This is a genomic window from Bradyrhizobium ingae, from assembly GCF_055791185.1.
In genome coordinates, this window is the sequence record NZ_JBVUBB010000029.1 from 57672 (window position 1) to 109196 (window position 51525).

The 51525-nt window shown below is 58.4% G+C and carries 35 protein-coding genes and 6 pseudogenes (1 of these 41 cut by a window edge); 17 read left to right on the forward strand and 24 right to left on the reverse strand.

Annotated elements, in window-relative coordinates:
- A protein-coding gene (locus ACV1FX_RS30745) for a hypothetical protein (protein WP_473121298.1) crosses the window boundary here: on the reverse strand, window positions 1-303 show its 5' end (the start). Its footprint begins 495 nt before the window's first position; 303 of the gene's 798 nt are visible here — the first part of the coding sequence; it begins with the start codon at window positions 301-303; its stop codon lies beyond the left edge, outside the window.
- A 630-nt stretch (window positions 304-933) separates the two neighbouring features.
- On the opposite strand from ACV1FX_RS30745, the gene ACV1FX_RS30750 reads away from it, so the two are divergent.
- Window positions 934-1374, forward strand: a complete 441-nt coding sequence (locus ACV1FX_RS30750) for a VirK family protein (RefSeq protein WP_254103092.1) — start codon at window positions 934-936, stop codon at window positions 1372-1374.
- Between the two features lie 354 nt (window positions 1375-1728).
- Here ACV1FX_RS30750 and ACV1FX_RS30755 read toward each other — a convergent pair whose 3' ends face one another.
- Complete coding sequence (locus ACV1FX_RS30755; protein ID WP_473121299.1) at window positions 1729-3150, reverse strand: methyl-accepting chemotaxis protein; 1422 nt, start codon at window positions 3148-3150, stop codon at window positions 1729-1731.
- Between the two features lie 2727 nt (window positions 3151-5877).
- Window positions 5878-6816, reverse strand: coding sequence for an MBL fold metallo-hydrolase (locus ACV1FX_RS30760; protein ID WP_473121300.1), 939 nt, complete (start codon window positions 6814-6816; stop codon window positions 5878-5880).
- 125 nt (window positions 6817-6941) lie between these two features.
- On the opposite strand from ACV1FX_RS30760, the gene ACV1FX_RS30765 reads away from it, so the two are divergent.
- Window positions 6942-7844, forward strand: coding sequence for a LysR family transcriptional regulator (locus tag ACV1FX_RS30765; protein WP_473121301.1), 903 nt, complete (start codon window positions 6942-6944; stop codon window positions 7842-7844).
- A 299-nt stretch (window positions 7845-8143) separates the two neighbouring features.
- On the opposite strand, the gene ACV1FX_RS30770 is transcribed toward ACV1FX_RS30765, so the two are convergent.
- Window positions 8144-8497, reverse strand: coding sequence for a carboxymuconolactone decarboxylase family protein (locus ACV1FX_RS30770; protein WP_473121302.1), 354 nt, complete (start codon window positions 8495-8497; stop codon window positions 8144-8146).
- A 716-nt stretch (window positions 8498-9213) separates the two neighbouring features.
- Here ACV1FX_RS30770 and ACV1FX_RS30775 point away from each other — a divergent pair.
- A complete protein-coding gene (locus ACV1FX_RS30775) occupies window positions 9214-10035 on the forward strand; it encodes a transposase (protein ID WP_473121303.1) in 822 nt (273 codons plus the stop codon).
- 632 nt (window positions 10036-10667) lie between these two features.
- Entirely contained in the window at window positions 10668-10856 is a 189-nt protein-coding gene (locus ACV1FX_RS30780; protein ID WP_245288299.1) for a hypothetical protein, read from the forward strand.
- Window positions 10857-11474: 618 nt separating this feature from the next.
- On the opposite strand, the gene ACV1FX_RS30785 is transcribed toward ACV1FX_RS30780, so the two are convergent.
- From ACV1FX_RS30785 to ACV1FX_RS30820, 8 genes are all read right to left on the reverse strand, one after another.
- Window positions 11475-12479, reverse strand: a complete 1005-nt coding sequence (locus ACV1FX_RS30785) for an ABC transporter substrate-binding protein (protein ID WP_473121304.1) — start codon at window positions 12477-12479, stop codon at window positions 11475-11477.
- 21 nt (window positions 12480-12500) lie between these two features.
- A complete protein-coding gene (locus tag ACV1FX_RS30790; RefSeq protein WP_473121305.1) occupies window positions 12501-13865 on the reverse strand; it encodes an FAD-dependent oxidoreductase in 1365 nt (454 codons plus the stop codon).
- A 1087-nt stretch (window positions 13866-14952) separates the two neighbouring features.
- A complete protein-coding gene (locus ACV1FX_RS30795; protein WP_473121306.1) occupies window positions 14953-15108 on the reverse strand; it encodes a transposase in 156 nt (51 codons plus the stop codon).
- Between the two features lie 563 nt (window positions 15109-15671).
- A complete protein-coding gene (locus ACV1FX_RS30800; protein ID WP_473121307.1) occupies window positions 15672-16025 on the reverse strand; it encodes a carboxymuconolactone decarboxylase family protein in 354 nt (117 codons plus the stop codon).
- Between the two features lie 170 nt (window positions 16026-16195).
- Entirely contained in the window at window positions 16196-16978 is a 783-nt protein-coding gene (locus ACV1FX_RS30805) for an amino acid ABC transporter ATP-binding protein (RefSeq protein ID WP_473121330.1), read from the reverse strand.
- Between the two features lie 30 nt (window positions 16979-17008).
- Window positions 17009-18169: an amino acid ABC transporter permease gene (locus ACV1FX_RS30810; RefSeq protein ID WP_473121308.1), complete on the reverse strand. Its 1161-nt coding sequence runs from the start codon at window positions 18167-18169 to the stop codon at window positions 17009-17011.
- A 3-nt stretch (window positions 18170-18172) separates the two neighbouring features.
- Window positions 18173-19360 carry an amino acid ABC transporter permease gene (locus ACV1FX_RS30815; RefSeq protein ID WP_473121309.1) on the reverse strand — a complete coding sequence of 396 codons (1188 nt, stop codon included), beginning with the start codon at window positions 19358-19360 and terminating at the stop codon, window positions 18173-18175.
- Between the two features lie 87 nt (window positions 19361-19447).
- Window positions 19448-20479 (reverse strand): amino acid ABC transporter substrate-binding protein, encoded by a 1032-nt coding sequence (locus ACV1FX_RS30820; protein WP_473121310.1) that lies wholly within the window; start codon window positions 20477-20479, stop codon window positions 19448-19450.
- 1288 nt (window positions 20480-21767) lie between these two features.
- Here ACV1FX_RS30820 and metC point away from each other — a divergent pair.
- On the forward strand, window positions 21768-22931 hold the full coding sequence (metC, locus tag ACV1FX_RS30825) for a cystathionine beta-lyase (RefSeq protein ID WP_473121311.1): 1164 nt from the start codon (window positions 21768-21770) through the stop codon (window positions 22929-22931).
- A gap of 868 nt (window positions 22932-23799) precedes the next feature.
- Here the strand turns inward: metC and ACV1FX_RS30830 are convergent.
- The gene (locus ACV1FX_RS30830) at window positions 23800-24702 is read right to left on the reverse strand and encodes a LysR substrate-binding domain-containing protein (RefSeq protein WP_473121312.1); all 903 of its coding nucleotides are present in this window, start codon (window positions 24700-24702) and stop codon (window positions 23800-23802) included.
- A gap of 85 nt (window positions 24703-24787) precedes the next feature.
- On the opposite strand from ACV1FX_RS30830, the gene ACV1FX_RS30835 reads away from it, so the two are divergent.
- From ACV1FX_RS30835 to ACV1FX_RS30845, 3 genes and pseudogenes are all read left to right on the forward strand, one after another.
- The gene (locus ACV1FX_RS30835; RefSeq protein ID WP_473121313.1) at window positions 24788-25858 is read left to right on the forward strand and encodes a YeiH family protein; all 1071 of its coding nucleotides are present in this window, start codon (window positions 24788-24790) and stop codon (window positions 25856-25858) included.
- Between the two features lie 758 nt (window positions 25859-26616).
- Window positions 26617-27100, forward strand: a pseudogene (locus ACV1FX_RS30840) (M16 family metallopeptidase); the annotation flags it as partial.
- A 204-nt stretch (window positions 27101-27304) separates the two neighbouring features.
- The gene (locus ACV1FX_RS30845) at window positions 27305-29467 is read left to right on the forward strand and encodes a prolyl oligopeptidase family serine peptidase (protein ID WP_473121314.1); all 2163 of its coding nucleotides are present in this window, start codon (window positions 27305-27307) and stop codon (window positions 29465-29467) included.
- A 341-nt stretch (window positions 29468-29808) separates the two neighbouring features.
- On the opposite strand, the pseudogene ACV1FX_RS30850 reads toward ACV1FX_RS30845, so the two are convergent.
- Together ACV1FX_RS30850 and ACV1FX_RS30855 are read right to left on the reverse strand one after the other, a co-directional pair.
- Window positions 29809-30706, reverse strand: a pseudogene (locus ACV1FX_RS30850) (ISL3 family transposase); the annotation flags it as partial.
- Complete coding sequence (locus ACV1FX_RS30855; protein ID WP_473121315.1) at window positions 30633-30971, reverse strand: transposase; 339 nt, start codon at window positions 30969-30971, stop codon at window positions 30633-30635. The pseudogene ACV1FX_RS30850 and the gene ACV1FX_RS30855, both read right to left, overlap by 74 nt.
- 451 nt (window positions 30972-31422) lie before the next feature.
- Here ACV1FX_RS30855 and ACV1FX_RS30860 point away from each other — a divergent pair, with 451 nt between their 5' ends.
- Window positions 31423-32727: a hypothetical protein gene (locus ACV1FX_RS30860; protein ID WP_473121316.1), complete on the forward strand. Its 1305-nt coding sequence runs from the start codon at window positions 31423-31425 to the stop codon at window positions 32725-32727.
- Here ACV1FX_RS30860 and ACV1FX_RS30865 read toward each other — a convergent pair.
- A pseudogene (locus ACV1FX_RS30865) lies at window positions 32687-32959 on the reverse strand (transposase); the annotation flags it as partial. The gene ACV1FX_RS30860 and the pseudogene ACV1FX_RS30865 sit on opposite strands and share 41 nt — an antisense overlap.
- Before the next feature lie 95 nt (window positions 32960-33054).
- Entirely contained in the window at window positions 33055-33642 is a 588-nt protein-coding gene (locus tag ACV1FX_RS30870; RefSeq protein ID WP_473121317.1) for a GNAT family N-acetyltransferase, read from the reverse strand.
- 769 nt (window positions 33643-34411) lie between these two features.
- Here ACV1FX_RS30870 and ACV1FX_RS30875 point away from each other — a divergent pair.
- Window positions 34412-34597 (forward strand): annotated as a pseudogene (locus ACV1FX_RS30875) (IS256 family transposase); the annotation flags it as partial.
- A gap of 627 nt (window positions 34598-35224) precedes the next feature.
- Window positions 35225-37321 (forward strand): recombinase family protein, encoded by a 2097-nt coding sequence (locus ACV1FX_RS30880; protein ID WP_473121318.1) that lies wholly within the window; start codon window positions 35225-35227, stop codon window positions 37319-37321.
- A gap of 257 nt (window positions 37322-37578) precedes the next feature.
- Here the strand turns inward: ACV1FX_RS30880 and ACV1FX_RS30885 are convergent.
- Window positions 37579-37776 (reverse strand): annotated as a pseudogene (locus tag ACV1FX_RS30885) (phage integrase N-terminal SAM-like domain-containing protein); the annotation flags it as partial.
- A gap of 73 nt (window positions 37777-37849) precedes the next feature.
- Here ACV1FX_RS30885 and ACV1FX_RS30890 point away from each other — a divergent pair.
- Window positions 37850-39250: pseudogene (locus ACV1FX_RS30890) on the forward strand (CoA-acylating methylmalonate-semialdehyde dehydrogenase); the annotation flags it as partial.
- Window positions 39251-39326: 76 nt separating this feature from the next.
- Here the strand turns inward: ACV1FX_RS30890 and ACV1FX_RS30895 are convergent.
- From ACV1FX_RS30895 to acdA, 5 genes are all read right to left on the reverse strand, one after another.
- Window positions 39327-40073, reverse strand: coding sequence for a CoA-transferase (locus ACV1FX_RS30895; RefSeq protein ID WP_473121319.1), 747 nt, complete (start codon window positions 40071-40073; stop codon window positions 39327-39329).
- Window positions 40070-40858 carry a CoA transferase subunit A gene (locus tag ACV1FX_RS30900; RefSeq protein ID WP_473121320.1) on the reverse strand — a complete coding sequence of 263 codons (789 nt, stop codon included), beginning with the start codon at window positions 40856-40858 and terminating at the stop codon, window positions 40070-40072. The genes ACV1FX_RS30895 and ACV1FX_RS30900 overlap by 4 nt, the downstream gene beginning before the upstream one ends.
- Before the next feature lie 224 nt (window positions 40859-41082).
- A complete protein-coding gene (locus ACV1FX_RS30905) occupies window positions 41083-42417 on the reverse strand; it encodes a tetratricopeptide repeat protein (RefSeq protein WP_473121321.1) in 1335 nt (444 codons plus the stop codon).
- A gap of 459 nt (window positions 42418-42876) precedes the next feature.
- Window positions 42877-44085, reverse strand: coding sequence for a CaiB/BaiF CoA transferase family protein (locus tag ACV1FX_RS30910; RefSeq protein ID WP_473121322.1), 1209 nt, complete (start codon window positions 44083-44085; stop codon window positions 42877-42879).
- A gap of 259 nt (window positions 44086-44344) precedes the next feature.
- On the reverse strand, window positions 44345-45559 hold the full coding sequence (acdA, locus tag ACV1FX_RS30915; RefSeq protein ID WP_473121323.1) for a 3-sulfinopropanoyl-CoA desulfinase: 1215 nt from the start codon (window positions 45557-45559) through the stop codon (window positions 44345-44347).
- Window positions 45560-45672: 113 nt separating this feature from the next.
- Here acdA and ACV1FX_RS30920 point away from each other — a divergent pair, with 113 nt between their 5' ends.
- Window positions 45673-46572 (forward strand): LysR family transcriptional regulator, encoded by a 900-nt coding sequence (locus ACV1FX_RS30920; protein WP_473121324.1) that lies wholly within the window; start codon window positions 45673-45675, stop codon window positions 46570-46572.
- A 200-nt stretch (window positions 46573-46772) separates the two neighbouring features.
- On the opposite strand, the gene ACV1FX_RS30925 is transcribed toward ACV1FX_RS30920, so the two are convergent.
- Window positions 46773-47660, reverse strand: coding sequence for an AraC family transcriptional regulator (locus ACV1FX_RS30925; RefSeq protein WP_473121325.1), 888 nt, complete (start codon window positions 47658-47660; stop codon window positions 46773-46775).
- A gap of 327 nt (window positions 47661-47987) precedes the next feature.
- Here ACV1FX_RS30925 and ACV1FX_RS30930 point away from each other — a divergent pair, with 327 nt between their 5' ends.
- Genes ACV1FX_RS30930 through ACV1FX_RS30945 form a run of 4 tightly spaced genes read left to right on the forward strand, consistent with a single transcriptional unit; the run spans window position 47988 to window position 51466 of the window.
- Complete coding sequence (locus ACV1FX_RS30930) at window positions 47988-49283, forward strand: ABC transporter substrate-binding protein (protein WP_473121326.1); 1296 nt, start codon at window positions 47988-47990, stop codon at window positions 49281-49283.
- Window positions 49284-49291: 8 nt separating this feature from the next.
- Complete coding sequence (locus ACV1FX_RS30935; RefSeq protein ID WP_473121327.1) at window positions 49292-50038, forward strand: ABC transporter ATP-binding protein; 747 nt, start codon at window positions 49292-49294, stop codon at window positions 50036-50038.
- Complete coding sequence (locus ACV1FX_RS30940) at window positions 50035-50763, forward strand: ABC transporter ATP-binding protein (RefSeq protein ID WP_473121328.1); 729 nt, start codon at window positions 50035-50037, stop codon at window positions 50761-50763. The genes ACV1FX_RS30935 and ACV1FX_RS30940 overlap by 4 nt, the downstream gene beginning before the upstream one ends.
- Before the next feature lie 10 nt (window positions 50764-50773).
- Entirely contained in the window at window positions 50774-51466 is a 693-nt protein-coding gene (locus tag ACV1FX_RS30945) for an ABC transporter permease subunit (protein ID WP_473121329.1), read from the forward strand.
- Window positions 51467-51525 lie beyond the last annotated feature (59 nt).

Genomic DNA, 51525 nt, shown 5'->3' on the forward strand with positions numbered 1-51525 from the left:
CATCGTGGCGGGCTGACGCGCCACCGTCATGTCGGCGCCGATCCAAGTGTCCCAGAACGGCAAGATCGACTGCTTGGCGGTGACGGCGGAAGCGCCGTTCGATTGGGTACTGGATGACCAACTCAGACTGTCGGTCGCGGACGCAGCCTGCATGGCGTGCGGCGCAACAGCAGTTATAGACGAGACAACGAACGCGGCCGCCCGAAGCGCGGGCTTGGCCCAGTCAAGCCCTGACGTGAATTCCGCAGTCCTGCCCGCAGTCAATCCCGCGTCAAGATGCATGACGAGAAACGGTTTTGTCATTTTGAAGGTCTCACGGCCAGCGTTGTCGCGCGCTGTTTACAACTTGACGCCACGCTCGATTCAAGCCCTTTCGCACATCGCGACGACCGAAGAACAAATTATTCGCCGGTAAGAGCGAGAGACGATAGTTCTGTGCTTCAGACGCAGCTTGCCGTGTAGATTAGACTTTCTCCGTCCAAACACGGTCCGCCGTGGCGGCGCATGGCCTTGATTTGGATTGCGCGGCACCGACGTCTACGTGGCCACCTAACCAATAAGCTCGCGAGTCGTCGCCGCATTTCTTGATTGACGACTCGTCCGAAACTCTTCCGCTCACTCTTATAAGAGCCCTCACCTGGCCTCTCGACTGTATCAGTCTTCCTCGCATTACGGTTCGTCCTTTCGAAACGCTACAGCCGAACCAGAACAGCCCGCGGAGGACGTCACAAGTCGTCACCACACTTCGGAAGCCTTACGTACGAGTTTGTGACGTTAGGTTAGCCTTCGCGACCGCTTGCGTGCGTTTGCGCCACATGTTGTTGTCCAAGCGCGACCTGTCTGATGTCTAGAATCCGCCGAGCTGCTTGCGAGAACGACATCGAGAAAGGTGATGCCTGCCCAACCCGTGATTGTTTTGAAGGAGAAGAGTATATGCAGTTCAGTGGCAGACGCCTGCCGATCCTGTTGTCCTTGTTTATGGCTGCGAGCATGAGCACGATCGCCAAGGCCGATGAGCCCTCGCCGAAATACGCCGAAGTGCTCAGTGCCCTGCAGGGCGGCAAGGATGTGAAGCTCATACTGGACCTCAGCCGCTGTACCACTGTCGATGGCGGCAAGCCCGGGCCGGCCGTGCAGGGCGGGTTGACTATCAGCGCCTTCAGGGTGAGCGACCAGCGCGGCATCAGCTTCGCCAATGCGCATCAAACCGTGGACATCTCCGGACACCCGGTTACGGAATACATTCGCCACAGCCTCAGCCGCGAAGGCAAGCTCACGGTGCGGGCCTCCAAGCTGGCGGCCGGGGCGGCCGAAGTCGTGAACCAGGGTGATTTTGTCTGCGAACTGCCGGACGGCGCGAAGTTCGTCTGGTAATCCGAAGAAATACTCGCACGATGCGTGGTGCGCTTTTGCCACCGCCGATCAACGCCGTGTGGACACCTCATCGGAGCCAACATGGTAGTTGCGAACGTGCGGCGACCAGTTGGTTTCCGGCCGTCTTCTGGTAGTGGGTCGCCACACGAAGAACTTGCGTCGGCGCGATCACCCGCCGACTGTGAGCTCAGGCCAAGTCTCGCCTCGCACTCCCGTCAAAATAGCGTTTTCGGCGCATACAGGGATCCGATAGAGGCCGGTCACACGTGGCCGGCCGCTGTGGTTGGAAGTTGAGCGACGAGCAGCGAGAAGCGCGCGATCTCATGAAACTGACAAGCGACGCGTGCACCGCACTTACGCTCGTATCTTGACCAGAAAATCGCTCACCTGTCCCTGCAACGAACCGATATTGTTGTTCAACTCTTGGACGTTGTCGACGACTTGGTCAGCCGATGAGCCGGAGGCGCGCGATGCATCACTCAGTCGGTCAATATCTCGGGATGCCTCTCGCATATCAGCACTGATGTGTGTGATGCTCTTTGAGATGTCATTCGTAACAATCGATTGCTGCTCTATCGCCGCCGATATGCTGCTCGAGATCTCGCGCATCTTGTCTATTATCTCAGCGGTGTCGGCCATCGCGGCAGCCGCCAGTCTCGCCCTTTCCTGAATGGCAAGTATCTGAACATCGACCTCGCTCGTCGCGTTTGCCGCCTGAGCAGCAAGATTCTTCACTTCGCTCGCCACCACCGCAAAGCCTCTGCCCGCTTCGCCTGCTCGCGCGGCCTCGATAGTCGCATTGAGCGCCAGCAAATTGGTTTGCGATGCAATTCCCTCGATAAGCTGGACGACGCTACTGATCTTTGTCACCGACGCAACAAGCTCACTTAGTGTTGCTTCAGCGTGCACCGTCTTAACGCGGGCAGTTTGCGAAATGTCCGCTGCGGTCGAAACTTGCCTACCGATCTCCGAGATTGAGGCCGAGAATTCTTGGGCAGCTGACGACATGGCAGTCGAGTTTTCTTCGGTCTTTTTCACTATCCCAGTCATACCTTCAGTACGAAGACAGACATCGTCTGTGGAGGCCGTAATTGCCAATGAGACTGTTTGCATGTGACGCATGGAGCCGGCCAAAACATCGACAACCCGCGACACGTCGTTTTCGAAATTCTTAGCTAGGCTCAACCGCTCCTCGCGCATACGGACCAGGTCGGTTATGTCCTGCCAACCACACACGACTATCGGGCGGCCTTCGAATTGAGACACCACAAGACTCGTCCTGACCGGAATGGAGGTCTGATCCTTACGGCGGAGCCACCACTCGATCGCGATATGGCCTGATTGCATGATGATTTTGTTGGTCTCTTCGAACATCTGCGCAACGCTCTTACCGTTCGGCTGCGGATCAACCGAAAGCTCGGCAAGTGCCAGCCCTCGCATCTCTTTCGAGTTGGAAAACCCAAGGATGTGAGCTGCAGCATCGTTGCTCAGGACGCACTTGTCGGAGTCAAAAACTGCGATACCATCCTTGATGGACTCAAAGGCGTTAATGGCCATCACATCGTCTAAGGTCGGTGCTGCGGTCTTCCTTCGCGTCGATGTCGCGAAGGAAACAGCCAACATTAATCCACCGACAAGCAGCCCGCTCCAGAAGCGAATTGACAACGCATCCGCATTGGCAGCGACGGTTGCTGCCGGGATAGACAACGCCAGCGCGAGATTTGATATTCGATTATGCCACATCGAAGCCCCCAAATGCGGATGAACCCAAGTCAAGTGGCTGTATCGAATCTCGATTAAAAGTCTCTTTCAGTGCTGGACGACCTGTCCGTGCAGATCGGCTTGTTCCATGCGAACCCTCATGACGAAATCGAAGACACGAAGGGCTTGGGAAGCGATCAAAATTGAGGCGCGGCCAAATGCCAACACCTGCACTGTCCGCAGTCGACGCGTTGATGACTCTGGACGAATTCGTCTGTTGCTCGTTCGGCGACACAGGCGGACATCAACGCCTACGCACCCTTTGCTCGTAGCGTGTATATACCAAAGTATAGCCGCCTATACCAAGGTATATCGGAGCTATTGAGCGAGCGGTTCCGACGCCGTGCAAAGCGATGCGACTTCGTGCGTACGTCTCCGAGACTCTGCGGTGATGCTCGCACAAAGAAGCAAGTGGCGCGTCGAATAACGCATAGCGTTCCGTCAAGGGTGCCCGCACGCCATCGCTCGTTCGATCTGCGAGTGAAAATCCTGCAGCTGCTCGGATACATCACCCGCGCGCGCGTGAACGAGTGCGAATCATCATCGCCGTCCATCGGCCAGTGCTGCGAACGCTGTCTTCAGCATTGCCACGTCGAGCGTCCGCCCCCCGCACCGAGGCCCGGGCGCGCCTGAAGCCGCAAATGATCGCGACTGCTTGTGAGAACATTAAGAGCGACGTCACAAAGGCGATCGCAACCTACCTAACGGAGTTAGACAGGCTCCCCGAACAGCATTGGGACGCAATGGACTGCGGCCCCAAACCGAGCGAGCGGATATAGCGCGACTGCGGCCCGTCGAACTTCAACACGGTGTCCGGCCATTTGAAATGCGTACCGACCCGCTCTATTTTTTCACCGGCGGCTTCATTGACCAAACCGGCCTAACGCTGCTGGAACACGGTCCGAATTGGGTTCAACAATTACGCACGATCGCAACCTTGCCCGCCCTGAGGTTTCGGGGAGCCGGTCGGTTCTTTCGGAAATGAAAATGTGAGCGGGAAGGTTTTGGCAAAAAGAGAATGGAGCGCGGCCTGCTCCTCTGCAAGGCGTCCTTCGATGAACTGGCGTTCTACGTCCGACAGTCTTGTTTCTAGCACTCGTCGACACCGGTGTATGTTGTTGCGATGAGCCCGAATTCGAGCCAGGTCTTCATCGAGCATCGTTGTCACTCCTGAAGACCCATGTCCTCTTTGATTTCGAAGCAGCAGCAAGAGATCTTGCAGCGAAACACTTTGGCCTGTTTAGTGCGCACGCCGCATCGGAGAAACGTCCGGCAGCCAGCATGCATTTCGCCCCATTTTCCGAACTCGTTTCTCCATTTCAAAGTCGTGCTTCGCCAAGGGCGCGGTGGGCCGGATTCCGCTCGCCGGGCTAGGCCCAATACATAGACGATGACTGGTATTGATTGTTGCGACGGCTTGTCGAATGACGCTTTAATCCTGCGCCTGAGCGCCCTTTTCGACTTATTTCATCATACCGGCATATGCTTGCGCTGGTACCAGACTGATCTCCGCACCGAATAAGCGGCCGTGAAGCCAGAGTTCGAAAGCCGAGTCGTCACGCCGACGTTCGGCGATACCCTGCTCCCGCAACCGTGAATGTTCGAAACATACGGCGAGCAGTCTGGCGTATCGTGTAAGCCGCGCTGCGGATCGACGCACATGTCGATCGGAATCACTCCAGCAAACGTCGAAGTCTTTCGACTTAGGCGGCATTGGCCAGCCTCCTGCACGAGCTGCCATTCCACCGTCCCACGGACGCCATTCCGAGCGCCTTCAAATAAAGGTCACCGTCGGTGTGTTCCACCGAAAGACTTTCGTTCAAGCTCCCGTCACTCGCTTGATCATTGTGGGAAAACGAAATGCCACGTCCGAACATCCCACCCAAGGAAATCTTACAACGCGCGAGCGCCTTCCCGTTGCCCTGGCTGAAGTTCACTGCTCAGCGGCCGCTGAATCGCACTGTCCGCGCGCTCTGGACGCCAGGGCGAAAGCCCGCTCACGTATTGCCGATCGAGCGGAAAGACTGCGCGTGACAGCCCCGCTACGCTGACTATCGCCATCGCTGCGGCGCTAACATTGCACCTCATCTTTGGCACATGACCACACACGGTCAAGGGTATTCGCAATAGCGTCATGGCAGGAGCTTTCCTTGCGTTCGCCGGCGGCAACGCTATCTTGGGGCCCGTGAATAGGCTATCTCGCTTGCATCTTTCGATTTGCCCCTTGATTCATTCGGTACCGGCCTTTGGTTCGAGCGCGCATTCATCAAACGGGCTCATTGCGAGGTGACTCGCCTGCACGGAGCGGGGAGTGGCGTGCGACATGGTACATCGTTTCGGCCTGAGCGCTCTGCTCGGCTAGTTCGATTGAGTGCAGAATGCTTAGGAACAGGTCTCGGCCATGGAGCAAAGAAGACGAAAAACGCCTTCTCGATCTCGCTTCGAACAATGAAACCCCAAAGCGGATTTCAATCCTGCTCGAGAGAAGCGAAAACGCCGTCGCTCAGCGGCTCAGGAAATTGCGACCGAGTCCGCCAAAATCCCAGCCGTCCTCCTGAGCGATTGGGGCAATGCGCGGGAGCAAAGCTCCGCGCCGGCGGCCACTGAGCAGCTCAGCAGGCGCTGGGCTTGCCCCACACTAATTTCCTCGAGCGCATCCGACCTACCGCTTCTAATAAATGTGCGGTAAGTCCTAGCATTCATGAATACCATTGCACTGAGAGTTCTGATCCAGGCTCGGACTCAGGGCTGATGCCCCAATTTCACGATCATCTTCGGGTGGCGTTCACTCAAGGCCTTCAACGCGAGCAAACTCTTCCGTTCGCTTTCCCGGTTGTCAGTGTAGGTCCCAGGCTCGACGTCATTCTCCCAACCCCACCGCGTGTGGGCAGTGTCGCCCGTCAGGAGCACCGGACCGGTTGGTGTGCGGGCGAGATAGGAGACATGGCCCGGAGTATGTCCCGGGGTCTGGATCGCAAAGAACGAACCGTCACCGAAAACATCGATCACCCCTTCGAATTTTCCATCCGGGTCTTTCGAGAACTGGAACTCCCGGAGTGCGGGCCTTCCTTCAAGGAGGCTATCTTCCGTCCCCTGAACGACCATATGCACAAGGCTCGAATACTCAGGCTCACCATGACCTGTGTAAATCGGAACGTCCTTTGGAACGTCCGGCATCCCGGAGATATGATCGAGATGGAGATGGGTCATGAACACGCCCTTGAGAGGAATGCCTTCCGATTTAATGACCGACAATGTGTCTTGCCGGACCTGCATCCTTTGGATTTTTGCAAATTTTCTCAGCACCCATCCGACCCCTAGGCCCTCAGGATCCTCCACCAGCCGCGTTGAAACCCCGGTGTCGACCAGGAAAAATCCCTGCGTCGGATGTCGCACGACATGTGTATAGATCTTGATCGGCTCCTCGTGGTCCTTGAGACCGGCCTGAACGGCTTTTGGATCGTTCAGATTGAGCAGTCCCGAAAGATCGGCGATCCAATCCGCGCCGACGACCGTCTTGAGCTCGATCGGTCCCGGCTGATCGATCAAGGCTTCCATGGACGCCGAGCTGATCGGCTTGCCCAGAGCAGCGGGTTTTGATGGATGCGACGTTTGCGTACACGCCGAAAGCGCGACGATCGTAAGGGCGCCAATGACAAGGAGACCTGATTTACGGAGCATGATTGTTTTCCTCATTTCTGGCGCCCCTTTTGCCCTGGACAGGCAGAATGGCAATCGCCTAACTTCCTATGTCGTCATACAGAAATGGATGGCCCCGCCCGCCCGGACGAGCCTGAGGAGCGAACGTGGACTTACAATGGGATGACCTCCGCATTTTTCTCGCCGTTTGCGATGCCGGGAGCCTGAGCGGTGCCGCGCGGCGCCTGAAGGTGAGCCAACCCACTCTGAGCCGGAGGATTGCGGAGATGGAGTACGGGCTCGGCGAGCCGCTTTTCGTCCGCAAGAACCAGGGCATCACCTTGACCAAAACTGCAGCGAGGCTGCTTCCTGCAGCCCAAGGCATGGCGCAATGGGCGATGGAAGCTACTCGCTCACTGGATGCGAAGAACTCACCCGTGAGCGGCCGCGTACGCATCGCGGCGATACCATCGTACGCCTTCGATTTCCTGGCTCCGATCGCGGAAAAGCTCAAGAGAAAGCATCCACACATCACTCTCGAGGTTCTGGCCAGCACACAACGCCTGAATCTCTCGCTCGGCGAGGCGGACATCGCGCTCAGGAGATACCCGTCCGATGATCCTGATCTGATCCCAGTCGATGAAGTTGTCGTTCCGATCGGCGCCTACGCGAGCAGGGACTACGCGCGGAGACTGCCCGCGAAATACGGTTTTCGCGACCTCGACTGGATCGCATGGGCAGGAGAGCGTGAGATGACGAGCCCGAATCCGGAACTCGCGGCCAGGATCCCGGACTTTCGGCCAGCTTTCACGTCTGACGATTACAGCGTGCAGGTCGCCGCCTGCCAGGCCGGCGTCGGCGCGATGGTCCTTCTGAAGACGTCCCATCGGCTCAAGCGACCGGGCGAGTTCGTGGAGCTCAACCTCGAGCTTCCAGCCTCGCTCCGCGCAGAACTCACGATCATCTGCCACAAACGTATGGCAGATCTCCCCAAGGTCAGAATCGTCGTGGATCTGCTCAAGCAGGAATTTGCCGATCTGAGGAAGGCCCAAGGCGCGAGCAAACTTTGAATAGTGACGCCAACGATCCAAGGCAGGTAAGAGATAACAAGGCGCTTAGCCAAACATCCGAGTGCGAGAGGCTCAAGAGTGTTAAAGTTCGTCCGAGAATACTGACACTTTCGCATCCTTGGTCTCACGCCATAGGGTCGGAAAGCGCCATACTGTCTTCGTTCCCCGGGAGAATCGTCGCTGGTCGCCTACCGGATAGGTTTGGTTGCGCGGCCTGAATGCTGACTATGACAGCGCCCGGTCGGATGGCCTCCAACCGGGCGACAATTCAACTAGTCAGTGAAGAAACGTGCCGTTGTCTATGCAGCAGCGCTCGTACCGGACATCTGATCGAAGCAATCCAGGGTACGAGCTGTATAGACTAGCGCCGCGCCTGCATTCATCGCAATCGCGACGCCCAGCGCCTCGGCAATCTCAGCCTTCGACACGCCATGCTTCATCGCAGCCTCAACGTGGCTGGCGATACAGCCATCACAGCGGGTGGTGACCGCAACCGCAAGTGAGATCAACTCGCGCGTCTTCGCGTCGAGATGCTGTGCTTTATCGCCGGAATTGGCCAGAACCAGATATCCTTTGACCGTTTCCGGCGCGAGCTTGGACAATTCGCCAACCCGCGATTTCACGGCAGCGCGATACTTCAGCCAGTCTAACATGCATTCTCCTCTTCTCTTCTGCTCTTCAGAACATCGTCACATCATATGAGACGAAGCTGTCAACAAACGCGTCAAAGTTCGCGCACTCGATCGGCATGCAAGTACTATCCGTGCGCTTCCCCTCCGGCTATCTCGTCGCGGCACACCGCGACACGCTTGAGAGCCATAGTCCCAGTGTAGATCTGACTGAGGAACAGTTTTGTGCGATTGTGCTTTGGGTTGCGAGAGCTGCCCAGGCCAGGCTTGCGATAAAGCCAATTGTCTTTTTAGACCGCGCGCCCGAACATCAACGCGATCCCCGCGTTGTAATGGATTGTGTGACGCACGTTGACCAGCCACAGCTGCCCATGACAACCGATCCGCGAAAGGCACGTGCATGGCTCGGGAAATATGGTCGCTGCGTATCCCAGACCGCACCTCGTTTGGTTTGGAGGGCTTGCTTTCTCCTATTTTCTGACCGCCAGCATCGCGCGAGTTTTTAAATCAAGCAAACGAGATATATTCACTGGGCCGTTCAAGTTTTTTGAAGTGAAATCCGCGGTCGTGCCCGAACACTTCGGTTTTGATGTCAGTGCTCGAGAGCAGTTCGTGGGGAGATGGCTTCATCTCCGCACGTGCATCACAGTCATTGGATCGATACTCGAGTGACGTTCTCGCTCTCGAACCATCATGCGAGCTTGCCGGTGGCCTATCGGCTCTAGCTACCAAGGGAGAGGGTGACGTACCGTGTACGTCGGCGCAAAGCCGGAGTTCCCAAGGACATCACCTTGAAGACGAAGCCGGCAATTGCACTTGATCATTTGCGCTGGGCCTGTGCGGTGGGCTTGCCGCACGGCGTGGTCCTGATGGACGCCGGCTATTGGCACCGACACCGCTCTGGCGGGAATACTACCGAACTGGGCCTGATCAATGTGGTCGGCATCTTACCACAAACCTCGGTATGGGCGCCCGGAACCGGACGGCGGCCACCGAAGAAGTGGACGGGGAACGGAGGGCCTCCAAAACTGCTAAGGCGCGATAGCAAACACCGACCGATTTCGGTCAAGACGCTTGCGATCAGTCTGCCAGCACATGCCTGGCACAAGATCACGTGGCGCAAGGTACGGCAGAACAGTTGTCTACGCATTTTGCCCGTGTGCGCGCCCATCCGGCACATCCAGATTACTGGCTCGCCGAAAGCCCGCCTGAGGAATGGCTACGGGTCGAATGGCCAGAGGGCGAGACCGCACCGACCAAATATTGGTTTTCGACGCTTCCGGCCAGCATTGGATTTCGTCAGCTGGTCGATATCGCCAAACTGCGCTGGCGCGTTGAGGCGCGACTCCCACGAACTCAAACAGGAGGTCGGCCTTGGCCACTTCGAGGGGCGGGGTTGGCGCGGCTTCCACCATCACGCAACGCTGTGCATCGCCGCTTATGGATTCCTGGTCTCGGAGCGAGAAACGATTTCCTCCTCAGCAACAGCCTCCACCAAACTCTTCAAGGAAGCTACGATTCCCGAAATTTATCGGCCGAGGGAATCTGCCATTGTGGCCTGAACGGCACGTTCCAAATTCGATTGCGACCGTCCGACGAAGATTGAGCGCAGCCTCGTCGCGACAATATCTCGATGCCCTTGTTGCATCAGAGCAATCTCAAGTCAAAGTAGCCATCGAAATTTATGGCGCAGTAAGACTAAGGACTTTCCAAGTGTACCACAGCCAAGCGTGGGTTTTAGGTTCACAGCGAGGCGGCGTTATGTGAATGCCAACCATTCCTGGTAGGTGCGGCGACCGTCGGGATCTAGCATGCTCAGTCGCCATCAAGCGAACGGACGTATGGATTAAATTGCGCTCGTTGTTGGGTGATTGAAAATGTCGGACATGAGGCAACGGCTTAGAGTCGCAATGTTCTAGAAGGTTGAAGCTTGACAGAGCAGGTGCGGACCGAAGTCCCGACAGACACGATGAATTTTTGGAATGACACGCCCCCGGCACTTCTTTGCCGGTGCTGCTGCATTTGAAAATCAAGCGCGCGATGTAGACATCGCCGATCTCTGTCTGGCAGACCAAACCAACCTTAGAGTGTTGAAGAAGCACGTGGCCTTCTAAAGGCCGCATTCTCTGTGGTACGGCAGTACTTGAAAGTGCGAGCGTATGGCTGCGCAACTTGAGACGAGAGGAGGATTCCGATGTTCGAGGCTAAAGACTATCGCGTGTGTTGCCACCACTTTGTCACCCCGACCGACCGCGCCGTCTACCCGGCGCAGGAGCCCTTACTAACCTACCCTGAGGCCCTCCGGCACGTGCAGGCTGAGCAGGCCAAGGGCTACATGGTGGCCTGGGTCATCGACCGCGCCGGAGCAGGCGCCACCAAATGAGATTGGTGATTCGAACGCGAAGCGTTCCCACTGAGCGATGGTATGCATGGGACTGTTAGGACTTAGTCCGCAGCAGCATCAGCTATGACCGAGTTGGCTGGCGCATTTCGAGGGACCTGCAGGGCCACCATGCCCGCACGGCGGCCGGGTATTGCTGATCAACAAGACGACCATTGAAGGGTTTACGTCCGCTGATGAAGTTGACAAGGCTTTCGTCGACGTGCTTTCGGGGCCGACAGGCGTTGGCTTTGTCCAGGTCAAGGAACGAGACGAAAGGGACAGATACGAGTCAAATTTCTGCCGACATGCCGCTGCCGTCGAACGAGCAGCGGCATGATTGTGCCGAGAAGCTGCACAAGCGCATGCTGCAAGAGTCGCGGCCGTCACCGAGATCGAGGCGATCCACGCGGTTGATCTGCCGCAGCATTCGCCGCGAGCCGTTGCCGGTCAGAAATGGCAGCTGTTGCGAACGAAAACGGAGTCGATCAATGGCTTCTTGCTACCGGAAAGGAGTGCAAGGCGGTGCTTGAGGCGGTGACCATGTGCATTTTGCTCCGCGATCTCGTTGATCTCCTTCCGGGCTCGCCCTCCGGGCGCCCGGAATGACGAACAAAACAATCAATCCGCCTTCACATAGTCCTTCGCGATGATCGCGTCCGCGTCAAAGCCCTTGTCGGCGAACCCGTGCGCTTGCAGCCATTTGATCTGGTTGTCGACGTTCTTCACGTCCAGCTTGCCGGCCGGATCGATATAGGCGCAATTGCCGACGACCTGCTCGACCGGCAGGTTGGTGTACTTTGCGATGATCTCGAGCAACGGCCTGGTCTTGTCGTTGATAGGCACGGTGCCGTCCTTCATCGCGGCGAGGATGACGTCGTGATATTCGCGATCGGCCTTGGCGAGCGCGCCAAGCAGCTTCGTCACCAGCGCCTTGTTGGCGAGCGTCTTGGGCGAGGCAAACACGGCGCCCAATTGCCAGGGCGTTTCGTCGCCGACCCAGCCCAGGAATTTCGCGCCGCCTTCGTCCATCAGCTTTCGTGCGGTGGAGATGGGAAGCAGCGCGGCGTCGACGGTTTCGCCCTTCAGCGCGGCCGCCGCATTCGACAGCGATTGCAGCGGCACGATCTTCACGTCTGATAGCTTGAAGCCGTACTTGTCCGCGAGCAGGCCGAGTGAATAGTGAAAGGACGATCCGACCTGCGTCATCGCCACGCGCTTGCCGGCGAGATCTTTTGGCGTCTTCAGGCCAGCCGCGTAGGCATTGTTGCTGGCGAAATAGCCGATCAGGGGATAGCCGGCCTTTTCGCGGCTCATGCCGCCGATCACCTTCAGCGTGCCCTTGCCGGCGAGATTGTAGAGACCGGCCGTGAAGGCGGTGATACCGAAATCGACGTCGCCCGAGGTTGTGGCGACAGCGATCGGCTGGGCCGCATCGAAGAACTTCAGCTCGATATCGAGGCCAGCGTCACGGAAATAGCCCTTGTCCTGCGCGATGAAGACTGGCGCGGAGGACGACAGCCTGAGCACGCCAATTTTCGCCTTCAGCGGCTCCTCGGCCCGCGCGGCGCCAATCGTCGTCAGCGCCAACAAGCCCACACAAGCGAACCGCGCAACCCAACTCATCCGGCTTCCTCCGTCGTTTCTTTACAGGCCCTCTGGCACGGTCTGGTCCCGCCCGATGAAGGCGCCCTGTTGTTTCAATGTTTCCTGCAGTTTTGCAACCGGGATGTCACGCGGGACATGGTTACCTGACAGCGCCAGCGCTGCTGCGGAACCGGCCGCCTCCCCCATCACGAAGCAGGCCCCGGAGACACGCGCCGCCGACTGGCCCTCATGGGTCATGGAGGCGCAGCGGCCGGCGACCAGGAGATTGTCTACGCCCTCCGGCACCAACATGCGATACGGCAATTCGTTGTAGCCGCGCGATTCCGGGATTGGCGGGAACGTGAAGACGACGTCGCCCGGCACATGCGCTTCGATCGGCCAGCCATTGACGCCTATGGAATCCTCGAACGAGGCGCAGGTGAGCACGTCCTCGCCGCTGAGCTGATAGGCCCCCGTAATGCGCCGCGTTTCGCGGATGCCGAGCTGCGGCGGCAGGTCGACGATGTAGGATTCTTCAAAACCCGGCACGGTACGCAGGAATTCGAAGGCGGCGAGCGCCTGCCTGCGGCCGTCGATCTCGCCGCGGGTGAGATCGTCGGGCTCGATGCCGTTGATGGCGTGGCCGTCCTCGCGCGCAATTTGCGTGAAATTCACCCGCCATTCGATGCCATGGCGCTGCGGCCGCACGATCGCGCTTTTCCGCGGAAAGCTGTGCGTGCCGGAGGCAAGCGCCTTTTCCATCAATTGCGGAATGGTGCGCCAAGCCTCGCCCGCCTTGTCCGGATCAATGCCATTGAGGCGGAACATCATCGACGGATAGAGCGGATGGCCGTGTTCGTCGCCGATCTCGAAAGGCGCGCCGGCCCAGACCGCGAGATCGCCGTCGCCGGAGCAATCGATGAAGATCTCGGCTCGCACCGCTTGCCGTCCCGCCTTTGTCTCGACCATCAGCGCATCGATACGGCGCGCATCGCCCATCACGACGCCGGCGCCGAGCGCGTGGAAGAGGATGTCGACGTTGTGGCTCGCGAGAAGATCGTCGGCCGCGATCTTGTAGGCCGCTGTGTCATAGGCCTGCGCATAAACCTTGCCGAGGATCAGATGCGGCTTGTTGAGGCCGTCGAGCCGATCGATCCGCGCGAGCAGCTCGGAGGCCATGCCCTGCACGAGACGGTGGTGATTGCCGTGGACATTGCCGTGCAGGCCGCAGAAATTGGTGACGCCGGCAGCGGTGCCCATGCCACCCAGGAAGCCGTAGCGCTCGATCAGGAGCGTTCGCCGCCCTGCCCGCGCCGCCGAAGCGGCCGCAACAATGCCAGCCGGCCCGCCGCCGAGCACGACCACTTCATATTCGCCGTAGAGCGGCACCTGGCGCGCAGGTTCCCGAATGGATTTTTGCTGCAAGACGATAACCCGATCGTTTGAAGCCCAAGGCGGGCCCTTTTGCTATCTCGACAAAGGGATCGACGATGTAAAGCCCTGTGGCGCCACAAGACGATTCCCGTTCCACTTCCTGCCGTTGAAACATGGCATCGTACGCCTGCCGCCAACCTGGATCGAATGGATTGAAAGTATATGGGCCCACAGCAACCTTCCGTTTCCCGAAGCTAAGTCAGATCGGATCTGCCTACTCAGGCTAGCTGTCGAGAAGCTGACGACTCTAGTCGAAGGCCCCTCCCTCCGCCTCCTGCTCCATGCGGGAGCAATGGCGGTAGCGACCGACCGAACGGCGCTGCGTCTACTGGCGCGGCCGATGCTCCAGGACCAGTTGAAGCAGGCCGAAACGTGGTCCTTTCAGGTTTGCGGATGTCACCATCGTCGCCCGTACTGACTTGAGGCGGGAGAGACGCCTCAGCTCGGCGGGCGAAGGTTTGTCCCGTTGGTGATCCCCGTCCATTTCGGTCCCCAGGGCGAAGTTAGCGGCAACGTGACTCGGCGCCTGATGTCAGATACAGCGCTGTCCTTACCACGCCCGCCGCTAACTTTAACGGTCCCAGCCTCAGCGGCAGAAGCTGACCGTCGGATGTATCCGTCCAGAAAAACTTCATTGGCACAACCACCAGAGCTGGCCGTCGCAAGGGGCTTGACGATCAGTCTGGGACTGGAAGCAGCGCGGGCGCGACTCGGCGCCGGGTCGGCTTGGGGGCAATGGAACAGGCGCTATCCCTACCGCGTCCGCGCTGCCAATTGAGGTTAGCAGCGACGCGACTCGGCGCTGACCCTTCTGGATAGATAGCGCTGTCCCTACCACGCGCCCTAACCTCAATGGTTCTGTATTCGGGCTAGCTTTCCAAAAGCTGACGAGAGCCCGACGCAATTCACAAAACGAAAATCGGCCCGTGTGGGCCGCTTGTCAATCGGCGCGCACGACGATATCGCCAATGGCAATCTCGATCACTGCGCCTGCCACAGAAGCCACCGCACCATCGCAATCCGAGTGCCGCGAGCGACAAAGCTGCTCGGCCCGAGCATCACGGCGTCAAGCAAACAGCTACGACGGGTGGATGCCGATCCGGTGGGCGATGGCCGATACGCTCGCGCCACGCTCCAGTGCCTCTGTCACAACTTGCGCCTTGAACTCGTCCGACCAGCGTCGGCGAAGCTGCCGCGGCGCTCCCTCAAGACGCTCGGCGACCGCTTCGATCATATGGAAGGTTCTAGTTCCAGAACTAGGCGCAGACATAGAAGCTCGCATCGGCTCACAAACTCAGCAGCCGATAGCCCATCGCTCACCCACTCCGCTAGATTGGGTCTCTTTGCCGCTTACGGTATTGAACGAGTGGTTCCCGCATTTAAGACCTGTTGACCAATTGGATTTCGCCGCCGTTAGCGGGGAAGGACGCGACGGAGGACTGCGCGCCCTATGGGGCCAAGGAAGGTCAGTTGCTGCCGGATGATGTGCTCGATCGCTGGTGCCATTGTCGCGCGCGTATCCAGTTACGCCCCAACGTTCCGAAAGGACCAGATCGCATCTGCCTCGATTAGGCATCACGCTCGTTGAGATCGCCGCGAGTGACGACGACATGGCAGAACTCCCCAAGGTGAGAACCGTCCTGGACCTGCCCAGGCAGGATTTCGCAGATCTGAGGAAGGCCCAAGGCGCGAGCAAACTCTGAATAGTGCGGCCTGAATGCTGGCTAGGACAGCGCCCGGTCGGATGGCCTCCGACCAGGCGACAATTCAACTATTCAGGGAAGAACCGGCCGTTGCCTATGCAGCAACGTTCGTACCGGACATCTGATCGAAGCAATCCAAGGTACGAGCTGTATAGACTAGCGCCGCACCCGCATTCATTGCAATCGCGACGCCAAGTGCCTCGGCAATCTCAGCCTTCGACACGCCATGCTTCATTGCGGCCTCAACGTGGCTGGCAATGCAGCCATCACAGTGGGTGGTGACAGCAACCGCAAGTGAGATCAATTCACGCGTCTTCCCGTCGAGATGCTGCGCTTTATCGCCGGAATTGGCCAGAGCCAGATATCCCTTGACCGTTTCCGGTGCGAGCTTCGACAAGTCGCCAACCCGCGACTTCACGGCAGCGCGATACTTCAACCAGTCTAACATGTACTCTCCTCTTCTCTTCTGCTCTTCAGAACATCGCCACATCATATAAGACGAAGCCGTCAACAAACGCGCCACAGTTTGCGCGCTCGATAGTCGTGCAAGTGCTATAGGTGCCCTCCCTCTCGGCTATCCCGTCGCGGAAGTCCGCGACACACTCGAGAGGCATACCCTCAGTGTAGAATTTGGCTAAGAAAGAGTTTTGTCCGGCTGTGTTGTGGGTTTCCGAAGAATTCGGTCGGCGTATTCTGCTCGACGATCTGACCGGAATCCATGAAAATGACACGGTTAGCCACCTTGCGCGCGAACCCCATCTCGTGAGTGACACACAACATGGTCATCCCCTCTTGGGCCAGACCCACCATCGTTTCCAAGACCTCCTTGACCATCTCCGGATCGAGCGCCGAGGTTGGCTCGTCAAACAGCATGATCCGCGGCTTCATACAGAGAGAACGCGCAATCGCGACGCGCTGCTGCTGACCGCCAGACAGTTGACCGGGGTACTTATTAGCCTGTTCGGGAATCTTTACCTTGCGCAGGTAATGCATCGCGATTTCCTCTGCTTCCTTGCGCGGCGTCTTGCGAACCCAAATTGGCGCCAACGTGCAGTTTTGTAGGATCGTGAGATGCGGAAAGAGGTTGAAGTGTTGAAACACCATGCCGACCTCACGACGGACCTCGTCAATCTTTTTGAGATCGCTGGTGAGCTCCTTGCCGTCGACGATGATTTTGCCCTTCTGGTGCTCCTCCAGGCGATTGATGCAGCGAATCATTGTCGATTTGCCGGATCCCGAAGGCCCACAAATAACAATGCGCTCGCCGCACATAACCTTGAGGTTCACGTCCATTAAAACGTGATAGCCGCCGTACCATTTGTTCATGCCGATGATCTCGACTGCGACTTCATTCGCCGAGACTTGCGTCCTGCTGAGATCTACCTTCGCAGCGCCGGACATACGTTTTGTGCTCATCTGCAGGCTTCCTTCTCAGCGCTCGTGCCCAGTTTCAAGACGCCGTTCCACATACTGCGAATATCGAGACATACCGAAGCAGAAGATCCAGAAGATCACTGCGGCAAAAACATAACCGGTCCTTGCGGTTTGCGGCGTCGCCCAATTGGCGTCTCCGGAAATGCCCTGCTTGACGATCCCAAGCAGATCGAACATCGAGATGACGAGGACCAGCGTCGTGTCCTTGAACAGTCCAATGAAAGAATTGACGATCCCTGGAATGACGAGCTTTAGGGCCTGCGGCATGATGATCAGCCCTGTCTTTTGCCAATAGCTGAGCCCGAGAGAATCCGCTCCTTCGTATTGGCCCTTGGGCATAGCCTGAAGCCCTCCCCGCACCACTTCCGCCATGTAAGCAGATGAAAACAGCGCAACGCCGATGAGCGCGCGGAGCAACTTGTCGAATGTCGTACCGGGCGGCACAAAAAGAGGAAGCATGAACGCTGCCATGAACAGCACTGTGACCAGTGGAACTCCCCGAACAGCTTCGATGAAGATGACAGAGAGTAGCTTGATCGTCGGCATCCTGGATCGACGGCCAAGAGCCAAGACAATGCCCAGGGGGAGCGAGACGACGATACCAACGTAGGCAAGGACGAGAGTGACCATAAGTCCACCCCAAAGCGGGGTTTCGACGTAAGGCAGCCCGAAAGCCCCGCCAACCAACAGAACGAAGGCGATAAACGGATAGATGCCGAAGAACAGGATCGCATTGGCCCGTTTGAGCGGCTGGCGCGGAATGAGCAGCGGGACGAGCAGTCCCACGAAAATGGCGCCCGCCAGGATCACGCGCCAGCGCTCTTCCAACGGATAACGGCCAAACATGAAATAGCCGAACCGGTTGGATACGAACGGCCAGCACGCACCCGACCAACCGGCCGGCAGTTGGCCGCCCTGTTCGATGGTGAGGCAGGCAGGTCGATCGGTGCCAACCCAGACGGCATTGAAGAACAGCCAGCTCAGGATCTGTGGCAACGCCCACGCGGCTATGATCACAGCAACAACCGTCAGGAGCATGTCCGCCGGCGTGGCGAAGAGATTCTTGCGCATCCAAGCTAGAATCCCGACCTCGGAGTTCGGCGCAGGTTGCGCAAGGGTCATGTCGGTGCGCACCCAGGCAATGTCACGTTGCTGCATGCCTCACCTCTGCCTGAGTGCCAGCTTGACGTTGAACCAGTTCATGACGAGAGAAGTCAGAATGCTCAAACCGAGATAGACCACCATAAAGAGTACGACGACCTCGATTGCCCGCCCGGTCTGGTTCAGGATTGTACCGCCCACTGCGTACAAATCCGCATAACCGACGGCCACTGCAAGCGACGAGTTCTTCGTCAAGTTCAGATATTGGCTCGTCAGCAGCGGGATGATGATACGTAGTGCCTGCGGAATGATCACCAGACGCAATCCTTGCCCAGGGCGAATCCCCAGGGAGGAATAAGCTTCCGCCTGCCCCTTCGGGACACCCTGGATACCAGCGCGAACGATCTCTGCAATGAACGCTGCCGTGTAGAAGGACAGCGCCAAAAGTAGCGACAGAAATTCGGGCTTCACGTTGAGCCCTCCCGTCAGCATGAAGGTGCCCTTCTGCGGGAATTCGACGGTCATCGGAAACCCTGTCAGCACGCAACCAAGCAGCGGCAAACCTATGAGGAGTGCAACTGAAACCCAGAAGACGGGGAGTTGCTGCCCCGTTGCCATCTGGCGGGCATGCGCTCTTCGCGCGACGTGCCATGACAGCCCAATGGCTAACATGAGCCCTGCAATGATCAGCCAAGCTCCCTGGCTCCAGATCAGGCGCGGGAGATGGAGACCGCGGTTGTTGAGGTATGAACCGAAGGGCAACGCCAGGCTGCTGCGCACGTTCGGCAGCAACGCAAGCACTCCTTGGTACCAAAATAGAATCACGAGCAGCAGGGGTACATTGCGGAAGACTTCAATGTAGATGGTCGCAAGCTTGCGAATCATCCAGTTGCTCGATAGTCGGCCGATGCCAACCACAAAGCCTATGATTGTTGCGACGATGATGCCCAAGACGGCAACACGCACGGTGTTCACAATGCCAACCAGCAGGGCCCGGCCGTAGGATGACTCCGAACTGTAATCAATAAGTCGGTCAGGAATCTCGAACCCGGAGCGTGAATTCAGAAACTCAAATCCTGTCGGAATATTGGAACGACGGAGATTTTCGATGGTATTGTCGGAGATCCACCAGAGCCCGAGCACCAGCAGAACGACAATTGCGACCTGGACGACGATGCTCCGGAGCTTCGGGTCATAGAACGGCGACGCCTTCGTCGGCGCGACATCGAGAACTACCTCTTGTGACACTGCGCTCCCCTCGCGTGAATTCTTGATGCCGATGTGGCGTGCTAGGACCCAGAATTATCCTGAATGCCCCCGCCCATCGTAGGGCTATCAGCGTATCGGCACGCCGTATTGGATACCGCCTTTGGTCCACAATGCGTTGACACCACGAGAGATCTTCAAAGGGCTACCCGACCCGAGGTTACGCTCAAAGATTTCCCCATAGTTACCGGTCGCCTTGACGATGTTGGCGACCCAGTCGTTTGACAGGCCCAGATCAGTACCGATCTTCGTTCCGGCTTCGGTCCCAAGTATCCGCTTGATGTCGGGATTGCTGCTCCCCTTCATCTCATCGACATTCGACCGGTTAATGCCAGCCTCCTCGGCATCAAGCAGCGCAAAGTAGGTCCACTTCACGATGTTCAGCCACTTAGCGTCCCCTTGACGCACGGCAGGCCCGAGCGGTTCCTTGGAAATAATCTCCGGCAATACGACGAAGTCCTTCGGCGACGAAGCCTGCAGGCGTGCTGCGTAAAGACCAGATTGATCGTTTGTGAAGGCATCGCATCGACCCGCATTGTAGGCCGCAGTCGCCTCCTCAAGGGTGTCGAAGACCACTGGTGTGTAGTCGATTTTGTTGGCCTTGAAGTAGTCGGCGAGATTCAATTCTGTCGTCGTCCCCGCCGCCACGCAAATCACCGCGCCCGACAGTTGCTTGACCGACTTGACATCGGGCAACTTCCGCGCGTCGATCATGAAGCCTTGGCCGTCATAATACATGACGCCAACGAAGCTGATCCCAAGCGAAGTGTCGCGGCTCACCGTCCAGGTGGTGTTGCGCGACAGGACATCGATTTCTCCAGATTGAAGCGCGGTGAACCGGTCTTTGGCCGTCAGCCCGGTGAATTTGACCTTGCTAGGATCACCGAATACGGCTGCCGCGACCGCACGGCAGAAGTCAACATCGAGACCAGTCCACTGACCCTTGTCATCCGAAGCGGAAAAGCCCGCCAAGGCTACGTTCACACCGCACTGGAGAAAGCCCTTTGACTTGATGTTGGACAACGTGTCCGCCGACGCCACCGATGCAGTCAGCGCGAGCGACGCCACACCTGCTGCGATTGCCAATGATTTCTTTCTCATGGTCTCCACCCTCTTCTTCGTCAAACATCTTCGCCACGGACTTCCAACCCGTGAGCTGACTCGGCATCGAGAGCCGTTTCGGATCGTTACAGCCAATGGGATCTCGGCGAGCCTTGCTCGGGCCAGATCCGTTGTGGCGCAGATTGTTTTTTAGCCCGCACACCCGAACGTCAACGCGATCCATGCGTTGCAACTGATTGCGGAACACGTGTTGACCAGACGCAGTTGCCCATCGAACGACCGGTCGCGATCGGCTCGTGCATAGCTCTGGGAATGATCCCACATACCCTAGACCGCACCTTGCTTGGCTTACACCAGCGCGCATCCGGCGGTTAATCCGAAGCGATCCGCGCCTTGCGAACTAGCCCCCTACTCAACTCGTTCGCCAGACCGTGTACTCGTAATGCTGAGTACACAGATCAGAACGACGTCGCATGTACTGCCCCAGAAAGACTGGCATAAGCGACCTTACCTCCCAATCAGCAATATTATGGTGGCTATTACCATTGTGACTCCGATACCAGGGGCAAGGATCCAGAAGGTCTCGTTTCTCGTCTCGAAACAACTGCGGGCGATATTCCATTTCGACAGCAACACGACCGACAATCGAGATATTTGCTTGTGCCGGCGATAAAGTCGCGTCCACAGCATCTCCTTCCAGTTCGACATCTGCGCCGCCCTTATGAGTGCACACTCGAAGCTTCGCGATTTCCTGATCACCCAGCATCGCGTTGTTTTTTGGATCAAGCAAACGAGATATATTCACGGATGAGTTCAACTTTTTTTAAGTGACCCCGCCGTCTTCCGCGCACGTCCCTCAGATATCGGATCGATTCTCGATCGGGCGCCCGATCGGCACCGCCATCTTCCGTTCGCAGGAAAGCGACTTCGCGTGAAAGATCGTAGAGCTACCATGCTCGTCGGCGCTAGGCTTCACCAACGTAACGGCGCGACCTCCGCCGGCGCATGCCGCCGATGCCCCCTCTCGCCAGTCTCTAAGCTACTGGTGCCTGCAATCGAATGCCCGGTCAGGCCTGCACACAGCGATCACCAACACTGACCGGCAACAACAAATTCGCTTATGAATATCGTCAACAAATTTGGGTTGTGAAGCTTACGCCCTAGGCGTAGTCATACGGCGCCTCGCATCATGCGGGGCGGCACTCTCGGAGTGCCCACGAATATCGGCCTCCACATCAAGCCGATGCTTGAATCTGCATCTGCTTCTTCGCAAGATTTAATATCTTTCGTCGCGCGCGGTTGATCTCCCTACTTCAAGGTTTGCATCATGAAAAAAGACACGCTGCTCGTCCGCGGCGGCCGCGCCCCCGCCGGTCCGGTCAATCCCCCGGTATCACGGGCCTCCACGATTTTATTCAAGGACCTTGCCTCCTTCGACGCGACGCGCGCCGACCGGTTCGAGGCGCTGCGTTACGGCATCCATGGCACTGACACACTATTCTCGCTCGAGCAGGCAATCACGAGGCTAGAAGGTTGCCATCGCGCGATTGTGGTGCCGTCTGGGCTTGCTGCCATTACGGCCGCTCTCACCGCCGTCGTTAAGACCGGTGATCATCTCCTCATGGTGGATACGGTCTACGGACCTACGCGCGTCTTCTGTGATGGCTTGCTGACACGAAGCGGTGTTGAGACGACCTATTACGACCCCTTGATCGGCGACGGAATCGCCGGGATGTTCCGTGACAATACCCGAGCAGTATTCTGCGAAAGTCCCGGCTCGCTCACCTTCGAGGTGCAGGACATACCCGCCATCGCGAAGGCCGCGCATGCGAGATCGATCCCTGTCCTGCTCGATAACACCTGGGCCAGTCCGCTGTTCTTCGATGCTCTCTCCAAGGGAGTTGACATCTCGATCCAGGCGGCAACCAAATATCTCTGCGGCCACTCCGATGTGATGATGGGCACTATCGCGACGACCGAAGAGTGGTGGCGACCAATTCGCAACGTCGTGGCTGATCTGGGCTTCTCGACCAGTCCGGATGACTGTTATCTGGTCCTACGGGGCATGCGCACACTCGGCGTGCGGATGCACCACCAGATGCAAAGTGCGCTCACTGTCGCGCGCTGGCTTCAGACGCAGCCGGACGTACTGCGTGTGCTGCATCCTGGCCTGCCCGACGATCCAGGGCACGCGCTTTGGTCCCGCGACTTCAGTGGCTCCTCCGCACTTTTTGGCGTCGAGCTTGCCTCCCGTTCTCAACTCGCGCTGACCGCCTTCATGGATTCGCTGAAGCTGTTCGGGATCGGCTCGAGCTGGGGAGGCTATGAGAGCCTTGCCCTGCCGGCCCGCTTCACCCGGACTGACCGCCCGTTCCAATTATCGGGTACTCTGGTGCGGCTGCATATTGGCCTTGAGGATCCCACCGATCTCATTGCCGACCTCACAAAGGCTCTCGCGGCCATGCGCACGGCGGAGGCCCGTGCAATATGAACCGGCATCGAATCGGCGATGAGCCCCTTCCGCCACAAAACTCGCATTTGGCGCCCCGGTGTCGTTGCCGCGAACTCGCGCACATATCGCGCTCCCGCAAGATGTCGCGCCCAGGCCAAGCAAACCAAGGAGCGGCAATGGGGTTCAGATAGTCTCGCTTACAGCTGGCGTTAGCATTTTTCACTACCCGACTTTGCGGCGGCACTGGCATGAAAGTCCCTGCCAATCCGGGATGCGATCGCAAGACCGGTCAGCATCGCGGCGAGAGCGACACCCGCCGGCTCGGCATCGGCGCTTTCTCTCCGTAAGCCCAAGACGCGGCCCTTAGAGTCGTCGGAGATACTGTTCTACAGCACGATTTTCGATGAAGTGGTGATCGAACCTCAGGCTCAGCCATCTCCCCGTAGCGGTCAAAAGCAGCAGCAATCCGCCAACATCCTTTGGGGAACTCGGATATCTCCCGCCGTGATTCCCAGAGGACGACCCGCATGTGAGGCTGGTTGCGCTATTCGGATCCTAGGGACACGCAGCGAGACGCTTGTTTTTCAGCAGAGTGGATGCGCAACTGTCGCACTGTTGCTGACCAAGATGACCGATACCGTCCCTGACGATCCAGTTCGCGAGTTCAGCGCGACCACCCAAACGACCGGCATGGGTGTGGTCCTGGGCCGAGACTTTCAGAACAGAATGCCTCGCCTCGGCGGCGCACAGTTCGCCCTCATTGAAGAGGGAGACGAACTCCGACATTTCACAGCTGACGCTGCCAGAGCCGGCCTTTATGAACGGCTTATTGGCGGACCGACAGGCCTCGAATCATAGCCGAGCGGACGACGTGAGATTTTTAAGGGCGGACGGCGCTTATCTGTCGCTAGGATTGGGGCACTTCCGGATCATCCAACAACTTGTCGAATGCTCGTGCGGCAGGTCTCGGAGTTCGATCCAATAGCCTCAGTCGCCATAGCGAGCGCGCTATCGTGATTCCGCGGAGCTCTACGGCCTTCAGATAGCCCAGCCGGACTTGGTCTCTCGTCGCAACAGTCGAAACGATGGAAACGCCGATTCCTGCCGCCACGGCTTGCTTAATAGCAGCCGTGCTACCGATCTCGAGGAGCCGGAGCGGCTCGATGTTGTTCGCCGCGAGTGCCTGCGTTACGACTTCGCGCGAACCAGATCCTGGCTCACGTAGAATCAACACCTCGCCTCCCAAACGCTGGGGATCGATCGGCTCTTTCTCCGAAGCGAAATCATGATGTTCGGACACAATCAACTTCATGATGTCAGTTCGCCATTTCTCGGCGATCACAATACCTTCCTCGATCGGCCCCTCTACCAAGCCGATATCTATATCCTGAGCCGCCATCTGCTCGGCAATCTCGCGCGTATTCGCGCTGACAAGATGAAGATCAATCCCAGGGTAGGCCCTATGAAAGGCCCCCAGATAAGGAGCGAGCATGTAGGTGGCAATCGTCGTACTTGCACCAATTCGCAGCGATCCGTTGTTCAGGCTGCGCTTAGACGAGAGCATTTCCTCCGCTGCGCGCTCGGCGGCAAATAGATCCTCCGCATACTTCAGCAAAGCGAGGCCTTCCGCCGTAGGCACCACGCCTTTTTGAGACCGGTTCAACAGCCGGCAGCCGACCTGGAGTTCGAAGTCCCGCACTCCCTTTGACAGTGCCGGTTGGCTTAGATTCATTCCTTCAGCGGCGCGAGAAAAGCTGCCCACTCGGGCTACCGCCACGAACATCCGAAGCAAATGAAGGTTGAGGGCCATAATTCCCCATTATCGGTTCATGACAAATTGATATTTTCCAAAATTGCTCGTGTCACGCATATTTTGTTCTCTTTAGGGGAACGAGATGTCGGATCAAGTCGATGGCACCAAGAAGTCCACGCCAGCTGTTTCAGCCTTTTCAGCGGTATCCTCGGTTCTTCCCGGGATAGTCCTCTGCGCTGCAGTGACAGCAGTAGCGATCAGTCTTCAGATGGCACAGGAATCGAGCTTTGGTCATCCCTACCTAGAAGCGATCGTGATCGCCATTCTCGTCGGAACGGCCATTCGCACCTTTTGGACGCCGGGCACCCGCTGGCGAGCAGGCGTTGCCTTCAGCGCGAAGCAATTGCTGGAAGTTGCCGTCGCATTGCTGGGTGCCTCGATTACCTTCTCGACGATTGCGGGTTCTGGTCCAATTCTTCTGGTGGCGACCATTTGCGTTGTCATTCTGACCATCGTGATCAGCTACGCGGTGAGCCGATCTCTGGGGCTTTCAAACCGTCTTGCCATTCTAGTCGCTTGTGGAAACTCAATCTGCGGAAACTCGGCTATCGCCGCTGTGGCGCCTCTGATCGGTGCGAACTCCGATGAAATTGCTTCCTCGATCGCCTTTACCGCAATTTTGGGTGTCATCGTTGTTCTCGGATTGCCCCTGCTGATACCGCTGTTTGCTCTTTCGGAGGTTCAATACGGGATACTAGCGGGCATGACCGTCTACGCCGTACCGCAAGTGTTGGCAGCTACAATGCCGGCAAGCCTCGTCAGCACCCAGATCGGCACCGTCGTCAAGCTGGTGCGAGTGATGATGCTAGGACCGGTTGTCGCTTCAATCGCCTACCTGGCACGAGGCCTGCGCACTGACGGGGCGGCGAGACCGTCGAAGCGCAAGCGCTTCGAAGCAGTCCCCTGGTTCATCATCGTGTTTTTCGCGCTGGCGGCATTGCGGTCTCTATCTTTGATTCCCGACAACTTCATCTCGCCTATCCGCTACATCGCCAGCGTCTTCACGGTCCTGTCGATGGCCGCGCTCGGCCTGGGCGTGGATCTTCGCGTAGTCGGACAGGTCGGAGCCCGAGTGACGGCCGCTGTAACGTTGTCGCTCATCTTCTTGATCGCCGTCAGCTTCTGTCTCGTTCGCTACGTGATACCGACCTAGCCAAGCGGAGCCGCTTCCGGCTGAGCGCCCGGACGCTGGACTTCGAAGGTGCCCACGGTAGGAGGCAGGGCCAAAGACGACGGTTGATCAAGCTCTCATGCGCGGGTTGGCTACCGCATGACCGTGTTTCGTCTTGGGGCTGCCTCGGTCTAGGAGCGAGCGTCGGCGCGAGCGCGTTAGGTCTCCCTGCGTCGAACCTGAATTGGCGTTCGCCTTCAAATCGTCCGTCGGCGCACCCAGCGTCTCTGACGAGAGTGACATCGGAAGACCGGCGCACCATATGGGCTTGTCCTGGGTTGTGGGTCCGCCACGTTTCATGCTCGAGGGGACCAGTGCTCAATGGTCCGGGGGCGCACCGGCGCCGTTGCGTGCCGCCGCGAGCGATCAGCGGTCCCGGCCTACAGCATGCGTTTGTGTTCGACCACAGACGTGCGGCTTGTTCCTATCACCACAGGCTTTGTCTGGCAGACAACATCGCGATCGAAAAACCGCCGGGATGCGCATCGCACCCGCTGGCCTAGATCCTGCACACCACACGCAGCGTGGAAGCGACGCCACGACGACGCTCGTTCGAGCTGCGTTGCAGATGGCGCGAGCGTCGTGTGTTTGAGAGGTGATATGGGATCTCGATTCCTTTTTTGGGTGCCGCAACAGTTGCACTCATGGAATGCGGTGTCGCTCATTCGGCGGATCTGGAGCCGACGATGAAAGTCCCGCCAGCACTGTGGAGCTGGACCGGAGGTTATATCGGCGTGCACGGCGGCGGTGGCTTGTCCTCCCGGCTCTATCGCGAGGTACGCGAGAAGCGCGGGCTCGCCTATTCGGCGTTTGGATCGCTGCTATGGATGGAGCATTCGGCCGTCTTCATCGGCAACACCGGCACGCGTGCCGAACGTGCCGGCGACACCATCGACGCGATCGAGAAGGAGGTGCGCCGCATCGCCGAGGAGGTACCGACGCAGAAGGAGCTAGACGAGGCGAAGTCCTATCTCAAGGGCATCGCAGATGCTGGCAGTCGACAGCTCCTCCAAGCTCGCCCAGGCGCTACTGCAATATCGGCAGGACAAGCTGCCGATCGACTATATCGAGAAGCGCAATGCCATCGTCGATGCCGTGACGCTGGACGGCGCCAGGCCGGCCGCAAAGCGGCCGTGGGACCGGGGCCTTCTGACTGTCGTCGTCGGCCGCGCCCCGCAGGCCGCGGCGCAGCCGGCCGCAGCGCCGGCGCCGAAGTCGAACTGAAGTGCCTTACGGCTAGTCGCGCTCCATCAATCGAACTCGCCACCTCCATGACTGTTCTCGAAGAGAAACAAGAGGGCCTCTCTCTTGGACGCTGTTTGATGCGCTGTGCTTCGCCCCTAACTTCTCCGAGGCGACGATGCGCGACCCGCTTGAATTCTATCTCACTGACGAGCGTACGGATTGAGAAATGAGCAAAGTGTGCGTATGCCCCGCCGCCTCCGACAATTGGCCATAGGGGCGGCCGTCGCCGCCCTGGCCTGCACCGGTCCGGCTTCGGGGGCTGACGCGCTGCGCTACCCCTTCGCGGCCGCCGCGCCGAGGATCGATCGGTATGGGTCGACCCAAGTGGAGGACCCTTACCGGTGGCTAGAGGACGACATTCGGACCGCGCCCCGAGTACGCAACTGGGTCGAGGCGGAGAACCGTCTGACGAGGAGATATCTGGCAAGAGTGCCTGAGCGTCGTGCGATCCACCGCAGGCTCGAAGCCCTCCTCAATATCGAGACGGTGAGCGCACCCATGCGTCGGGACAGGGGCAAATTCTTCTTCCGCCGGCGCCCCGGTGATCAACAGGCCGCGCTCTGGATCGTCCGGAGCAACCGTTCAAAGCCCGTGAAACTCATTGACCCGGCCTCGTGGAGCAAGGACGGGACTAGCGCACTCGCTGCCGTCGCCTATGAGCGGACTGGCCGGCTGGTAGCCTATGCGGTCCATGACGAAGGTTCCGACTGGCGCACTTGGCGCGTTATCGATACTGCGACCGGCAAGGTTTTCCCTGACGAGGTGCGCTGGAACAAGTTCGGCGCGGCTGCCTGGGACTACGCTGGTCAAGGGTTCTACTACACGCGCTTCCCGAAGCCGCCGAAGGATGAAGAATTCCGCGCCCCCAACGTCGGCGAGCAGCTTTATTACCACCGGCTCGGCGAGCCCCAGGCCAAAGATCGACTCGTGTATGAGAACAAGGCCAACCCGGACCACATGTTCATCGGATCGGTCTCTGCCGACGGTCGCTACCTCATCGTCAACTCAGGGTTCGAAGGTGGTGGGGCGACGCTACTCTTCGAAGACCTGACTCGGCCGAAGGACGGATTCAAACCGATCTTCATTGGGAAGCAGGACCAGCTCGCCAGTAATCGGTTCGTGGCTGTCCAGGGTGCGGTGTTCTACGTGTTGACCAACGAAGGCGCGCCCAACCGCCGTCTGGTCGCCTTCGACCTCGGCCGCCTGGGCGACCCGCCACGCATCATCATCCCGGAGACCACAGATCCCCTGCTCGCGGTCACTTGCGGCGGGGAGCGGTTCTTTGCGCACTACTTGCATCACGGGAAGTCGCGGGTTCGTGTCTTCCGTGAAGACGGGGCGCAGGACGGCGAGGTCAGCCTGCCTGGTCCCGGCCTAGCGCGCGGCTTCGCCGGGCTGGAGGACGCGTCTACAGTCTACTTCGAGTACACGAGCTTCGCGACGCCCTTCAGCGTCTATCGTTACGATATCGCGACTCGCAGGGTTGCGCCCGTACGGCGGCCACGAACTCCGGTCAATCCTGCCCACTACGTCGTGGAAGAGACTTTCTACACCACCCGGGATGGCAAGCGCGTCCCATTGTTCCTCGCCTACAGGAAGGGCGGCTTAGTGAAAGGCGCAACGCCGACGTTGCTCTATGGCTACGGCGGCTTCGGCCTGACCTTTCCGCCCGACTTCCGCCCCGAGCAAGTCGCCTGGATGGACATGGGGGGCCTTTTTGCCTTCCCCCAGTTGCCGGGGGACGGCACGTACGGGGAGGATTGGCACCGGGCAGGCATGTTGCAGAACAAGCCGGCTGTGTTCGACGCCTTCATCGATGCGGCCGAATACCTCGTGGGCGCTGGCTACACTAACCCTCGGAAACTGGCGGCGCTGGGTTACAGCAATGGGGGCTTGTTGATCGGCGCGACGATCACGAAACGTCCCGACCTCTTCGCTGTCGCCTTCCCGGCTGTGGCTGTCCTAGACCTATTGCGCTTTCCTCAATTCAACAACGGGCGGCTCTGGGCTCGGGAATACGGCGATCCGGAAGATTCCAAGATGTTCCCGATCCTGCGCAGCTATTCGCCCTACCATAACATCCAGCCAGGCCGCCGATACCCGGCCACACTGATCGGGACGGCAGAAACTGACGATCGCGTCGCGCCCATGCACAGCTTGAAGTTCGCCGCGCGCCTGCAAGCGTTGGCCGCCACCGATAAGCCGGTGTTGCTCGAGGTGCAGATGAAGGCCGGGCATGGGGCGGGGACGAGGCGATCCTCGGTCGCGAATGCGGCTGCGGATCGCCTCGCCTTTTCGCTCAAGAATCTCTACATGCGCCTGCCACCAGGCTTCGGTCGTCCTTAGTCTTACTGCGTGTGCGCCGGGAGGCCGGCAAGGAGTAGATGGTGAGAGTCCATTACAATGAAGGAGTAGTGTCCCACATCGGCCCCGAGCCGTGCGGCAGCGTCCGTGAGGGCGCTGGCGAAGCGTCGGCAGGGGAGCATGCAGGCCAGCCATTGAGCCGCGAAAGAAGATTGTTCCGGGAGCCGACGCTGTACTCGGAGCGGAAGGCGACGCGGACGGGTACGATAACGCGAGCACCTGGACGTTCCGGCGTGGTCGCAGACCCTGGCATGTATGGACGTTCCTTGCGCGGAAACCGGGAGATCTCGAGGCTGACCGGGGGACGGTTCGGCCGCCCCGGCCCGCACCGGGAGGCCGTGCTTCGACAGAGCCAGGATGGCTGCATTGGTCTCCTCGCGGCGCAAATAGCCCTCATACTGGAGGCACTCGGCGGCTGTGAGCAACTTGAGATCGATCGTGGTCGCACCGATGACGGTGCGTATCTGGCGCATCGATTTGCGGACGGCATCGAGGAAAGCCCGACTGGCGTTCTCCATTAGATGCCAACGATCTGCGACCTGAACAGCGTGCGGCAGGGCCTTTGCTGCCGCTTCGCCATATCCTCCACCACGGTCACGGGCGACGATCGCGATCGCGGGATGCGCGGCGAGCCAGGCTTGGGTGGTCGCGGGTTCCCGGTCCGGCAGCAGCGTGACGATCCGGCGCCTCTCCAGGTTGCAGATGATGCTGGCGTACGGTGATTGCGCCGCCAGGCCAATCGTCAATGCCGATGACCCTGAGCGGGTCAGCTGGGGGGCGGCTGCGGCGTCGCACTACGCGCAGGAGCGTGTCTTTGCTCACCGGCAGCATTAGCCGTTTTCCGAAGCCGGCTGCCGGTCGGCCACCCAGCCACAGACCGAGATGATGGACGATAGCGCCGTCCTTCGCGCCGACGGCGCCAGAACCTCCTCGGCGAAACGCTCAGTGAAGATTCGGCGCCCGCACAAGACTGCGTCGCAGCGGAAGCGGCGGGCGATCACCAAGAGCTCTACGGCCCGCCCTGCGAGCGGCAGATCGGTCACGCGTCGCCGATACCGGCTATGAACACGTCGAGAACTATACCGCACGATGGAGACAGACCAACGCTTCCGGACGCCCGGACCGCAATAACGCAATAACGGCCTTATCACCTTCGTAGTACGCACTCTCTACAACAAACCCACGCGGCACCAGACCGGAGCGGTGGGGTGCTTGCTGCATGGCGTTGATTCTCCTCCAACCAAAGCGCCAGACATCTCTCAAACTGCATCAAAAGTGAGTCAGAGCCAAATTTGAACGCCGATTGACAGTTGACCCCGTTGCGCCGCGCCACCTCGGAAATGCTCGTCTGCGGATCGGCGCTCTCGACCACGATCCGCGCCTTCTCCGCATCGCTCCAACTGCGCCGTCGCCTCTCCCCCGTGATCACTTCGATCCGCTGATACGAGTCGGCATCATGCCTGTCTTGATGTCTGTCTTGATGCATGGAATGAGTGTCCCTCGCGTTGTCTAATCCAAGCGCGAGTCTCGCTCATCCCGTCCCCCTGAACCAGGTGGAGTCGTCGTACCGCTATCCAATCAATCGCATCCCAAGCAGAAAATCAGGAGAATCGAGTGAAGAGAGCAATCTGCGCTGCTCTGCCCGCTGGACCTTCGCCGTGACAACCCGCCTCATCACCATCGCTACTACCATCACCGAGTGTTGCAGCGCGTTGAAGACCAGCCCTCGTTCTTCAAGCAAGGTTTCACCGCGTGCAGCGAGCCCGTCAAACGCGCTCGCACAAACATGTTTTGCCAGCCTTCCGCTTTCGGTCTTTCGCCGCCCCCAAGGAGGGGGCCTATCACTTTTGGCAGGAGACTGTGGGGACTCAGGTCAAATACCATAAAAATAAAGGGCAACACCGAAGGATAACAACACCGAAGGATAAGATGAAGAGATGTACCAAGTACCAGTTGATGAATTGCGCACGACGTCCAGTGCAGCTGTCGGAATAACCCTCAAGGAGGCCGCTTACATATTAGACCAAGCGCAACACCGTCCTTTATTACCTACGGAGCTTAGTGAGTTCATTGGTGCGATCAACACGCCCGATTTTGAGAAGATTAAGGCGGTGGTTCTTGACTGTTCTGCCAGTATCAGGACGCGGAAGTATGGTCGCTCTGTTACCACGCTGTCTCCCGTGGAGGTCACCAATCGATGTGCATCCAACTGCGATTTTTGCGGCTGGCGCGCCGACAATACGCAAATGGGCCGTCTAACTATTGATGAGGAAATCGTTGATATTCAAGCTCGATATTTGCTTGAGAAGGGCATAGAGGATATCGAACTAGTTGGTGGCGACGACATTCGATTTGTCCGTGATGCTCTTCCAGTTCTCCTGCGGAGGCTGAGATCGCTTGTCCCTCCAACTAGTGCTCGTCAGCTGTTGTTTTGCACAATGGCACTTACGGAAACGCAATATCAGACGCTGGCTGCCTGCGGCGCTGACGGAATGATAATGTGGCAAGAGACATACGATGAGGCTGTGTATAATCAACATATTTCGCGCGGGCCAAAAGCGTACGGAATCGACGATGATTTCCGTATTGTGAAGAATGGTAATGGTTTCTTATTCAGGCTGCAGAGTCAGGATCGAGCAGCCAGAGCTGGTCTAAATCTTTCAGTAGGAGCAATGCTCGGTCTAAATAAAGACGTTGCGTTTGACGTGTTGGCGACCGTGCACCACGCAAGGTATCTTTGCACGACGTATGCCCCCGTGAGGCCGTTGATTATCGGCATGCCCACTTGGAATAAAATAACAACGCCTGAGACAGATAATCGTCCCGAGCAACTCTTAGACATAGAGGAATGTTTCTCATTCTTCGCTGCACTTTATCTCCTGGCCTTATCGGATCTAAACGTCTGGGTATTCCCCACCTGTCGTGTTTCGATGGCGTCTCATATCGAGGCGGTAAAAGTCGCAGGCGCTTATACGTCCACAGAAGTAAGAACAGGGCCGGGAGGATATTTGGTTAACGCATTGCGGAACGTAGAGCCCAAAGTACGCGAAACTATAATCGACAATATGCACGGTGAATTCGGCAACGAAAAGATCAGTGCAAATGCTCTGGTGAAGCGCCTCGATAGTTTTGAGCAATTCCAACATTATTACTATCCTCACGAGGAGTTTACGCGTGCGCTAGCCGTTGCGGGGATCAGTCTCACAAGGCGTGATGGTGCGGTCGAGCTACCTGCTGTTTAATGGGTTGCGACCAACTGTGGAGCCTGAAGGGGGAGGTTCTCGGTCTGGCACGTGGCGTTGCCTCAACGTGGTCGGCGGGCTCCTGAGTTTTCTCCATCAATGGATCGTGGCGCAGCGTCTCATGGTCGTTGAGGTCCTCGTAGCCGAGAGCGATGGCGAATATCCGTTGCCCCACCAGCGTCGCCACCGAATGTTCGACGTGGGCCTGGGATCGCCGATCGACAAAGCATGATGTTGCGCAGCATGCGGATCTCGGCGGCCAGTAAAAAGGCAGCTCCAACATAAAGTGGACTGGAGCATGCGAAACTTCTCTTCGCTGGATTCCACTCAATGGGCTGTTCGCAACATTGGCGTTAGCCGCGGCGAATCACCATGCTGTATCTCACCAATGACCTTGAAGCCGTGGCGCTGGTAAAAGGGAATGTTTTCCGGATTTGAGCTTTCGAGATAGGCGGCAGTGCCCTCCGAATCACATCGCCTGAGAGCGTGTTTCATCAGCGATGTGCCAAGCCCCTGTCCGACCCAGTTCGGATCGGTAGCAATGAGAGGCAGATACCAATGTGGCTCGGGTGGATGATGTTCGGTCATTCCAAGCCGAAGCTGTGCCATATCTTCGCTGATCTCCGGACGTAGGGAGTGAGCCATAATTGCGTCGAGTGCCACCTCATTTTGCTGTACGCCGGGCGGCAGCCAGAGCGCCGCGGCGTGCCCCCCTCCCGTCACGTATGCCGTGCCATGTTCGAATGCTCGTCCGCCGCAGGCCTCAACGAACTGAGGCATGCTCGTAAGATATTGGTCTGGAGCAGGCCAGCTCCATCGAGCCAACGGGTCTGCGGCAAAGCCGAGCACCAGTGTCCAGACGGTGGTCGCCTGCATTTTTGCGTGCGCAGATTTGATGTCCGTCTCCGCTGTCATGATGTCTGTTCCAAGTCTCAATCTGGGCGTCAGAGTTGCGAAGCTAGAACGGACGACGAGTCCCTTTGAACGTGCGCAGAAGAGCGCACCAATGGAGGTTTCGTCGACTGCATCTAGCTTCCGTTTCAAGCTCTTCTTTTTTCTCAGACGGTCGCGTTAACGATCCTTGGGGACCAAGCTCGTCAGCGGGTTAACCTTCTGCATCTTCTTGGCGAGCTTAGGTGCTTCCTGGGTCTAGGAGCGTCATCACACCCTTCCTAAAGCAGGCTGGCTTGTCCGCGTCGAGCGTCGGCAGCCTGCAACCGCCGCTCGTAGCGAGCGACACAGGAACTTTTTCTAGTTTGCGATGAGAGGAAATCGCGGGTCTACGCCCGGTAGGACAGCTGCGCCTGAATCGTGTTCCCGATATTGTCGCCGGGCAGTTAGCAAGCCTCGCACGTTGAGGCCGTAGGTCGGCAATGGCCTGATGTGATAACATCTGGACTCCAGTGAGCTGTTCTAGATGGGGTCTCTCGTTCAAAACGCGTGCCAACTGCGGGCCTCGGTGAGGCTATCCTTTGAATGTTCGAGCACAGACATTTTCGGCATAAGTGGCGCTTGATCAAGAATTAGCTATCCTGATCCTTATCGGCGTCGTGCTGGCCATGGCGGAGCCTCCAGGGGCGGCATAAGAGCTATCGCCGAAAGTTGGTGACGGTGGAAATGGGAAAGCGGCACATCATGGGGGTGCTTGACGCCTCCAACTTCTCCACCGAAGGAGCGATATGCCGTGTCCAAAGATAACATCATCCAGCTGGTTCAGCCAGGAAACGTCGACGACCAGCTCACCGAAATCTTGCGCAAGGGGGCGCGTGCCCTGTTGGCACAGGCGGTCGAGGCCGGGGTGGCAGACTTTCTCGGCAAGCATGCCGATTTCAAGACTGAGGACGGCCACCGGCGCGTCGTCCGCCACGGTCCCGCGGTAAGCAATGCGGCGACCAAGGCGATCCGAGAGGAAATCCGCAATTGGCAACTTCGTTGTCGTGTTGACAGGTGGATATGACCCACCCGGTCCAAGAACGGCATTAGCCAGCGTCCGAGCTCGTCTTCCCATTCCGCCATGGTCAGCCCTGGCATCCACGCCCACAATACCCTGAGTGCCGATAATACAGATGTTCAGGTCTTCTACCCCTTTCACCCGCTTCATGGTGTTACCCTGCGGATTCTTCGCAGACCAAAGCGAGGAGATGGGGCGGTCTGTGTCATGGATCCAGCCGTGAGGCGACTGAAGATTCCCATCTGGATGCTGTTGCCGGAGTGTGCCGAGATCACGATCTCGCAACGACCTTGCCTCAGTAAGCAAGCCCTCCTATCTCTCGCTTCATTGATCGCCGCACAACTCGACTCACCCTGTCCACGATAACCTTCGGCGACCGCGCGTTAGCGGAAGCGAGGGAGGTCGTCGTGGTGCAACTTCAACTTTTGGATTTGATGATCAGGGAATGCGGCGCCGTGCCCATGGACGCAGCGACACGCGCCGATCTGATCGATCTCATAGCCCGCGTTATAGCAGCGGTGTTTCACGAGGAGAGGAGAAGGGGAAATGACAGAGCTCTTGCACAATACCAAAATCAAACCGGAGCATCTGGCTCGCAAGGCGATCGTCTACCTTCGGCAATCCAGCGAAAAGCAAGTGCGACAGAATAAGGAAAGTCAGCTCCTCCAGTATGCGATGGCTGAACGGGTGCGTGCGCTGGGCTGGCAGGAGGTCGAGATCATCAATAATGACCTGGGATCGAGCGCGGGCCTTGCCGCCGCCCAGCGGGAAGGCTTTGAGCGCGTCCTCAGCTCGGTAGCACTGGGAGAGGTCGGAATCGTCGGCAGCCGAGAGGTATCACGGCTATCCCGAACGGACAAAGATTGGTGTCGGCTGTTGGAGGTATGCCAGATCTTTGGAACGCTCATCGCTGACGAGCAACAGGTCTACGATCTGAATAATCTCGACGATCAGTTGGTGTTGGGTATCAAAGGGACACTCAGCGTCGTCGAGCTCAAGGTTATACGCCAACGAATGCTGGCAGGGCAGGAGGCCAAAGCGCGCCGCGGCGAACTGTTCAAGAGGCTTCCGGTTGGTTATGCTCGCGACCCGGTGGGTAAGATCATGTTTCATCCCGATCGACGGGTTTGCGAAGCGATACAGCTCGTGTTCGCCAAGTTTCGAGAACTGTGGAGCGTGCGTCAGACATTCCAATGGTTCCGTGATCACGACCTGGAGCTACCGGTCAATCCCATACAGGGAACGCGGCTGATCTGGAAGATTCCTTCGCAGAGCCTAATCCGCGACATTTTACGCAATCCCTTCTACGCCGGTGCCTATGTTTGGGGACGGCGTCCAGTAACGACCTTGCTGGTAGGAGGCCGGCTCGAGAAACGTCAGAGCGCGATGCGCCCCGCCGAAGAGTGCCGCGTCTTCATCCGCGATCATCACGTAGGTTATATTGACTGGGCAACCTACGAAGAGAATCAGCGAATGATACGGCGCAATTCGGTAAATTGGGAGGGAGACGAATCGATGGCGGCGATTCGCGCTGGCCAGGGTCTTCTGGTCGGGCTCCTGCGCTGCGGACATTGTGGACGCAAGCTGCATGTACGGTATTGGGGCGGCCGCGGCACCCATGCGCGCTACCTTTGCAAGGGCGACTACGATGATGGCGGGCGGTATTGCATCGGCTTCGGCGGCAGCTCGGTAGACCGGTGCGTAGGACAAGAACTATTAAAGGCGATCGCGCCATTGGGGCTGGAAGCCAGTCTGCGAGCTCTCGAAGAACTGAGTGCCGGGGGCACCGCTCAACGTGCCGCCCTGTCCCGCAAGCTCGAGCAACTGGAGTATGAGGCGAGGAAGGCCTTCGAACAGTACGGCACGGTAGATGCCCGGAATCGACTTGCAGCCAGCGAGTTGGAACGGCGGTGGAACGGAAAGCTGGAAGAGATCGAGGCAGTCAAGCAGCGGCTTTCCAGTCTCGAAGCCGAGCGCTACTCCTTATCGCCTGAAGAGGAAATCAGAATACGTTCGATGGGCGATCACTTTGCTGGAGTCTGGCAGAGCAACCACTGTCGCCCGACACTTAAGAAGATGATCTTCCGCACCGCCATCGAAGAGATCATTGTGTGCACTGACCAGGATAAAAAACACCTTGAGTTGGTGATTCACTGGAAGGGAGGTGCGCATACGCAACTCGCGATGGAACGACCACGTTCCGCCACGGAAACGGCCACGCCCATGGAGGCGCTGGAGATCATTCGTCGCATGGCTGTTCGATACGGCGACGACCAGATTGCCTCTGTGTTGAACCGACGCGGCTATTCCACCGGCAAAGGGAAGCGGTGGAATCAGACCTGTGTAGCGACAGCCCGGCGTAACCATTCGATTGCCGGTCAAAAACGAGCTCTGCACGATCCGGAGAGAGTGAGTTTGAGCGAAGCTGCGCGAATATGCGGCGTCAGTCACCACACCATCCAAAGGCTGGCTGAAGCCGGCCTGTTGAAGCGCGAACAAATAACTCCTCGTGCGCCTTGGGAAGTCAGTCGCCGTGATTTGGATGCCGAACCCATTCGCAGCGTTATTGAGCGCCTCCACCGCACCGGCAAGCTAGTTCTGCAGGAGGGTTGCGCGGAAGACCAGCTTGCGTTGTTCACTTGAAAATCAAGGAGATGATAATGCCCGGTATCTTGAGTGAGGGTTCTGTTGCAGGGTCTGGCCCCATATGTGGAACGGCCCGCGTGGCAAGAGCTTTTTCAGTCGATTTCACACATTGGGAACGGTGCGGTCATATGTCCGGCCTTTGCGCGCGGCGCATGGCCGCTGGCCTCGATGAGATCCGCGGAACGAAGAGCTAATCAGCTATGCGCGCTTGAGCGCATTGGGGCCAGCAATTTCACTCGTCTCGGGATTTCGTCCGGCCAGGACATCCCCGTCGCCACCAGATGAACCTGGAAGGCACGGATATCCTCCAGGTCAAGGCGATCGGGAGAGCGACCGAAATACCGGCTCAACTTCGCTACGGCGTTGAGGTAGGATTGCTGCGTCGCCGGTGACAGATTGCGGACCGTCATGTCCTCGATCATGCGGCGGCGAAGTGGGCTGATCTCAGCCATCGGAAAACCTTCTGTCTGAAGGGTTGGGCTTCGAAAACCCGCAATCCTCTCAGACAGGAGGCAATCCTTGCTAGGAGTTCTGGGATTAGCATCAGCACAAGATGTTCGATCCGCGGTGATCGCTGCCCGCAAGGCATTCCCAGCTTGGGCGAATACACCTCCTCTGCGACGCGCTCGTATCCTCAACCGCTTCCTTCGAATTCTCGAGGACCGCATCGACGAGCTCGCGCAGATCATTACCGCGGAGCACGGCAAAGTCCTTTCAGACGCCAAGGGCGAGATCCAGCGCGGCATGGAGGTGGTGGAGTTCGCAACCGGTGCACCGCAGCTTCTCAAGGGCGAGGTTACAGAGAACGTCGGAACGCGCGTTGACAGCCACTCGCTCCGTCAGCCGCTCGGTGTGGTCGCCGGGATCACGCCGTTCAATTTCCCGGTCATGGTTCCGATGTGGATGGTCCCGGTCGCCCTCGCCTGCGGCAATACCTTCATCCTCAAGCCCTCCGAGCGCGATCCTTCTGCCTCCCTGGTTCTTGCGCAGTGGCTAAAGGAAGCTGGACTTCCCGACGGCGTCTTCAACGTCGTCCAAGGTGACAAGGAAGCCGTGGACGCCATCTTGTCTGATCCCGGTATCGTTGCCGTCAGCTTCGTCGGCTCGACCCCGATCGCCCGCTACATCTACGAGACGGCGACCCAGCACGGAAAGCGCTGCCAGGCGCTTGGCGGCGCTAAGAACCACATGATCGTCATGCCAGATGCCGACATGGATCAGGCTGTCGACGCGCTGATGGGGGCGGCCTATGGCTCCGCCGGCGAGCGCTGCATGGCGATCTCGGTGGCGGTACCCATCGGCGACACCACCGCCGACAGATTGATTGAAAAGCTGGCGCCCAAGGTCCGTGCCCTCAATATTGGCCCAGGAACAGATCCCGACGCCGAGATGGGACCTCTGGTGACTAAGCAGCACCTCGACAAGGTCGGCGGATACATTGATGCAGGCGTTGGCGAAGGTGCAAAGCTTGTCATCGACGGTCGGGATTTCCGGCGTCAGGGATATGAAAAGGGATACTTCATCGGCGGGTCACTCTTCGACAACGTTACAACCGATATGAAGATCTACAAGGAAGAGATCTTTGGACCTGTGCTTGCCGTCGCGCGCGCCAAATCATATGACGAAGCAGCCGAGATGATCAACGAGCACGAGTTCGGAAACGGCACCGCCATCTTCACGCGAGACGGCGATGCCGCCCGTGAATTCGCGCATCAGATTCAGGTGGGCATGGTCGGCATTAACGTGCCGATCCCTGTGCCAATGGCATTTCACTCCTTCGGTGGCTGGAAGGCATCTCTCTTCGGCGATCATCACATGCATGGCCCCGAGGGGGTACGGTTCTATACCAAACTCAAGACCATCACCACGCGGTGGCCCACCGGCATCAGATCAGGTGCCGAGTTCGTTATGCCAACGATGAGTTGATCTCACGGCGGGCGAAGATCGCATCGGTCTTCGCCTAGCCTTTCGGCCGAGCAGTGAGATCCTCTCTACACGAATATCAGGGGAGTTCAGCGCGCATCTTCGCAGCGAAGTCGCCATACGTCTCGGCAAGCTCATCGAGCACTTTACCGCGGAGCAGGCCTAAATTTGATGCGTCGGGCGATGCCGTTCGACCTGGTCGGTCCGCATGCTGGAATTTGAAGCCGGTTGAAGCTTTGATTTTATCGAGATCGTATCCGGAGTGAATGCTGTCGAGAATGAACCCTGGATGCGACTTGTCGAAGCGGAAGAGGCCCTTGCCCGTTAACAGTGCGATCGGCCCCCCACTTCTAAAGACCTCCCTTTCGCTCACGCCTGGTGCGCTCACAAAATCAACTTTGTCGACGAGAACGCGTGGCGAATGCTCCTCACGGAAGAGTATGACCCGAGGGACGACAAAATACAGATATGCCGACCCAAAAGATCCGGGCCAGCGCACGTCCGATTGCGGATAGCCACCCGCGCCGACGAGATTGACGTTGCCGACCCCATCGATTTGGCCGCCGCCAAGGAAAAATGCGTCAATACGTCCCTGAGCTGCGCAATCGAACAGCTCCGCCGAGCCATTGGTGAAGAAGTTGTGTTCAACGGAGCCGAGTATCGAAATGCGGGGGCCAGGCTCTCCCTTGGCAGCCTTCATTGCGCGCAGGAGCATGGCCCCCGCGGCAGGGATCGGCGACGAGGCGCCTACAGCTACATGTTTGACGCCGTCCAATAGCTGCGCAATGGCGTAGATCAGTATCTCGCGGGGATGGATGGCGGTCACGATACTGTCTCCGACCTGACGTCAGCCATGTATCTGGAGAATCCCTCGGCCGTTCGTGCCGCCTGCGCATAGCGATTGAGTTCTGTCACGTCCGGGGGATATTCGCCCCACAAGCCATATGGCCATGCACCTCGCGAGGCTTGTCCGACAGCCCCAATGTAGAGGGCTGGCAACACACCTGCGGCCGTCAGTTCATCCGCAAGTAGATTTTCCTCCACGATGCGCTCGACTGTGACCAACGTGATAGTTGACGCATAGGCCATGGCGGCGAGCTCGCGACGACGACCGATCCAGACGTTCCCGAAGCGGTCGGCCATCGGGGCGTGGAAGATAGCTACGTCCGGCTTGATGGCTGGGATCAGGACGATCGGATCGGCGGCATCAGCAAGCGGATTGTCGAGGACGCGCCAGCCTTCCCGGTGCCGAAGCAGGTCTGTGCCGATCAGCCCCCGCATCGGCAAAAATGGAATGCCTTTCTGTGCAGCCATCAAGCCGGCATGAATCGCCGGACACGTCGCGTCCTTCAAGCGAATCGAGCCGTCCTTCACGGCGGCATTGAATCGAGGCGCGCCGCCTGCCTCCCCCAATGAGACAGCGCTCGTCTCGACCGTTCCGACTAGGCCGGCTCCGATGAGTTGATCAACCTGCAGGCCTCCAGTCGGCACACAGACAAGATGAAGGTCGTTCGCTCCACGCCGGATCATTTCGCGCGTCATGGCCATCGATACGCCGGCGTAGTCTACCGGTAGCGCGACGGTCATCCCGCGCTCGATGAGCTTCGCCATTGCACCAAGAGAGCTCGCCAAAGATGCCTCCGCTTGCTTCACAGTAAGGAACGTTCGCACGGGACGTTGTCGGCGAGCGACCGATCGTCGGCCGGGGTCACCCAAGGTCCACCCCAATGCAGCGCACAGATTGCAATCAGCGCCGAGCGACCCGGCGCTGATCACTGCGTTAAGCGGCGAGTAGCCGCAATGATGCGCGCAGACTTTCGAAATAGCTCGAACTTCTACGCGCGCGACGCCATCGACCCTTGCAGCCTGGCCAGCTTGTATTCGCTCTCGTGGCTGCCTGGCTTCAAAAGGCTGCGCTCTTGAAGTAGGCTCTGGGCGAGTGGAAGCTTGTTCGCGCGAAGAGCCGCCTCAAGAAGATATTGATCGAAGATGTCGCGCTGAGCGTGACTCGCACCGATCGGGCCGGTGACGTGACGCAGCGGCAGAATTCCGTCCACGACATCGTCATATCGACCTTGCTCGAATGCAATGATGCTCTCGCAGAGCGGAACGCCGAGCTTACGGATAACGCCGCTTGCGTAGCGAGCCTCGTCGCCGGCATAGTTCTTCATCGACTCGATTACCTTGTGAGCGACCTCGAAGCGACGCTCATGCGCCAAAGACATCACACAATGAACATCGGTAAAGATCAGCGCGTGATCATCGACGTGCGTCTCGGCGTGATCGGCGAGAGCCCCCCAGCGACTTCCGACATCGACACCACAGAATTCGAGCCGAGCTAGAAGAGACGCGGCGTTCTGAATATCGAGATAGAAGTCGGATTTGTCGCCTTTGATAGCCTCATCATAGAGCTGCAGCGCGCCATCGAGGCGTCCCGCGTCGATGTTGAACAACGCCTTGTGCCACCACAGGTGACGCCGAAACGGATTTCTATCGTTCCACTGGTCGAGAGGATGATTGAGCCATTTCAGCCCCTCGCCGTGACGACTTTGCATCTCCAGCACGTGCGCGACGGCATGCAATGCCCATAAGTCGTCTGGGCAGATCTCGACGGCCTCGCGTCCACAACGTTCGGCGTTCGCGTATTCACCGTTCTCCTCAAAGCCAAACGCAAGCATGCCCAGAACGTTACCGTAGCCGGGCATGTCTTTGCTCCAACTCGCCAGCACGGATGCAGGAACCGCGCGCAGAGCGCGGGTTTGTCCCATCCAGAAGCAGTTGAAGTGATGAAGCCGCAAGGCGAGAAGGTCGTGGGGGTGCTCGAAAAGAATCTGCTCCCAGCGGGTGTTTGCGGCCATAAGGTCGCCAGCAATCCAGAGGCCCAATGCTTGGACATGGCGTCGTTCGCGGCTGTTTGCATTGCCTAGGGTCGATTGAGCATCCTTGAAAGCAGCGCGCGCCTTGTCCATGACCAAGAACGTGCCGAAGACCATGAAGAAATAGCCACGCAAGCAATGCGCCAGGCAGAACTGCGGATCGGCATCCAACGCTTCCTTTGTCAGGGGCATTGCTGTTGTCCGGTACTCGAGAAAGCTCTTGACCGCCCGATTGTAGGAAGTCACGGCGGCCTCGTTCTGGCTGCTAAGTTCCAAACCTCGATCGTCGAACATAGGACCTCTAACTCAGTCGTTTCTGTTGAAGATAGTCGCGGCCAACGTTCGAGGCCCTTCCCGTCTCGGGCGCAACGGGCGCAACGAGGAAGGGATTCTCGAACAATCAAGCGGTAGCGCGCCTCCGAAATTAGCCCGGAGACAGCCCTACGAAGTTATTGCTTGTGTGCACGATCGCCCGCACGTAGCGCGCAAGTCTGCACTTCGCTGCCGGTTCCTGGGATTGCATTTGCGACGCCCACTCGTTTGCGCTTGGAGCGCCCCTATTTCGCGCCATTCGTCAACTTAAGCAAACGAGATAAATTCACACGACAGTTCAAAAATAATGAAGTCAAGATCGCGGCCGGCCACCGTGCAGCGGTAAGGTCGCTCGGCGGCATCGCTGCTCTCTCTCGTCCAACAGCATTCGCCATTGAAACGAGCAGCCTGAGAGCTCATTCGGCGTACTCCAACTGGAGCCTACACGGAGGCAGCGTGGCCATGGCTTATCATTTGTGCGATCGTCTCGCTCGAATATCCAAGAACCTCAGACAAGACTTGGCGAGTGTGTTCACCCAGCGCCGGAGCGGGAGACTGCTTCCCAGCGTTCAGATTGATTGGAAGGGTTTGTGGCATTCTTACTGAGCCCAAGATCGGGTCGTCGACGGCGTTCAAATCTCTGGCGCTCAGATGTTCGTTGCTGGCCATATCCTCAATAGATTGGATCGGCCCGACGCCAAGCGACTTCAATTCGAAAGCTGCGATAACGGTCGTCCGATCTCTTTCCCCTATCCAGGTCGCGACCCATGCCTCAATCTCGTCGCGATGAGCGGTGCGCTGCGAAAGGGTAGCGAATCTAGCGTCGGAAGCCCAGTCAGGACGGCCGACCAATGCCGCGCAGCGCGCGAATTGTTCGTCATTCTGAACGGAAAGACATATCCATTTGTCGTCCGCCGTCTTGAAATGCCCCGTTGGTGCCCCTCCAAGACTGTGATTGCCGTCTCGCTGCCAAGCCTCTCCAGTAGCTTCATAGTAGGAAATGAGTGGCGCAATCATTCGGAACGCCACGTCATACAGCGCGACATCGACCGGCGACATCGGCTTCATTCCGCCCTTTCGTTGATAGAGCGCCAATACCGCGCCGAACGCGCCAAGTACTCCCGTCATGAAGTCGCAGACTGGTACGGCACCACCTGCCCTCATGGGCGGTCCATCGCGCTCACCTGTCAGGTTGCTTAGCCCGCAAAACCCCTGCGCGACCGGATCGTACCCGCCCCGCTTCGAACTTGGCCCAACTCGGCCGAACGCGGAGACATGCACGACGATCAATCTCGGATTCAACGACTGGAGTGCTTCGTCGTTGAGACCAATTTTATCTAGTACGCCTGGCCGCAGGCTATCGATGAGCACGTCGCCGGCCTTCAAGAGATCCCGCAAGATAGCAAGGCCACCACCGCGGGTGATGTCCAGTACGACGGACTTCTTGTTCCGGCTGTTGACCTGCCAAAATGCACTGGTTCCGTTGACCATGGGGCCAAACTGCCGAAGTACGTCGCCTCGTCCTGGCCGCTCGATCTTGATGACTTCTGCTCCGTTGTCAGCAAGCAACGTACCCACGAAAGGACCAGCTATGAGCTCTCCTAGCTCAATCACACGCGTCCCGGCGAGCGGCTTTGCGAAGGAAGTCATGATGGAAGTGCCCCACTTATGATGCGTCGATTACGCGACGCTTTCGAAAAAGAGCCCGGCATGTACATTTGCACACGCCGGGCTCGAGTAGCGGGGCCTGCGAGCGCCTGATCCGACCGGGAGGACGGCCGAAAAACGTATCTCCGCTTCGAACGAGCGGCACACACATTCATGAGCCCTCTTCCGAGGCGGACGAGGCTCGTAAGCCTCATCCGGCGAGATGGTCGATCGGACCGCACGCAGCCCTCAGACGGGCATCCTATTCAGCAGCATTGCGGCCTTGGCTTCGCTCGACGTGAGCATAACCGTCACGTGTCTGCGGCATCTTCATGCCAAGCACGCGCGAGGCCACCAAGGTTCTGAGCACTTGAGCGGTTCCGCCCGCAATAGTGAACATGCGAGCATCTCTCACCGCGCGCTCCATGGGATAGTTGCGCGAGTATCCCCGAGCGCCAAAGAGCTGCAATGCCTGGTTGGTGACGTTGTTGGCGGTCTCGGAAGCGATGATCTTCGCTTGGGCGGCCAAGAGCGGGTCCGGAAACGGATTCGCGCTCAAAGCCGCTTGATGTAACGACAGGCGCGCCGCATTTACGGCAACTGCCATGTCGGCCACCATCCATTGCAATCCCTGGAATTCCGCTATGGGACGACCGAACTGCTCACGCTCCTTCACGAAAGCAAGAGACTTTTCGAATGCGCCTTGCGCGATGCCTAGCGCCACGGTGCCCGCGCCAACGCGCTGGCTGTTGTAGGCGTCAATGAGATCAGCGAAGCCACGACGAAGTCCGCGTGGCGGCAGGACGAGCATATCGTCCTTGACCTCTAGGTCTTCGAAAATGATCTCTGTTTCCGGAATTCCGCGAAGTCCCATCGCCGGCTCGCGCTTGCCGACCTTCAACCCCGGGGTCCCAGCGACGGCCAAGAACCCTCCGATCCCCTGCTCTGCTCCCCGCTCATCGAAGATGCGGGCAAAGATCAAATGCAGCTTGGACACGCCCCCGCCAGTGATCCAATGCTTCTTGCCGTTGATGACATAGGTGCCGCCACGCTTGTCTGCGCGCGTTGTCATCTCCGTAGCGGCCGAACCGGCATTCGGTTCGGTAATGCAGATCGCAGGCTTGTCGCCGGCGAGCACCAATTCCGCCGCCATCCGCTTCTGCTTTTCGGTGCCGTATTGCATGACGGCTGAGATCGCGCCCATGTTGGCTTCGACCGTAATACGTCCGGTAGCACCGCAGACGCGAGCCATTTCCTCGATGATAAGCGTGGCCTCAAAGAAGCTTCCGCCGCGACCGCCATATTCCTTAGGCACCGTGTACCCCATGAAACCAGCTTCGGTCAGCGCCTTCACGTTGTCGTAGGGATAGGCCTCCGTTCGGTCGACCTCTGCAGCCTTTTCGGCGAATTTGGACTCTGCAAGCTCGCGCGCAGCGGCTTTCAGCTTCTGTTGCTCAGGCGAGAGCTTCATATCCATAGGGGTGAATCCTCTTCGGGCACGGGACGGTCAGCCGTTTTCACTCCGCGAACTATCGAAAGGCAAACGAATATTTTGCGAGCCCGACTTCAAAATATGTTAAGTTGGCTGTCATGAGCATCAGACAGCTTCGCACACTCGTGGCCATTGCAGACGGCGGCAGCTTTAACGCGGCAGCCCAGCGGCTCTATATGACCCAGTCGGCCGTCAGCATGCAGATGAAGGCCTTGGAAGTCGACATGAGAGCCAAGCTATTCGACCGGACCATCAGACCACCGGTTCTCAATAGCAACGGATGGCGCCTTGTCGACGAAGCTAGACAGATTATCGAACGCTACGATGCCCTTCGGCTACTTGCATCAACTCCTTCGACGGGCCTTACGGGTTCGTTGCGGCTTGGCGTTATTCCCTCCGTTGCGACGCACCTTCTTCCTCAAACGCTATCAAAATTGCGGAACGAGCACGCGAGCTTGAGAATTCAAGTTCAAAGCGGCCTGTCTCCCGAACTTGCCTTTAAGGTTGAGGAGAAGCGTTTGGATGTTGCGATCGTTACGGAGCTGGAACGCTTGGATCCATCAATCGCCTTTGAGCAAATATCGGAAGAAGAGCTTAAGGTTGTCATTCACAAGGATCTGGCCCGCGGTTCGATTGGGGAACTGCTGCGAACATATCCATTCGTTCGCTTCAATCCTGCGATGGGAGTTGGACGGGTTATCGATTCGACGTTGCGTGCGCGTCGAATTCTGGTGAACGACTTCATGGAGTTCGACTCCATCGAGACAATGATAGCCATTGTGAGGCTCAAACTCGGAGTTACCATTGTTCCAGTCGGCTTGTTTTCTCCGGACCTCGACTCCCTAAAGTCGATTTCGTTCGATCCACCGGTTCACAGACGAATCGGGATTCTGGCTCGTCGTGGGACGATTGATGCTCCTACCGTTCGCGCAGTCGCTGACGCATTCAAGTCATTCATAACGGCGCCCCGCTCCACGCCCCGCAAACGTAAGCGATAGCCAGAGCGGCGTAGTGGCTATTCGACTTGAACACCCGCTCCCTTGATGATGGGAGTCCAACGGTCAATCTCCCGCCTGACCAGGTCTCTGAAGGCTGCTGGTCCCCTATCGTTTGGAGCGGGAGCGTCGGCACAGAGGTCAGCAAGTCGTTGCTGCGTCATCGGATCATCCAACGTTTTCGCCAGGGCTTCGTCTCCGCGCTACTTGGGAGGGATGCACCCACTTGGCGTGCTTCCGAACCGCTCGCGATAGCGGGTCGAAAAATGCGCCTGATTGCTGAAGCCACACATGAAGGCGACCTGACCGATATTGACCCGGCCGACGCCATCCCGGTTGCCAACCACCAGCAGCCGGTGCGCCTCAAGTAGCCGCATTTCCATGAGCTCCCGCCGGAATGTCGTATCATTGAGTTGGAATATCTTCTGCAGGTATCGCAGCGAGATCTTGTGAGTCTTGGCCACCAGTTCGGCTGACAGATCCGGATCGTGAATATGGCGCTTCATGAAGCCGCGAATGCGATCGAAAAGCACGCTCGCCAGTGGTTGCCGAACTAGGTCGAGATTGCCGCGCTCATCGCCCAATTCGAGCATAAGGCAGATCATTTCGATGACCGCATCCTGCAGCCGAACCGTATCCTCGCAGTTCTGAACCTTTAGGAGCTGAAATCCGAGCTGGCTGACGATTGGGACCAGATGCGGATTGGCGATGTTTAGACGCGCGCAACGCGCATCGATATTCTTGACGCGATCTTTCAAGGCATCGCGTTGAATCTTGACAGTGATGTTCTCGGACCCGTCGGGAACGTCGATAACGTAGTCGTCGGCCGAGTTGACCAGAAATACGTCGCCGGGTCCGACAAGGCCAGTCCGGCCCCGCTGTTCGAATTGCATCTGCTGGCGAACCGGAAACAGAAATGCGAAATCCTCGGACCGGTCGATCTTGGCGGCCTGCTTGCGCCGGATCACCCGCTGCGCATCGGCACGAAAGTTCGAAATCCCCAGCGATTCAAACTGCCAATTGACCAGACTGCCGTTCAACGGCGCGTCGCTGGAACGTTTGATGTCGAGCCGAAAGTAGACCTCGGCCATCGCCTGCCGCCACGACTCCAAGGTCTTTGGAGCAGGCAAACCGGCTGTCGAGAACGTTTGGATTTGCCCCATCTAGACCACCCTGAGTTTCCTTAGGACCGTCCACCTCTGGTCAGCTTAGCGAAGGCACGAAATATGCCAAGGGGCCACGAAATGCTGCATCGCAACGAGGTCGAACTGACCCGCAACCAATAAGAAAGTGCGCATTGGGAAACACAACTGTGCGTCCCCGAAAAAGACAGCGCGGTCAGACCGTCTCTAGTCTTCCGATCCAGCGAACATGCACAGCGGCATGTTGCACTGGACCTCGCCGACAGGAGACTTTCGATGAGTATCGACCTGACACGCAGAAGGGTACTTCAGGCAATTCCGAGCGGCGTTGCGGCTTCCGTCATTGCTGCTCCCTACGTCTCAACGCCGACCAAGGCGGCAACGTCCGATCCGATCCTGCTCGGCGTTCCGACCGCGCAGACGGCAAAGGCCGGAGTCGCCGATCACCTCGACTATCTCAACGGTACCAAGCTCGCGCTCGAGGAAATCAACGCTGCGGGCGGCGTGCACGGACGCAAGATCGAGGCGGTGGTGGTCGACATCGATCCACTGTCGCCGGAAAGCGGGCAGGTCGCGATCAACCGGCTGATCGATGCCAAGGTACACGCCATATCGTGTGCGTTCACGCTCACTGCCGTGCCCGCCATGGAAGCTTCGGCCGCCTACAAGGCGCCTATTCTGTGGGGCACGACGCAGCGCAACCTGACGGAGCTTGTGGCGAAGAACCCGGAAAAATACAGCCACGTGTTTCAGTCGGATCCGTCTGAAGCGCACTATGGCTGGACGTTCCCGATCTTCCTGAAGGCGATGAAGGATTCAGGCGGCTGGAAACCACTAAATAACGGCGTCCACATTGTGCAGGAGCAGATCGCATACAACCAGACGATCTCGAAGTGCCTGCAGGAGGCGTTGCCGAAGAGCGAATTCAAGCTCGCGGGCATCACCAACATTCAGTATCCGGTGCAGGATTGGGGACCGGTCATCGAAGAGATCAAGAGGATCGGTGCCGGTGCCGTGATGATCGATCACTGGGTCGCCGTCGAGTACGCGGCATTCGTCAAACAATTCCAAGCCAATCCCCTCAAAGGTGCGCTGGTGTACCTTCAGTACGGTCCCTCGCAGCCGGAATTCCTCGAGCTTGGCGGACCTGCATGCGAAGGTTTCGTCTGGAGTACGGTGCAAGGCGTCTATGCCGACAAGCAAGGAATGGAGTTCCGCAACAAGTACAAGAAGAAGTTTCCAGGCATCATGGGCGTAGCCTACACCGGCATCAGCTACGACAGCACCTACTATTTTAAGCTTGCTTGGGAAGCCGTCGGCGATCCGAACAAATTCAAGGAGGTGGCCGACTGGATCCGCACCCATCCTTATCGCGGCGTGTGTGGCATGATGAACATGAACAACCCGTTCCAGGAATGCTCTCACTTCCCGGACGATGGTCATCCGGTTACCGCAACCAAGCTGGAGGACGGCATAGCGCAGCTCTACTTTCAGGTGCAGGACCAGGAGCACAAGATCATCTACCCGAACGAGCTTGCTGAATCGAAACTGCGCCCCGCGCCCTGGTGGTGAGGACTGCGATGCTGCAGGAGCCTGACGATGCTCTCTTTGCCTGCCGCGACATCGACCTCGACCTGGGGGGCAGACAGATCTTGCTGGGCATCTCGCTATCGGTTCAGCGAGGCGAGGTGCTCGGGATCATAGGGCCGAACGGCGCCGGCAAGACCAGTCTGTTCGAGGTGCTGTCCGGCCGCCTGGCGCCCAAGTCGGGTCAGGTTTTCTTCAACGGCAAGGACATCACGAAACTTGCGTTACATCAGCGGGCGCGGCTCGGCATCGGTCGAAGCTATCAGACACCAGTTGTCCCCGAAGCGCTGACGGTCGCGCAGGTATTCAAAGCGGCACGGCAAGCCTATCACCCCTTCCTCGTGCCGGATCAGGCCGAATGGGGCGCCAATCTGGCGGAATTTCACGTGGCGGGCTCCATGATTGCCGAGCAGCTCGACACGCTGGATCGTCGAAAGCTGCTGTTGTCCTGTCTCTTGATGAGGCGTCCCAAACTGTTGCTGATGGACGAGCCGGCGGCCGGCCTGATCAATTCCGAAATCGACGAACTGGATGACATTTTGCGGGTCCTTGCCAAGGAGCTGAACATCGCGATCCTGATTGTCGAACATCGAATAGAGCTGCTTGAAACGATCGCCGACCGCGTCATCGTGATGGATGCGGGCGAGATCGTCTCGCAGGGAACACTGACCGATGTTCTTGCCGACCCCAAGGTGCGCGCGGCGTATTTCGAGCGCAGCACCGAGGAGATCGACGGATGAACAAGCCGGAGCAGATTGTGCCGCGGCGAATAGTCCTCGACGTTAATGGTCTGTCGGCGGGCTGGGGCCCGGTGCGCGTCATTCACGATCTCGACCTGAAGGTTTCCTCCGGCGAGCGCGTCGGTATCGTCGGCCTGAACGGACACGGCAAGTCGACGCTTTTTCAAGCCATCGCCGGGCTGACCGGCTGGCAGCGTGGATCGATCCTCCTTGAAGGACATCAAGTGGGCCGCACACGCAGCCAGGGTGCGGGCCGCTATACCCACCTTGTGGTCAGGCGTGGCCTCGCGCTGATTCCGCAGGGCGACGAGATCTTCCATGGCCTCACGGTTGAGGAACATCTGGACAGTGGCGCATTTACGCGCCGCGCGTGGTCGGAACGCTCCGAGCGGAAAAAGAAAGTGCTCGGGATATTTCAGCCCCTCCTGAAACTCATGAAGACGCCGGTCGGACGGTTGTCGGGCGGCGAACGGCGGATGGTTGCGATCGGACGCGGGCTGATGGCAGACGCAAGCCTGTTCCTCGTCGACGAGCCGTCGCTGGGTCTTGCTCCCAAGATCGGCAAGGCTGTGATCGAAGCGCTGATGGCGGTCGAGCTCGGCGATTCGGCGATGGTGATAGCCGAACAAAACGTTGGCCTGCTGGAAGGAAGGGTCGATCGCATGATCGGCATGCATGCCGGCAAATTGAAGGGCGAAGCTTCCGTCCTGTTACCGCACGCCTAGGACAATCGCGATGGATTTCGGTCTCGTCATAACAAACGCAATCACGCTGGCCTGCATCTACGGCACGCTTGCAATCGGGCTTTCCATCACCTGGTCAAGCCTTGGACTTGTCAACATGGCTTATGGCTTCGTCTTTGCGCTTTCGGGCTACGGCGCATGGCTTGCCAGCCTTTACATTTCGTCGTCAGCGCCGGTGATCTTTGCGGCCGGCATCTTGACCGGTGCGTTGGGTGGCATCGTCGTTTGCTTCTGCGCCTTTATCCCAATCCACGACAAGCCGAATTTTCCCATTCGCGGCCTGACCGCCGCGCTGGCGATCAGTCTCGCCGGCAACGAGCTGTTGATGTGGATCTTCGGTCCTCGCGCGAAATCGCTGCCGCAGCTGTTCGGCTTCTGGAAAGTCAACTTATTCGGCGTGATCGTCACCTCCGACAAGGCTGGCACTGTCGTCTCGGCACTGCTTCTCATGACGCTGGTTTTGCTGTGGATGCGCTCCAGCCGTCGGGGGCTGGAGATCCGCGCCATGATGATGAACCCGCACGCGGCATCCATCGTCGGTATCGGCGTTCGCAGCACCAGCCTCTATGTGATGATCATGACCGGCGGACTCGCCGGGCTGGCCGCGGTGCTCCTCGCATCTGTGGACGCCCCCGTAAGTGCAAGTAGAATCTTTCGTGAGGCGCTGCGCGTAGTCGGGTGCTGACATCTGTCCGGCCTCTGATGCGACCGGTCATGTGTCGCGGGCCCGTATGGGAGTTCGCG

What these genes read in the sequence shown, in the direction of transcription:
- ACV1FX_RS30860 (WP_473121316.1), top strand. Translation starts at nt 31,423, where the DNA reads ATGTACCAAGTACCAGTTGATGAATTGCGCACGACGTCCAGTGCAGCT.
- ACV1FX_RS30845 (WP_473121314.1), top strand. Translation starts at nt 27,305, where the DNA reads ATGCCCCGCCGCCTCCGACAATTGGCCATAGGGGCGGCCGTCGCCGCC.
- ACV1FX_RS30940 (WP_473121328.1), top strand. Translation starts at nt 50,035, where the DNA reads ATGAACAAGCCGGAGCAGATTGTGCCGCGGCGAATAGTCCTCGACGTT.
- acdA (WP_473121323.1), bottom strand. Translation starts at nt 45,559, where the DNA reads ATGGATATGAAGCTCTCGCCTGAGCAACAGAAGCTGAAAGCCGCTGCG.
- ACV1FX_RS30880 (WP_473121318.1), top strand. Translation starts at nt 35,225, where the DNA reads ATGACAGAGCTCTTGCACAATACCAAAATCAAACCGGAGCATCTGGCT.
- ACV1FX_RS30870 (WP_473121317.1), bottom strand. Translation starts at nt 33,642, where the DNA reads ATGACAGCGGAGACGGACATCAAATCTGCGCACGCAAAAATGCAGGCG.
- ACV1FX_RS30795 (WP_473121306.1), bottom strand. Translation starts at nt 15,108, where the DNA reads ATGATCGAAGCGGTCGCCGAGCGTCTTGAGGGAGCGCCGCGGCAGCTT.
- ACV1FX_RS30935 (WP_473121327.1), top strand. Translation starts at nt 49,292, where the DNA reads ATGCTGCAGGAGCCTGACGATGCTCTCTTTGCCTGCCGCGACATCGAC.
- ACV1FX_RS30900 (WP_473121320.1), bottom strand. Translation starts at nt 40,858, where the DNA reads ATGGCGAAGCTCATCGAGCGCGGGATGACCGTCGCGCTACCGGTAGAC.
- ACV1FX_RS30920 (WP_473121324.1), top strand. Translation starts at nt 45,673, where the DNA reads ATGAGCATCAGACAGCTTCGCACACTCGTGGCCATTGCAGACGGCGGC.
- ACV1FX_RS30925 (WP_473121325.1), bottom strand. Translation starts at nt 47,660, where the DNA reads ATGGCCGAGGTCTACTTTCGGCTCGACATCAAACGTTCCAGCGACGCG.
- ACV1FX_RS30830 (WP_473121312.1), bottom strand. Translation starts at nt 24,702, where the DNA reads ATGGCCCTCAACCTTCATTTGCTTCGGATGTTCGTGGCGGTAGCCCGA.
- ACV1FX_RS30780 (WP_245288299.1), top strand. Translation starts at nt 10,668, where the DNA reads ATGTTCGAGGCTAAAGACTATCGCGTGTGTTGCCACCACTTTGTCACC.
- metC (WP_473121311.1), top strand. Translation starts at nt 21,768, where the DNA reads ATGAAAAAAGACACGCTGCTCGTCCGCGGCGGCCGCGCCCCCGCCGGT.
- ACV1FX_RS30835 (WP_473121313.1), top strand. Translation starts at nt 24,788, where the DNA reads ATGTCGGATCAAGTCGATGGCACCAAGAAGTCCACGCCAGCTGTTTCA.
- ACV1FX_RS30905 (WP_473121321.1), bottom strand. Translation starts at nt 42,417, where the DNA reads ATGTTCGACGATCGAGGTTTGGAACTTAGCAGCCAGAACGAGGCCGCC.
- ACV1FX_RS30910 (WP_473121322.1), bottom strand. Translation starts at nt 44,085, where the DNA reads ATGACTTCCTTCGCAAAGCCGCTCGCCGGGACGCGTGTGATTGAGCTA.
- ACV1FX_RS30785 (WP_473121304.1), bottom strand. Translation starts at nt 12,479, where the DNA reads ATGAGTTGGGTTGCGCGGTTCGCTTGTGTGGGCTTGTTGGCGCTGACG.
- ACV1FX_RS30750 (WP_254103092.1), top strand. Translation starts at nt 934, where the DNA reads ATGCAGTTCAGTGGCAGACGCCTGCCGATCCTGTTGTCCTTGTTTATG.
- ACV1FX_RS30930 (WP_473121326.1), top strand. Translation starts at nt 47,988, where the DNA reads ATGAGTATCGACCTGACACGCAGAAGGGTACTTCAGGCAATTCCGAGC.
- ACV1FX_RS30945 (WP_473121329.1), top strand. Translation starts at nt 50,774, where the DNA reads ATGGATTTCGGTCTCGTCATAACAAACGCAATCACGCTGGCCTGCATC.
- ACV1FX_RS30760 (WP_473121300.1), bottom strand. Translation starts at nt 6,816, where the DNA reads ATGCTCCGTAAATCAGGTCTCCTTGTCATTGGCGCCCTTACGATCGTC.
- ACV1FX_RS30855 (WP_473121315.1), bottom strand. Translation starts at nt 30,971, where the DNA reads ATGCATCAAGACAGACATCAAGACAGGCATGATGCCGACTCGTATCAG.
- ACV1FX_RS30805 (WP_473121330.1), bottom strand. Translation starts at nt 16,978, where the DNA reads ATGTCCGGCGCTGCGAAGGTAGATCTCAGCAGGACGCAAGTCTCGGCG.
- ACV1FX_RS30770 (WP_473121302.1), bottom strand. Translation starts at nt 8,497, where the DNA reads ATGTTAGACTGGCTGAAGTATCGCGCTGCCGTGAAATCGCGGGTTGGC.
- ACV1FX_RS30820 (WP_473121310.1), bottom strand. Translation starts at nt 20,479, where the DNA reads ATGAGAAAGAAATCATTGGCAATCGCAGCAGGTGTGGCGTCGCTCGCG.
- ACV1FX_RS30810 (WP_473121308.1), bottom strand. Translation starts at nt 18,169, where the DNA reads ATGCAGCAACGTGACATTGCCTGGGTGCGCACCGACATGACCCTTGCG.
- ACV1FX_RS30800 (WP_473121307.1), bottom strand. Translation starts at nt 16,025, where the DNA reads ATGTTAGACTGGTTGAAGTATCGCGCTGCCGTGAAGTCGCGGGTTGGC.